This window comes from Antricoccus suffuscus (assembly GCF_003003235.1).
In the GTDB taxonomy this organism is placed as follows: Bacteria; Actinomycetota; Actinomycetes; order Mycobacteriales; family Antricoccaceae; genus Antricoccus; species Antricoccus suffuscus.
On sequence record NZ_PVUE01000003.1, the window covers coordinates 1 to 56,247 of the forward strand.

The following is a 56,247-nucleotide window of genomic DNA, read 5'->3' on the forward strand; positions in this document are numbered from 1 at the left end:
TCACGGCTGATCGCCGCTTGACCCGCCGACTACATCAGTTACCGTGTCCCATATCTACCTAGACACCGGTGTCCCCCATCAACCTAGACAGCACAGCTCCCATAGCGCCCAATCTCTACACACGAGGCTTGCCGCGCGCCAGGTACGCCCGCCGATATACATCGGCGACGGGTCTCTGCTGATTGGTATAGACGCCCCTATTTCTTTAGATATATATCGGATCTAGACCATTGACCAACGTTCGTTCGGCCTCTAAATTTCTGGTCATCGGCCAGATCAGTCAGGCACATGCCCGGCCCAAGCCGAACCACAAGGGGGAACCGTGATGAGTACCAAAACGCTCGAGGAAGACTTCGCCGCTGTCATGGCGGCGTACCGCGCGATGCCGCCGGCATCCAAACGACCGAATGAAGAGCCGGAACCGGGTCCGTCACTCAGGAGCGCCTACTGTCGCGTGGTCGGGACCACCACGATTTGTCACAGCGGCAGCGTCTATTGCTACTGGTTCGGCGACACGTTCCGGACTTGCAACAGCTACTAGATCGCACCTGTCAGCTGCTCGGGTTCCGCCCGCGCAGGCGGAACCCGAGGAGTGGTGATGATGATTTTGATAGAGGCTTCCGGCATTGTGCTGGCCGCGCTGTTTGCGATGTCAGCGATCGGGAAGGCTGCCGATCCTTCAGCATCTGCGGACATGATGCGTGAGCTCGGGCTGCCAGCGCGGTGGACCGACGTCGCGGGACGAACCTTGATATTCGGCGAGTTGCTCATCGCTGCCGGCCTGCTCGACGGGCCGTTTCGCCGTGGTGCGGCGGATGCAGCGCTTGTGCTGCTCATCGCCTTCACCGTCGCGGTGACGGTGATCGCGTGGCCGGGGAAGCAGGTCCGGTGCGGCTGTTTCGGTAGGTCGAAGGAGCCGCAGTCCGGCGCGACAATTATCGCCCGCAACCTCGCGCTGGGCGCATTGGCCGTACTGGCCAGCCACAGTGCGGACCCGGCAGCCGTCGGATGGGTTATCCCGACACCAATCGCGACCGGTCTCGGCGCACTCGGCCTGGCCATCCTGGTCGTCATCGGATTGCGCGCCAAGACGCTGGGACCGCAAACGGACGCGACGCCCAAGACCGTGGTCCGCGATCGAGACGGCGGGCAGCTCGTCGTACGCCGCACGGTCGGGGACTCGACCACTCTGGCGCAGCTCGCGCCTACGCTGCCGGCGCTCGTGCTCTTCCTCGACACGGACTGTCCTGGCTGCGTCGCGCTTCTGGACCAGCCGGTGCCAGACCGAAGCGGCGTCGACGTGGTGACCTTAGTGGTGGATTCGGCCAATGCCCGTCCTGACCTGCAAGAGCGAAGCGACGTGGTCGTCGTGGCGCCCGAAACATTTACCGACGCGGGGGTGCCTGGTACGCCGTGCGGGATGTTGTTTGGCCCCGACTGGCAGCTACTCGGCGAGCCATTGCTCGGCGAACGAGCGATCGGGTTCGCGCTCGCTGCGGCCGCTGCTACATAGACCCGACGTGGATCTCGTGTGTAGAGGAAGGGCTCCCATAGCGCCCTTCCTCTACACACGAGATCGAAAGGGTGGCCGCGCATAGACTGTCGCCATGCCGATCACGCCTGATGCCAAAGACTGGACCTGGGTCATCGAGAAGCCGTGCCCCGCATGCGGCTTTGCTGCCTTCGAGACCTCGCCAGCGGACGTCGGGCCGACGATCAGGTCACATATTCCCAGGTGGCGTAAGGCTTTGGAGCGGGATGATGTCGCCGTACGCCCCGACGACTCGACCTGGTCGACGCTCGAGTACGCCGCGCACGTGCGTGATGTGTTCGGAGTATTCGAACAGCGGCTGCGGCTGATGCTGGCCGAGGACGGACCGGATTTCGCGGACTGGGACCAGGACGCCGCTGCCGCCGACGGTGACTACGCCGGCTTGCGTCCGAGCACGGTCGCCGCAGAGTTGGATACCGCCGGTCAGGCGACCGCATCGACGTACGACGCGGTACGCCGTGAGCAGTGGGCGCGGACCGGCAGGCGCAGCAACGGCTCGCAGTTCACCGTCGAGACGCTATCGCAGTATCTGCTACATGACCTGGTACATCACCTGCATGACGTCGACGCGTGAGCGCCCCCCGGGACTACAAAAATGCGGTTACCTTGAGGTAAGCAATTCCCATTGAACCAAAGAAGGTACGCCATGCAGATCGTGTTGATAATCCTGGCAGTCTGGCTCGTGTTGGCCGTGCTCGGCTTCGTCATCAAGGCGTTGTTCTGGCTCGGCGTCATTGCCGCGATCGCGTTCGTGGTGACGTTGGCGGTCGGCTCGGCGAAGCGCAAGCAAATCGGCAGATAGCTAGTCCTGCAACTCGTCCTCGATCGTCCATCGGCTGACACTGACCAGCCCGATGACGGTCTGAAACACCGTAAGCACAACGAGCACGATGATGGCCGCGTCCCACACCTTCGAGTTGCCATGCACGATTCCGAAAAGCAGCAGTCCCGCACCGGCGAGCACATAACCGGCGCCTTGCATGAAGCCGGACAGCGACAGTACGCCGCCATGGGTCCGGGCCCGCATCGTTACGACGAACAGCGTGAGCGTGAAGTAGGAGCTGCCGATCCCGATCAGGCTGGTCCACAACCAGGTCAGGTGCAGCGGCTGAAAGTAGAGGCCGACGTATCCGCCGATGTAGAACGCCGACAGCGCCCACACGACGAGGGACGGGTGGTGCAGGCGGTGCATCAGGGTGGGGACGAAGATTGAGGCGCCCATCGAGACCAACGAAACGAGTCCGACGTACGCCGCGGCCGCGACTAGACCGTGCCCCTCGTCGTGGAGGATCGTCGGCATCCAGCCGAAGATGATGTAGGCCTGAAACGCCTGTACGCCGAAGAACAGCGCCAGGATCCATGCTTTGAACGAGTGGGCGATCTGCAGGAGCTTGAGATGACCGCCGTTGTTGCTGAAGTCGACGGCGCGGTCCCGGGCGCCGATGATGAGCCACGGCAAGATCGCGACCAGGGAGAACGCCGCCCATGAGCCAAGACCGACTCGCCAGTCACCGCCGACGGCGTTCTCGAATGGCAGCGTGAGGATCGACGCCGCGGAGGAGAACGCGGCCAGCGTGACGGTATAGACCGCGGTCAGGGCCGCGACGTTCCTGGGGAAGTAGTAGCGCACCAAGCTCGGCATGAGGACGTTGGCGATGGCGATCGCCGCGAGCGTGATGGCCGAGCCGGTAAACAGCGCCGGCCTGCCCGGCACGAACGCGCGCACCAACTGCCCTAGCGTCATCACCACGAGCGCCACGATGACGGTCCGGCTCGGCCCGAGCTTGCGCGCGACGAACGGCCCCGCGGCCCCCAGAAAACCGAAGCAAAACGCCGGCAGAGCCGTGAGGAGGCCAGCCTCGGCGCCGGAGAGGTCCAGCGCCTCGCGCATCTGTGGAAGTACGGCGCCTATCACGTTGACCGCGGCGCGCAGGTTGCCGGCCAGCAGGATGATCGCCCCGATGACCAGCCACCGAGGTAGGCGCAGGTCGCTCCTAGACGGTGGAGCCGGACGGGTCGGAGGGTCGGTGTCGATCACGGGTACGCCGCCCGCGGCGGTGGCGACCTCGGCGACGATCTCCGGGTCTCGGCTCATATCTGTCATTAGCTTGGATCGTACGGCGCGGGCCGATGTGCGCTAGCCCCGGCGGGTGCCGCGAAACCCGCGCAGACGGCGAAGGTGAGCCAGGTCGCGGTGGGCCTCGTGCAAGGATGTATTTATGCCGAATACTCCACCGGAATCGTCGAAGCCGACCAAGAAGCACCGTGTCGCGACGACGGGCTCGTATTCGATCACCGTCCGCCTGCACACCGGCACCGACCCGGCGGTCATCGGTCAGCTTGCGACGACGGTATCCGAAGCCGGTGGCATCGTGACTGCCCTCGATATCGCCGAGTCACGACACGACCGGCTGGTCATCGATCTCACCTGCTCGGCGAGCGATGGCGAGCACGCCGAGGAAATCGTGGAGGCGATGCGCGGCCTCGGCGGGGTCACGGTCTACAAGGTGTCTGATCGCACGTTCCTGCTACACCTGGGCGGCAAGATTTCGGTCGAGTCCAAGGTCCCGCTGAAGACCCGTGACGATCTGTCGATGGCTTACACGCCTGGAGTCGGTCGCGTCTCGTTGGCGCTCGCCGCACATCCGGAAGACGTAAGCCGACTGACCATCAAAGGCAACACGGTCGCCGTCGTCACCGACGGGTCCGCCGTACTCGGCCTGGGCAACCTCGGCCCCGGCGCGGCATTGCCGGTCATGGAAGGAAAGGCAGCGCTTTTCAAGCGATTTGCCAACATCGACGCGTGGCCGATCTGCTTGGCCACTCAAGACGTCGATGAGATCGTGCGCACCGTGGAGCTGATCTCGCCGGGATTCGGTGGGATCAATCTCGAAGACATTGCCGCGCCGCGCTGCTTCGAGATCGAGGCTCGGCTGCGTGAACGGCTGGACATCCCGGTGTTTCACGATGACCAGCACGGTACGGCGATCGTCGTCCTCGCGGCGCTGACCAATGCGCTTCGGTGCCTCGAGAAGTCGCTCGAGGGGGCGCGAATCGTGGTGGCCGGCGCGGGAGCGGCCGGTACGGCGATTGTCACGCTGCTGCTCGAGGCGGGCGCCAAAGACGTCGTGGTCTGGGACAAGGAAGGCATCCTCAACAAGGAAGACGCGGAGCTGTCGACGGCTAAACGCGGGCTTGCTGAGAGAACGAACCCGCGCGGCATGACCGGCGACCTGCACGACGCGCTGCGCGGCGCCGACGTGTTCATCGGGGTCAGCGCCGGCGGCGTACTCGACCCGGAGTGGATCGACGACATGGCCGACGGCAATGTCGTGTTCGCGCTGGCCAATCCAGATCCCGAGGTCGATATCGCGGAGGCAGGCCGTCGGGCGGCCATCGTCGCCAGCGGGCGTAGCGACTATCCCAACCAGATCAACAATGTGCTCGCGTTTCCCGGCGTGTTCCGGGGCTTGCTCGACGCGCGGGCAAGTGAGGTCACGACGGCCATGCTGCTGCGTGCGGCCGACGCGATCGCCAGCGTCGTCACCGACGAAGAGCTCAATGCCAACTACATCATCCCTAGTGTCTTTGATCCGGACGTCGCCCCGACCGTGGCGCAAGCGATCGCGGGCGAATGAGATTTACGGCAGCCACCCTCGACCAGCTGCGGATGATCGCGCTGCGTTTTTTTGGGCTCGGTGCTGTCGCCGTCTTTGTGCCGATGATGTTCCTTGTGTTGATGCGGGGGATGCCAACGGCGATACGGATCGTGCTGATCGTGGTGGAGGTGGTTGGCGTGATGCTGGTGGGCGCCGGGCTCGGTGCGTTCATGACCGCGGACAAGTGGAACAAGAAGCGGCGTGCGGGCTGGACTCCCATCGACATCCACGTCGTACCCGATGACGCCGCAGGCGAGATCGACAAGACGCTGCTCGACACCAACGACCGCCGGTGGCGCATAGCGATGGCGCGATATCCACTCGCCGTCCGCGACGTGCTGATCGCGGACCACACGATCGAGTACGTCGGCGAGCTCGAACATGACAAGCCAGTGTTGCTCCGCCCGGCCGCTGACGCCGGCCGGTCTTACGAGTCGTTCGGTCATGTGAAGTCCCTCGCCGAGCTCAAGCCGGACGGTTAAGACATGACCCAGCACGAGGACCGGCCCGCCTCAGAGGATCCAGCCACCCGCCGGCACGAACGGACCAAAGATCGCGCCTTTATGTTCGCGATTATCGTCGGGCTCATTTTCATCGCCGGCGGCATCTACCTGACCACGCTCGGCGCGACGGGCGTGCTGTTCGGGGTCCTGATGTTCCTGCTCGGCGCGATGGTTGGAATCGCGGCCATATTAGGTTTTCTCTACCGTGGTCGTGCTCGGCGTACGCTCGCGCGGCATCCATGGCGAGCGGTGCCGGTCAAGATTCTGGCCCGCCCTGCGCCCGGCAAACGGGGACGGCTGGTCGTGCAGACCACCGACGAGGCTCAAGTGCCGATCGGGATCACCGGAGTCAGTAACGAATTCATCGACGCTATCGAGCGGGATGGAATGATCGAGTACGCCGGGGATCTGGGCGACAGCGGAATGCTCTTCGCGAGGATTCCCGACGGAGAGTTCGTATATGTAGCAGTGATTTCGTCACGTGCGATTAGGGGAGAGCAACCATGAGCACCGTCCGGATCGTTGCCGGCGTACCGCTGAGCGAACACCTCGCGGATCGGATCCGCGAGGTCGATCCCGGAGTCGAGCTGATCTCCGATCCTGCGCTCTTTCCGGCCACGCGCGTGCTCGGTGACCATCACGGCCCGCCGCCGGGGTTCAAGCGCAGCGCTGATGAGCAGGCGCGCTACGAGTCTCTGATCGACTCCGCCGATGTGCTTTACGCGGTTCCCGACGGCCGACGTTCCGCGTTGGAGCGGGCCGTCGCGACCAACAAGAAGCTGCGATGGATACACACTCAGATGGCTGGTGGCGGTGCCATGGTTGCCTCGGCCAACATCTCGGACGAGGATTTGCAACGGGTCACGTTTACGACGTCCGCCGGCGTACACGCGGACATGCTTGCCGAGTTCACGATCCTCGGGATCTTCGCGGGCGCCAAGAACCTCGCACGCCTTCAGGCTCAGCAGTCGTTGCATGAGTGGCCACGGCAACGAGCGTCCGTGCGATCGGTCGGCGGTGCCACGCTTCTGATTGTTGGCCTCGGCGAGATCGGTACGGCGATCGCGGACCGGGCGACAGCTCTGGGGATGCGGGTGATCGGCACGAAGCGCACGATCACCGACGTACCTGGTGTCGAGAGTGTCTACCCCAATGACGATCTGCCGCAGATCGTCGGCGAGGCCGACCACATCGTGATTACCCTGCCCGGCACGAAATACACCGAAGGGCTCTTCGACGCGGACCTGCTTGCGAAGGCGAAGAAGGGCGTCAACCTCATCAACGTCGGGCGCGGCACCGTGATCGACGAAGGTGCGCTCATCGCCGCGCTGCAGTCCGGTCAGGTCGGATCGGCGGCGCTCGACGTATTCGCAAAAGAGCCGCTGGCAGAGGAAAGTCCGCTGTGGGACTTCCCGCAAGTTATCGTCAGCCCGCACAGTGCCGCCCTCGACGAGCTTGAGGAAGACCGGTTGGTGGACTCCTTCATTGCCAACCTGCGCAAATTTCTCGCAGGTCAACCCATGGCGCACATCGTGCAGCCTGAGCTCGGCTACTGATATCTCGACCAACCGCAAGATCCCGACCCACCCCAAAATCCCGGTTACTCTCGAAGACGTGTCAGATCGTTACGCTTACCTCGGTCCCGCAGGGACCTTCACCCAGCAGGGTCTGCTGAGCCTGCCCGACCTTCCACCGGATGCGCAGTTTGTGCCGTGTTCCGGCGTACCGGCAGTGTGTGCCGCCGTTCGTGCCGGCGACGCGGACTTCGGGCTGATTCCGATGGAAAACTCGGTCGAGGGCCCGGTGCCGACGACGACCGACGAGCTAGTGCTCGGTGAACCGCTGCTTGTGGTGCGCGAGGTGTTCGTCAACGTGACGTTTGTGCTGTGCGCGCGCCCCGGCACGACGATGCAGGACGTGCGGACCGTCTCGACGCATCCACACGGGCACGCGCAGGTGCGTGGCTGGCTGGACACTCACCTGCCTGCGGCGCAGTACGTCGCGGCGCCGTCGACCTCTGAAGCGGCCGGCATGGTGGCGGCGGGGCAGTACGACGCCGCGGTCTGTGCCGAGATAGCGGCACAGAACCATTCACTTGAGGTGCTTGCCGCAGGGATCGAGGACAGCGCCGGCGCGGTCACCCGGTTCGCCCTCGTCTCGTTGCCCGCCGCCTTGCCGGAGCCGACGGGAAACGACCGTACGACGTTCGTGGTGCACATCGCGCAAGAGCGGCACGGCGCGCTGAACGGCGTACTCACTGAGCTGGCGGCGCGGTCGATTAACTTGACGAGGATCGAGTCGCGTCCGTGGCGTGAGCGGATTGGCGAGTATCACTTCATTCTCGAGTGCGAGGGGCATGTGGCCGATCCACGCGTGGGCGAGGCGCTCGCATCTCTGCGCCGCATCTGTGCCGATGTGCGGTTCATCGGTTCCTACCCGCGGGCGGACCGGCAGAATGAAGACCTGCCGCATTTTGCTACGGATAAGGCATTTCACGCCGCGCAGGGCTGGTTGGCGAAGATTCGCAAAGGCGAGGTTTAGATGAAGCTGTATCTAGTGCGGCACGCGCAGTCGGTGGCCAACACGACGCACGTGATCGCTTGCGAGATTCCGGGCAGCGAACTGTCGGAGGCAGGTCTGGAACAGGCCGAAGCGCTGGCCGACACGCTCGGAGACCGAGACATATCGGCGATCTATCACAGTCGGATGGTGCGCACGGCGCAGACCGCGGCACCGCTTGCGCGGCGACTCGGTCTGCAGATGACTGAGCTGCAAGGGTTCCACGAGGTGCAGCTCGGGGATCTTGCGGAGCGCCGCGATAGCGAGGCGCACACCGCCCTGGACGAGACCGCGAGCCTATGGAACATCAAAGAGGACCTTGAGGTCGCGCGGGCCGGTGGCGAAACCGGTCAGCAGGTCGTCGACCGCATGACCGCCGAGTTGGACGGGATCCGGCAGCGGCACGGAGAGTCCGACCTCGGCGTCGTCGCGGTCGCACATGGCCTGTGCCTGCGGACCGCCGCACAGCGCTGGGCGGACGGTGTCTCGCTGGAGTTCGCGTTTGAAAATCTGTTGCCTAATACGGGAGTCATCGAAATCGACGTACCCGCAGATCTCGACAAGCGACCGCAGATCGTCGATTGGGTCGGCCTCGGCATCGGCTAGCTCGCGCTTCTGGTCCCGCTCGTCGTAGCGTCCGGCAAAGTGGTCGCTATGGCGACCATTTTGCCGGACCTTACGGCGTTCGGATCGCCGTCGGACGCGCACAGCTGGCAGCGTCGAATGGGGTCAGTCGTCTGGCGACGCCGTGTGGCAGACCGCTTCGACGTTGTTGCCGTCCGGATCCCTGACGAACGCACCGTAGTAGTGCTCGTGGTATTCCGGCCAGAGGCGCGGCTCGTGCAGGACCTCGGCGCCCGCGTCGACCGCGGCAGCAAACCAGGTCCGCACCGCCGCGGCGGACTGTGCGGTAAACGCGACGTGCGTCTCGCGATTGGCCCCGACGCCGTCGAAGGTGGAGATCCAGAACTGTGGCTGATCGGTGCCGTAGCCGATCGCCACACCGAAGTCCATCAGCCGCTTGTGCCCGAACGTGCCGAGGACCGAGTCGTAGAAGGCCGCCGCGCGGGGCAGGTCGGCCACGTTAATGCCAAAGTGATCAATCATGTTGCTATCGAAACACGGCGCACCGACAGTTTTGAGTGAACGCGTCGATCGATGGGGCTTAGCTGAAACAGATTGACTCAACGGTGGTGCAATGTGTTGCACCTAAGGATTTTGGATCTACAGGTAGAGACCGGTGGAGACCTCGACACGTTCGGCGGCGATGGCATGAATGTCGCGTTCGCGCAGCAGGATGTAGGTCTCGGCGTGGATCTCGACTTCATGCTGATCTTCCGGCGCGAAAAGCACCCGGTCATCGACCTTGACGTTGCGCGCGTTGGGTCCGGCCGCGAGGACCGTGCCCCACAGCAGCCGCTTGGCTACCTGCGCGGTCGCCGGGATCAAGATGCCACCGGCCGAGCGCCGGTCACCGTCCTCGGTCGACACTTTTACGAGGACTCGGTCGTGCAGCATCATGATCGGCAGCTTGCCGTCTTCTGTCGTTTTCTCTACCACGAGGTTAACGGTATCGAACGGTCCCCAGCGTGTGCACGGCGCTGGTCGGCCCGTTAGGGAAGTACGACGTGCCGCGGATCGAGATCGGCGACCTTGCCGACGCCGAGCAACTGCATCGTGCGGGTGACCTCGGCGGTCAGGATGTCGATGGTCCGGCGTACGCCGCGATATCCACCGGCCATCAGCCCGTAGAGGTAGGCGCGGCCGACCAGCGCGAAGTCCGCGCCAAGGGCGATGGCGGCGACGATGTCACCGCCGTTCATGATGCCGCCGTCGATCATGATCTGAGCATCGGGACCGAGTGCCTCGCGCATCTCTGGCAACAGTCGGAGCGGTGGTCGCCCGCGATCGAGTTGACGCCCGCCGTGGTTGGACAGCAGGACCGCATCCGCGCCGGCGGCGATGGCCTGCTTACCATCCTCGACGCTCTGGATTCCCTTGACGACGAGCTTCCCAGGCCAGATCCCGCGCAGCCACTCGACGTCGTCGAATGTCAGCGTCGGGTCGAACATCCGGTTGATCATCCCTGCCACTGTGCCGCCGGATTGACGCAGCGACGCGAACTCCAGTGGAGCGGTGGTGAGAAGGTTCGCCCACCATGCCGGGTGCAGGGACATGTCGAAGAAGGTCTTCGGCGTCAGCTGCGGCGGGATCGTGAGGCCGTTACGTACGTCGCGCTGGCGTTGGCCGGCGACCGCAGTGTCGACCGTCAGGAGGAGGGCGCCGTAGCCATTTGCGCTGGCACGTTCGACAAGCTCCTTGGTACCGACGCGCTCTTTCCAGACATAGAGCTGGAACCAGCGCTGCGTGTCCGGGGTCAGTTTCGCGACGTCCTCAAGCGAGGTCGTGCCCATCGTCGACAACGCGTAGGGGATGCCCGCGGTGTTGGCCTCGTGGGCCACCGCGACCTCGCCTTGGTACTGCATCATCCGGGTGAAGCCGGTCGGCGCGAAACCAAATGGCCGCGTGGAGGGACCGCCCAGGATGGTCGTGCTCAGGTCAACCGTGGAGATATCGCGCAGCACATTGGCGCGAAACTCGACATTGTTGAAGAGCTCGCGAGAGCGGCGCAGCGACGCCTCATGGTCGGCCGCGCCGTCGGTGTAGTCGAACGCGGACCGAGGTGTACGACGCCGCGCCAACAGCCGCAGGTCCTCGATGCTGACCGCGCGCGAGAGCCGGCGTTCGGTGCCGTCGAGTTGAAACTTACGAAAGCCCAGCAGCGGCTTCAGATCCTCCCACTTGGGGATCTGCCGCGGAATCTTCGGCATCGGTGGCGGGGTCTGCGAGGACACATTTGCTTCGACCATGTCTCGGACCATACCCCGACGGCCTAGGACCATCCGAGGTCGTGCAGGCGGGCGTCGTCGATCCCGAAGTGGTGCGCGATCTCGTGTACGACGGTGATCAGCACCTCTTCGCGTACGTCGTCCTCGGTCTCGCAGATGTCGAGAATGGCGTCGCGGTAGATCCAGATCGTGTCGGGCATCGCGCCGGCGTACTCGTGGCCGCGTTCGGTCAGGGCGATGCCGTCGTACAGTCCGAGGATGGAGGGGTCGTCGCGGTTGCGGTCCTCGACCATGACCACGACGTTGTCCATCTGGCGAGTCAGCTCGGGCGGGACCTCGTCGAGCGCGTCACTGACGAGCCGTTCGAACTTCCGCCGGCCCATGACGATCGGCACGGCCTCACCACGACTCGGAACGCGGCCGGCCCTCGTCGTACCCTGCCGCGCTCTGGATGCCGACGGTTGCGCGGTCGTGGAAGTCCGGGATCGTGCCGGCGCCGGCGTACGTGAACGAGCTGCGTACGCCGGCGATAATCGAGTCGACGAGGTCTTCGACACCGGGGCGTTGCTGGTCGAGATACATCCGCGAGGACGAGATGCCCTCCTCGAACAGTGCCGAACGGGCCCGGTCGAATGCGGACTGGTCCTTCGTGCGGTTCTTGACTGCGCGCGCCGAGGCCATCCCGAAGCTCTCCTTGTAGAGCCTGCCATCGGCGTCGCGAACGATGTCGCCAGCTGATTCGTGGGTGCCGGCGAACCACGATCCGATCATCACGTTGGCCGCCCCCGCGGCGAGTGCCAGCGCGACGTCGCGTGGGTATTTCACGCCGCCGTCTGCCCAGACGGTTGCGCCACTGTCGCGGGCGGCGTCGGAGCACTCGAGTACGGCGGAGAACTGCGGGCGTCCCACTCCGGTCATCATGCGGGTAGTGCACATCGCGCCCGGCCCGACACCGACCTTGATGATGTCCGCGCCGGCACCTGCGAGGTCACGGGCGCCATCGGACGAGACGACGTTGCCTGCCACGATGGGAATCCGTCGTCCGGAGGTATCGGCGTACGCGTCGCGGGCGGCGACGACGAGGGGCAGCACGGCGAACATCTTCTCCTGGTGCCCGTGCGCGGTGTCGACGACGAGTACGTCGGCGCCGGACTTCAGCAGCGACTCGGCCTTGTCGCGGACGTCGCCATTGATGCCGACGGCCGCGCCGACCATGAGCTTGCCGTCGGGGTCGAGCGCGGGCTGATAGATCGCCGAACGCAGGACGCCCTTGCGAGTCAGTACGCCGGCCATCCGGCCACCATCGAGCACCGGTACGACGTCAAGGTGGTGGCTGGCGAGGGTGTCGAACGCGCTCATCAGATCGTGGTCGGCGGTCGTCGTCACCACGTCGCTGGTCATCACGTCTTTGGCCTGGGAAAACCGGTCGACCTCGATGCAGTCGCGTTCGGTGATGATGCCGACCGGCTTCTCGTCGTCGACGACGACGGCGGCGCCGTGCGCACGCTTGCCCAACAGCGCCAGGACCTCGGCCACGACGGTCGTGCTATCGACGATCACGGGCGTCTCAAAAACCGGGTGCGCGGCCTTGACCTGCGCGATCGCGCGGGCGACGACATCGTGTGGGATGTCTTGAGGGAGGATCGCCATTCCGCCGCGGCGGGCGATGGTTTCGGCCATCCGCTTGCCGGAGACGGCCGTCATATTGGCGACGATCAGCGGGATCGTCGTACCCACGTTGTCCGGCGTGCGCAGGTCGACGTCGAGCCGGGACGACACCGCCGAGCGATTCGGCACCATGAACACATCGGAGTAGGTCAGGTCGTAACTAGGCAGTTGGCCGTTGAGGAACTTCACGACGACTGATGGTACCCGGCTCGTGCCGTGAGTTGGCCAGATCACCGCTTGGTCGGTAGCGCAGCGGTACGTCGTACGCCGGCCATCGGTAACCTGGACAGGTGATTGATCTGCGATTTGTCCGCGAAAACCTCGACGCCGTCCGCTCCAGCCAGGAAGCGCGCGGTGCCGACCCCTCGTCCGCTGATGCGCTGTTTGCCGCAGATGAGCGTCGACGCGGCGTTGTTTCGGAGTTTGAGGCGCTGCGTGCCGCGCAGAAGACAATGGGTCAGCAGGTCAAGAAGGCGTCCAAGGAAGAGCGCCCCGCGCTGCTGGAATCGGCGAAGTCGCTGGCAGCGCAGGTGAAGGACGCCGAGGGCGCCGTCACCGAGGCCGAGTCGGAGTTGCGCGAGGCGCAGGGCGCGGTGGCCAACATCGTGCTCGACGGCGTACCGCCCGGCCCGGAGGAAAACTTCGTCACCATTGAGACGGTCGGCGAGGTGCCGCAGCTCGACTTCGAACCCAAGGACCACGATGAGCTCGGCGCCGACCTCGGTGTCTTCGACATTCCGCGTGGCGCGAAGGTGTCCGGCGCGCGCTTCTATTTCCTGACCGGGATCGGTGCAAGGCTGGAAATGGCACTGATGAACATGGCGATGACCCAGGCCATGGCCTCCGGATTTACGCCGATCATCGCGCCGGCCCTGGTACGCCCCGAAGCGATGGAAGGCACCGGGTTTTTAGGCGCGCACGCCGAAGAGGTCTATCACCTCGAACGCGACGACCTTTATCTCGTCGGTACGTCGGAGGTCGCGCTCGCCGGTTTCCATTCGGGCGAGATTGTCGACCTATCCGGTGGTCCGCTGCGGTACGCCGGCTTCTCCTCCTGTTTCCGGCGCGAGGCCGGCTCGTACGGCAAGGACACCAAGGGCGTTTTCCGGGTGCACTGGTTCGACAAGGTCGAGATGTTCTGCTACACCACGCCGGACCAGGCCGAGGCCGAGCACCAGAGGCTGCTGGACTGGGAAAAGCAGTTCCTGACGGCGCTCGAGCTGCCGTTCCGCGTTATCGACGTCGCGGCCGGCGACCTCGGCTCATCCGCGGCTCGCAAATACGACTGTGAAGCGTGGTTCCCGTCGCAGGGACGCTACCGCGAGCTGACCAGCGCCTCGAACTGTACGACGTACCAGGCCCGCCGGCTAAACGTGCGCTACCGCGGCGAGGACGGCAAGCCCGCCACCGCGGCCACCCTCAACGGGACCTTGTGCGCGATCACCCGCACCATTGCCTGCCTGCTCGATGCCCACCAGCAGAAAGACGGATCGGTGCACATCCCGGCGGCGCTGCAGCCGTTCCTCGGCGGCCTCGAGGTCATCGAGCCGGTAGGCAAGCCGTGACACTCGCTGCCCACAAGGCCGCCGCGACTCGGGACGGCTGGCTGCCGAAGCTGATTGTCTCCGACCTAGACGGCACACTGGTCTCGCACTATCACGGTATGTCCGACGGGCACCGGGACATGATGGAATACCTGGTGCATAAGGGAATCCCCGTCGTTCCCGCGACCGGGCGCGGACCGCGGCTCCTCGACCTCACCCGTGCCGAGGTCGGCGGCGGCGATGGCTACCTGATCATGGCCCAAGGGGCGGTGGTCTTCGAAGGTCACACTCTGTTGCACGTCGATTCCATGCCATACGACGACGCGCTCACGATCACCGACAAGGTCCGTGGCGCGCTCGGCGAGATCCGCATCGGCGCTGAGGACGCTCGCGACTTCGGCGGACCGCTACGGCTGCAGCATGGTTTTCAATGGCCCTACTCGCTGGATGAGGCGGCGTACGTCGACCCCGCCGACGTCGTGATCGGCGACGTGCTGAAGATCTTCGTGGAATCCGGCGTACAAGACATTGACGACCTGTTGCAGACCGTGCGGACGGTGATCCCGCCGGACACCGCGTCCGTCACGCACTCGGGGATCGGCTTCGTGGAGATCAGCCCGGTCGGTGTCACTAAGGCGACCGGGCTGGCTTTCGTCGCCGAGCGTCTCGGAATCGACGCGGCCGACGTACTGTGCTTCGGTGACATGCCTAACGACATTCCGATGTTCGAATGGGCCGGCCGGTCGGTCGCGATGGCCAACGCGCATCCCGACGTACTCGCCGTCGCCGACGACGTCACTGGCACCTGTGAAGAGCTCGGTTTTTCAACATATATAAAGGAACTGTTCAATTGGTAGGCTCCGGTAGCAAGGTCGTGCAGCCTCCGAAGAGGCCCAAGCTAATCGCCAGTGACCTTGACGGCACGCTGTTTAACAGGGCCGAGATGTCCGACCGCACCTGGAAAGCCGTGCAGGCCGTCCAGGAGTCGGGCATCAAGTTCGTCGCGGCCACAGGCCGGGCGACCTCGCTGCTCGGTCCGTTGGAGGCGCGCGGGTACGACGGCATCGCGGTGTGCGACAACGGCGCCATCACCTATGACGTCGGCCGTGACCACGTGATCGGCTGCCAGCTGCTCGAAGCCGAGCTGGTGGGTGAGCTGGTGGAGGAATTCAGTCGGCGCGCGCCGGACATCAATCTCGGAGTCAGCCGTCTGACGCCGCACAACAAGTCGATGTTTTCCGACCCCAAGCTCCTCGACTTCTACTCTTTCGGCCAAGAACCGCTGGAACTTAAGGACTTTGGCGACGAACCCGCGGGCAAGCTCTTTGCGCTTCACCGCGGCAAGGACAGCATGCAGATCGCGCGCGAGTTCGCAGATCTCACGGACGGGCGGGTGACCGTCTCCTGGTCGGCTAACGCCAGTGGACTTATCGAGATCACAGCGGACGGTGTCACCAAGGAGTTCGGCCTGGCGGCGCTGACTCGGCGTTGGCGCATCGACGCGATCGACGTCGTCGCGATCGGGGACGGCAACAACGACCTCGAGATGCTCGCCTGGGCCGGGACGGCTGTCGTGCCCGAAAACGGATCGAGTTCGGCGAAGGTTCTCGCCGACAAGGTCATCGGTCCCATCACCGAGGACGGAACCGCGATATATCTCGAATCCCTCCTCGACTGATCTTGCTAACGTCCGGCAAAGTGGTCGCTATAACGACCACTTTGTCGGACGTTAGCGGGTGTGGCTACGGAGTTCGGCGCAGATCTCGTGCGCCACGAGCGCCGCTTGCGACTCCGGGAGCCGCGCATATCCGCAGATGATTCCGCGGCTAGGTCGTTCGGTCAGCGTGTACGACGACAGGCCGGCCGCACCGACTCCACGAGCGGCGAGCGCCGTTAAAAACCGATCCTCGTCGGTGCCGTCCGGCAGCGGAATTGTGACGTGCAGCCCCGCGTCGATTCCACGGACCTCCAAGTCAGGCTGCTCGCGGCGCAGCGCACCTAGAAACGCTGACCTGCGGGCATAGTAGGTGCGCGCGGCGCGCGCGAGATGACGGGTGAGCGCGCCCGACGCTACAAAATGGGCGAGCGCGGTCGTGGAGGTTGCGCACACGTCGAGCGCTGAGTCGTCGATGACCGCGCGGACACGTTCGGCGAGGTGTGGTGGCGGCGCCAGCCACGCGATCCGCAGGGTCGGCGTCAGGATCTTGGACGCCGTACCGATATACGCAACGACGTCGGTGGCGCCCGCCAACGAGGCGACGGCGGGCATCGGTGACACGTCGTACCGGAACTCGCCGTCGTAGTCGTCTTCGATAATCGTCCGCCCGCCAGCGCGTGCCCAGTCGATTAGCTCTGCGCGACGGTCAACAGAAAGCCTGCTCCCTAAGGGATATTGGTTCGCGGGTGTCGTGTACGCCATGATCGCGGCCCGGCTGATCGACGCGGGGTCGATGCCGTGCTCGTCGACCCTCGCGGACTGAAGTTTCGCTCCGGTGGCGGTGAGCGCCCGATGTGCGTTGGTATATCCGGGGTCTTCCACGGCAACCGCGCGCCGGTTGGCGCCGGCCGCCTCAGCGATGACGCGTACGGCGGCGGCGACTCCGGGCAAGATGAACAAGTCGTCGGGTCCGTAGTTGACGCCGCGGCTGCGCCGCAGGTGGTCGCTCAGTGCCTCGCGCAGACCGACATGACCGAGGGAGCGCGGTGGCTGATCGCCGATGGGAGCGGCCGCAGCAGCCCGCCATGCCCGGTTCCAATCCGCACGGTTGATTAGCGTGCTGTCGGGGCTGCCCGGCTGCAGACTCCACTTGTGGACGGGAAGTGACCTCGGTCTGCTGGCCGATCGAGCGCGTTTCGGTGCGGCGTGCGTGCTGGCCCCCGCGCGCATCGCTCGGTCGGCGCCGGTCGCGATCTGCGTCCCCGAGCCCGGTTTGGCGATCAAATAGCCGGCCGCGAGCAGTTCGTCGTACGCCGCGACGACCGCTCCGCGCGAGACGCGCAGAGTTTGAGCAAGCATGCGGGTCGACGGGACGTGATCGCCAGGCTGAAGCGTGCCGTCGGCGACTTTAGCGAGTAGCGCATCGCAGATTCTGTGTCGCAGTGGGGAAGCGTTGCGGGGGAGGGTGATGGCGAAAGTCGGTTGGTGTGAAATTCGGGGCATATCGCACCTGGATACTGGTCTCTAGGTTTTAGAAATACTGGATCTTCCAGTGAGGCCAGTATGCCAGTCACGATTGGCACATGGAAAAACTACGCCGCAAACCTGAACGCGGGCGCAGCGAGCGCGCCGACCTCTACGACATCCTCGACGCGACCAACGTCGGCGTACTCGCGACCGTGAAGGATGGCGAGCCGTGGACGGTCCCGCTGCTCTACGGACGGGTCGACGACATGCTGGTGCTGCACGGCTCGACCGGCGCCGGGGCACTTCGGCACGTCGCGCAGGGCGCGAAAGCCTCATTCTGCGTGCATCTCATGGACGGCGTCGTCGTCGCAGACAACCTCTTCAACTCCAGCGCCAACTACCGCTCGGTGGTGGTTCGCGGCACGCTGACTGAGCTGCCTAAGGACACGGCGTACGACGCACTTGCCGTCATGAGCGACGGCATCATCCCCGGGCGAAGCAAGGAAGTAGTCACCGCGACGCCGAAGGAAATGGCCGCGACACTCGCGATCGGTCTCGCGATTGAGGATGACAACTGGATCGCGAAGGTGCGGACCGGCGGGCCGGGGGAGCCGAGCGAAGATGCGACGGCATGGACCGGTGTCGTACCGGCGTACACGGTGTACGGCGAACCCGAGCCGAGCGAGTTCGTCCCGGCGGGTACGGCGGTGCCGGCCTCGGTGCGCGCGCTCGTCGAGCGTGGCCGCACCCTCGGTGTATGACGGATCGGCACGGACTTTGTGACGGATCGGCACGGACTTTGTGACGGATCGCGAGGTTAGAGGTATTGGCCGGAGGCGTGGTCTTCGCCACCGGGCTGCCCTCCTGGCCGCTGGATGCTCATGCCGCCGGGCAGCGCGTGCTGAGCGCCACCGCCGCGCATCTGCTCCAACGCGACCCGCGATGCCATCTGTTGCGCGAATAGCGCGGTCTGAATCCCGTGGAACAGTCCCTCGAGCCAGCCGACCAGCTGCGCCTGGGCGATCCGCAGCTCGGACTCGCTCGGTACGACATCCTCGGTGAACGGCAGCGACAACCGGTCGAGCTCTTCCTTGAGCTCGGGTGCGAGACCCTTCTCTAGCTCGACGATCGACTGCTGGTAGATCTCCTTGAGCCGTGCTCGGGATGCCTCGTCCAACGGCGCCTGGCGGACCTCTTCGAGTAGCTGCTTGACCATGGTGCCGATACGCATGACCATGGCTGGCTGTTCGACCATGTCGGCGACATTCTTGTTCTGTCCGCTCTCGTCATCCTCGATCTCGGCGTCCTCAGGTACGTCGACCTGGCCGATTGGCTGCCCATCGGGACCGACGACGATCACCCGCTTGGTCTTCCCGGAGCCGGCTTCGTGCCCGGACGTCGCGGTGTCACCGGATTCAGGCGAGTCGTTTGTTGGTTCTGACATGGGCTCTCCTAGTTGCCTTCGCGGTTGCTGAGGATGATCTTGCCAATGTGGCTCGAACCTTCGAGGCGTTCGTGCGCGGCCTTGGCGTCGGACATCGGTATGACGCGGTCAACGATCGGCTTGATCTTGCCCGCTTCGACCAGCGGCCACAGATCACCGACGACGCCGGCGACGACCTCGGCCTTGCTGTTTGCACCCGTGACCGGCCTCCCGCGTAGCCCCACCGCAGAGAGCGAGAGGCGTTTCGGCAGGAGGCTGCCGATGTTGAGCTCCGCCTTGCGCCCGCCCTGCATCCCGAGGATCACCAGTCGCCCATCCGGTGCGAGTACGTCGAGGTTGCGTTCTAGGTACTTCGCACCGATCAGGTCGAGTACGACGTCGACACCCTTGCCGTCGGTGTATTCGCGGGCCTTCGCGACGAAGTCTTCGTCGCGGTAGTTGATCGCGGCTGTGGCGCCGAGCGCGAGGCACGCGTCGGCCTTGTCCTTGCTGCCGACGGTGACGATCACCTGGATGCCTTTGGCGGTCGCCATCTGGATGGCCATGGTGCCAATCCCCGAGGACCCGCCGTGCGCGAGCAGGGTCTCACCCTCGACCAACTGGCCGGTGGAGAACGGCGCGAACAGGTTGGACCACACCGTGCAGGCCACCTCTGGGAGCGCGGCCGCGGACACCAGGTCGACTCCCTTGGGCACCGGCATCACCTGTACGGCGGGGACGGCCACTTTTTCGGCGTACCCGCCACCGGCGAGGAGAGCGCACACTTCGTCGCCGACGGACCATCCGGTGACGTTTGCACCGATGCTCGCGATCGTGCCGGAACACTCCAGCCCGATGATGTCGCTCGCACCCGGCGGCGGCGGGTAGTGACCCATCCGCTGCATCACATCGGCGCGGTTGACCGCCGTGGCGGCGACCTCGATGACCACTTCATCAGGCCCTGCCGTGGGATCTGGTGCATCGCCCCAGGTCAGCGCTTCGGGACCACCGGGCTCGGTTACGACGATTGCCTTCATTCTTGGCAGCCTATTCCATTCTGTGTAGGTGAGTGTGCCTCGTAGCAGCGCTGTTGGATTCGGTTGCTACTTCCAGAGCACGGCCTGCGTGCAGCGAAACAGCGCGATCTTGCGGCCGGATTCGACGTGTGTAACGACGGCGTCCCAGACCTGCGTGGTGCGGCCGGCGTGCGCGGCGGTGGCCTCGACCTCCAGCGTGCCTTCGCGGGCGGTGCTGAGGTGGTTGCTCTTCAGCTCGAGCGTGGTGAAGCCGGTCGCGCCCTCGGGCAGTACGCCGCGGGCACCGAGCCCGCACGCAGTGTCGGCAAACGTCACGACGGCGCCCGCGTGCAGATAACCGTTTGGCGCCAAGTTGTCCGGCGTAATCGTCATCCGTGCGCTGACGGAACCGACCTCACTTTTTACCGCTTCGAAGCCGAGTACGCCGGGAAACCGGCCCTCGCACGCGGCATTGAACTCTTCAGCTGATGTCAACATAAGGAGTACCTTATTCGTTCACACATTGTGGTCTTCACCGCTATGGGCTGCGTAATTGGCAATAACTTAGGAAATTTGGACGAGACGCCTTTAGTGTGTGCTAGGCATTAACCGGAACCGATGGGGTCACACCCACGTCGGACCCCACGTCTGTTGATCGATCACCGTTGTGGTCGGCCCCCTCTTTAGAAGGATTTGCTTGATGAAGAAGAAGATCGCATCCCTCGCGTTGCTCGCCGCGCCGATGATCCTGCTCGCCGGCTGCAGCAAGCCCGATGAGGGCAAGGTTCACGACAAGCTGGTCAAGGAAGGCACGTCGCAGGGTCTTAACAAGGACCAGGCCGGCAAGTTCGCCGACTGCGCCGCGCCGAAGCTGCACGACAAGCTGTCGGCCAGCAGCCTCGACACCTTTATCAAGGACGGCATCGGTTCGAAGATCAAGAAGGACGATGCCACCGAGGGCAGCAAGATCATCGAAGACTGCGCCAAGTCCAGCATCAAGTAAATGCACTACCACTCGTAATGCTGTCTGGGCCGCGAGGCCCGGACAGCATTTTTGGTTGGTGGAAGGTGTGGGATTTGAACCCACGGACGGTCTCCCGTCGCGCGCTTTCAAGGCGCGTGCACTCGGCCACTATGCGAACCTTCCGGGTCCACTAGTTTGCCATTGCCCGACCGCTCACCTGCAGCAGGTCTAGGTTGCCGGTTCCTTCATCGGTCCACCGGCGCGACCGTACGACGTAGCGACGATATGCGCGACGATTGACAACGCCATCTCCGGTCCGCTGCGGCCGCCGAGATTGAGCCCGACCGGCATCTGCAAGCGCGCAAGTTTCTCGGCAGGGGTGTTGCGCGCGGCGTACTCCTCGAAAACCCCGGCCGCGCGCCCTCGGCTGCCGACCATCCCGACGTACGACGCAGGACCGTCGAGGACCAAGTCACGCATCTGCGCCGCATCCGGTTCGTCGTGATCGCAAAACACCACCGCATCGCGGACGGTCAGCGGGTTCGCACGAAACCAGTCGAGCGGCTTGTCGGTCAGCAGGACCGTCTCACGCTCCACGGTCGAGGCGATGGCGAGAATCGACTGGCTGATCGGATTGTCGGTCACCACGACGATCCGTCCATGCACCGAATCATCGTCAGACCAGGGCTGGTTGGCCATATCGTCTCCTTGATGGGTCCGGAGGAACTGCTACGCCGAGGTTAGCTGAAGTGCCTCACGGGGTGGTCTAAGGTCGTGCCGATGAGCCAGCACACCAAGGAGTACCGCTAATGCCGAAGACGTCGACCGAGGAACGACGATGGGTCGACGAGGCGGTGCGTCGGGTCGAGGCCGACGCCAACCGAAGTGCGGACACCCATCTGCACGTGTTCCCGCTACCGGGTCCACCGGGCGTCGACCTCTACCTCAAGGACGAGTCGGTCCACCCCACCGGGAGTCTCAAGCATCGACTCGCGCGCTCGCTGTTTCTATACGCGTTGTGCAACGGTTGGGTCGGCCCGAAGACGACCATCATCGAGGCCTCCAGCGGATCGACGGCGGTGAGTGAGGCGTACTTCGCCAGATTGATCGGGCTGCCGTTCGTTGCGGTGATGCCGTCGACGACGAGCGCAGAGAAGATCGAGCTGATCGAGTGGTACGGCGGGCGCTGTCATCTGGTGGACCACGCCCCGCAGATCTATGACGTGGCGCGCGAACTCGCATCCTCGTGCGGCGGGCACTACATGGACCAGTTCACCTTCGCTGAGCGGGCGACGGACTGGCGCGGCAACAACAACATCGCCGAATCGATCTTCGAGCAGATGCAGCGTGAGACACACCCCATCCCGACCTGGATCGTGGTCAGTGCGGGGACCGGCGGAACGTCCGCGACGATTGGGCGATTCGTCCGCTATCGGCGTCACCCCACGCGTGTCTACGTGGTCGATCCGGAAAACTCCGCGTTCTACGACGGATGGGAGCAAGACACCTCGGACTGGACGACGGGGCTGCCGTCGCGGATCGAGGGCATCGGCCGGCCGCGGGTCGAGCCGTCCTTCGTCGCTGGGGTCATCGACGACATGCAACGCGTGCCGGACGCGGCCTCGATCGCGGCGATGCGCTGGTGCTCCAAGGTGACCGGGCGCCACGTCGGCGGGTCGACCGGAACGAACCTATGGGGCGCGCTCACCGTGATCGATCGGATGCGTTCCGCGGGTGAGACGGGCAGCGTCGTGACGCTGCTGTGCGACGGTGGCGAGCGTTATCGAAGCAGCTACTACGACGACGAGTGGCTCGCCGCACGCGGTATCGACATCACACCTCACATGAAGACGCTCGAGGACTTCGGCGCCACTGGGGTGTGGCGGGCGCAGTAGGCGCGCGGGGAAGAGGGTCTGGCGCGTGCGCCGTTAGGGCAGAATGCTCAGCGTGAGCGATCCCGAACTGATGCCGACCCTCGATCGACCGCGCATCCGCCGTGAAGTGTGGATCGTGCTGGGCCTGTCGCTGGGTCAGTCTGCGCTCTACTCGATCGTCGCGATCATCGGCCGGCTCACCGCGCCGACGAAGCTGTCCAGCCAGACCGCGACACTCAACTCGTCGCAGTCGACGCAGTCGTTGCTGGACCTGACCTACCAGCTGATGGGCATCTTCTTCGCGCTGATGCCCGTCCTGCTGGCGCTGTACCTGCTGTCCGGACCGGGTCACTCGGCGATGCGGCTGCTCGGGTTTGACTGGCGAGGACGGCGTACGGCGGGCGCCGACGTACTGCAGGGCGTCGTACTGGCCGCGCTCATCGGCATCCCCGGACTCGCGTTCTACTACCTCGCGGTCGCGCTCAACATCAACGCGACCGTCGTACCGACCGCGCTGAACACGCACTGGTGGACCCTTCCGATCCTGATCCTCGCGGCGATTCAGAACGCCGTACTCGAGGAGGTAGTCGTCGTCGGCTACCTGTTCACTCGGCTGCGCCAACTCGGCGCCAGCCGGTGGGCGATGTACGCCGCATCGTCGCTGCTGCGTGGCAGCTACCACCTCTACCAGGGGTTCGGCGGCTTCCTCGGCAACATCGTGATGGGGCTGGTGTTCTGTTTCTGGTACGAGCGGCGCGGCCGGGTTATGCCGCTCGTGGTCGCGCACTCGATCCTCGATATCGCGGCTTTCGTCGGCTACGCGCTGTTCAAAGACCTCCTCACCTGACCTGCGTGGGGGGAAACCGCCGGGCACATGTATTCTTACCCGCTGCAGATGGTCTCGGCAATCAAGGACGCACGGCGCCCGGGTCGAGCATTGTCAGCGTGGAGGATTCGCCTAGTGGCCTATGGCGCCGCACTGCTAATGCGGTTGGGGTTCGCCCCTCCCGGGTTCAAATCCCGGATCCTCCGCTGCGTGTCGTGATTTACGTATGCGATACTATTTGGCGCTGCCACTCGCGGGCAGTGCACAACAGAACACGCGTAATGCGCCCATAGCTCAGCTGGATAGAGCGTCGGTCTACGGAACCGAAGGTCAGGGGTTCGAATCCCTTTGGGCGCGCAAAATGGCGATGGTCGGTAGTTTCCGCGATCCGTCACAAAATCCCTCGCGATCCGTCACAAAGTCCCCCGCGATCCGTCACAAAGTCCCCCGCGATCCGTGGGTATGCACTGGCGCCTTGGCGCCTCGCATGTTCTGTAGCCGGGGGTTCACGCAGGCTCAACGCGGGTGTGTCGCTCACGCTCGGATCGTGCGCTGACGTCGCGACCGACCTCGCACCCCCACACGTGTGCCGTTTCGCTGCGCCGCTGGCGAAATGCTGCTGCCGAACCCCGCATTTGTACGACTCAGGTGCCCAGATGAACGCGAGGTGAACTGGCGGCAAAATGTCCTTCTGGCCGCCTGTTTGCTACGCCTCATTGGGCGCGGATTTGCTGGACAGCGGACGCTTTGGCCCGCACCATTAACGCATGGCCGAAATGGTGATCCTGGTTCTGGTTGTCGCAACCGCACTAGCGTTTGATTTCACCAACGGTTTTCACGACACCGGCAATGCCATGGCCACATCTATCGCCACTGGGGCGCTCAAGCCCAAGGTCGCCGTCGCCATCTCCGCGGTCCTCAATCTGGTCGGCGCGTTCCTGTCGATTCAAGTCGCCAAGACAGTCTCCAAAGTCGTCAACATCCAGTACACGAAAGACACGACCGGACCCGACGGCGTCGTACATCACGCGGGAGAGCCGATAGCAGGACTCTCCGGTCACGCGCTGATCATGATCGTGTTTGCCGGCCTCGTCGGCGGCATCCTCTGGAACCTGATCACCTGGCTGCTCGGACTCCCGTCCAGCTCGTCGCACGCGTTGTTCGGCGGCCTGATCGGTGCGGCCATCGCAGGACTCGGGTTCAGCAACGGCGTCGACTGGCCACTCGTGCTCAGCAGCATCATCGTGCCGGCCGTACTCGCGCCGGTTGTCGCGGGAATCGTCGCCGCGTTGGGCACCTTCTTCGTGTACCGGCTGACCCGCAACGTCGCCGAAAGCGCGAAGGAAAAAGGATTCCGAATCGGTCAGATCGGCTCTGCCTCGCTCGTGTCTCTCGCGCACGGCACCGGAGACGCGCAGAAGACGATGGGCGTGATCTTCCTAGCGCTCGTCGCACACGGGACCGTCAGCGTGGATGGCGACATCCCGTTCTGGGTCAAGTTCGCATGCGCGGCAGCAATCGCCCTTGGCACCTACATTGGCGGCTGGCGCATTATCCGCACCCTCGGCAAGGGACTAGTGGAGATCAGTGCGCCGCAGGGTATGGCGGCCGAATCCGCGTCCGCGGCGGTCATCTTGTCCTCCAGCCACCTGGGTATGGCGCTGTCGACGACCCATGTCGCGACCGGTTCGATCCTCGGCACCGGACTCGGCAAGAAAGGCGCCGAGGTCCGCTGGAAGGTCGCCGGCCGAATGGCGGCCGGTTGGATCATCACACTGCCGGTAGCCGCGTTGGTCGGCGCCGCGTGCTGGTGGATCGCCAACTTGCTCAAAGGCCCGGCCGACGGTCTGCTGGGCATACTCGTGGTATTCGCGATTCTGGTCGTCTCGGCGACCTTCATCTACCGCCGGTCTCGCAAGACCCCCGTCGGCGCCGACAATGTCAATGCCGAATGGTCCGAGGAAAACCCGCTCCAGCCCACTCGTCCGGTTTCGGCCGAGCATCCGGCCGGCACCTTGATCGACGAGGGACTCGCGAAGATGTTGCGCGAGGGCGAGTTGACCGTGGACGGAAGGCTCACCGACAAGGGCATACAGGCATCTGAGGCCAGAGCGTACGACGACGCGAAAGGGCGCTAGCAATGGACTTCATCGCGACCATCGCCCCGATCTGGAAGGTCCTGTCTGTTGGGATCCTGCTCGGTGCCGGACTTCCGGCGATCTTCGCCATTGGAATGCGTCTCCAGAGCCCGGCAGCGTCGGATGGGGCCGTATCCACAGCACCCACCGTCGGGAGGCGTGTCGCCGGAATCGCGTGCTTCGGCGTCGTTGTCGTGGCCGTGCTGTTTGGGCTCGCCGTACTCGTAGGCGGCGACGGCGTACTCAACGCAATAGGACTGGGCTGACCGTGGGCGAGAGGAAACTGTCGTGAGCGCCGCGGACGAGTCTGGAGTTTCGGGTGATCGCCCGCGCCCGGGCATTTTGACTGCGATCCTCGACTGGCTGCGCCTGGGCTATCCGCAAGGAGTGCCGCCGCAAGATCGGTTCCCGCTGATCGCGCTACTCGCACGCAGGCTGACCGACGAACAGGTCGAGTGGGTGGCAGAGCAAGTAACCGCCAACGATGCGGCGCCGATCTCTAGGGTGGATGCTCAGGTGCTGATCACCAAGGTGACCAACGAACTGCCGTCAGGGGATGACATCGAGCGGGTACGTCGTCATCTGGTCGCCGCTGGCGTCGACATCGATTGGGACGCTCCCCGCAATAACGACTGACGCCGTCACGTTTGCACCAAGTGCGCTACGGCGCGTCAGGCGCTGCGGGCCCGGGCGCCAACGGAGCGCTGATTGCTTCCGGCGTACGGTTCAGCGGATCCTCGGCGCTGCGGCCATCCACGTTGAGGACACCTTCGATCTCGATCTTGTCCTGCCCCCAGATCAGGTTGTAGAACAACGCGCCGATCACGGCACCAATCAGCGGCGCGACGATGAACAGCCACAGTTGACCGAGCGCCGTACCGCCGGAGAACACCGCCGATCCCAGGCTCCGTGCCGGGTTGGCCGAACCGCCGGTGACCGGGATGCTCACGAGATAGACGACCGCGAGGGTGAAGCCGATCCCGACGCTCGCGCTCGCGGCCGTGCCGATCCGGTCGGTTGCGGCGAGAACGACGAAGACCATCACAAACGTCAGCGCGATCTCGATGCCGAACGCGGAGGTCTGGGAGTAGCCGTCCGGGCTCGCCGTACCCCATCCGTTGGGCGCAAGGCGATCGACGCCCGAGTGGTAGCCGGGTCGACCGCTCGCGACGCCGAAGATGACTGCGGCACCCGCGATCGCACCCAGCAGTTGCGCCACGACGTAGGCGATGGCGTCCTTGACGGCGATCTTGCTGGTCACCATGAGCCCGACCGTGACGGCTGGATTGACGTGACAGCCGGAGATCGGACCGATGGCATAGACGAGGAAGGTCAGTGTGAGACCGAACGCGAGCGCTACGCCGAGGTGGCCCACACCGGTGCCGCCGAGGACCGCAGCGCCGACGCCGGCCATGACGAGAATTCCAGTACCGACGAATTCGGCGAGGTAGCTGCGCCAGGCGTTCATTCTTGGTCCTTCCAGACACGAATACGAGTAACCAGCCGAAGCGCACACGCGCCGCGTGAAATCTATCAGCGAGTGGCCGGGTCGCGCCTCTTTTCGGCCTCTGAAGGCGGATCGCCTGTCGGCCGCGTCGCCGGTCGCCGGCGTACTGTCTGAGGCATGACGACCTGGACCCAACCGACCGAGGCCGAGCGGTTCGCGCTGTTGCGTGATGCCAAGACGATCGCGATCGTCGGGGCCTCGCCGAACCCGGAGCGTTCCTCCAACGAGATCGCGCGCTATCTGAAGGCGCGGGCGTCGTACGAGCTCTACTACGTCAATCCGACCGTCGAGGAGGTATTGGGGGAGAAGGCCTACGACTCGCTCGCGGACCTGCCCGTCGTGCCGGACATCGTCGATGTGTTCCGCCGGTCTTCGCAGTTTCCGGCCGTTGCGGACGAGGCGATCAGCGTGGGAGCCAAGGCTGTGTGGGGCCAGCTCGGCGTCGCCGATCAAGACGCTGCGCAGAAGGCGACCGATGCGGGACTCACCGTAGTGATGGACGCGTGTATCGCCGTGGAGCACTCGAAGTACCGCTCCGAGCTCGGTTAGAGGTGCTTGAGCGCCTCTCGTTTGCTCAGCCCGGATAGCTCGCCTTCGTGCGCCGCGACATAGTCACGCACCCACTCGGGGTCGTGCCTGGCGTACTGCCGAAGTGCCCACCCGATGGCCTTGCGGATGAAGAACTCCTTGTCGCCGAGGTTGGGCTCGATAGCGGCCGAGAGTAGCTCGGTGTCGGTCTGCTCACGCATCGCGAGCTGCGCGATGATCGACGTACGCCGCAGCCACATGTCCGAGTCTTGCGACCAGGTAAGCAAAGTAGGCGTGATCTTGGCGGGGTAGCGCTTGAGTAGTACGCCGATCCGATTGCCGGCCACCTCGTCGACGATGTCCCACCACGCGCCGTGAGTGATGAGGTGCTTATACAGAGGTACGGCGGCGGGCCGCTGATATACGTCGTACGCGCGGTAACCGCTCAGCGCGACCGCGGCGTACCACTCCTCACGAAACCGGGCATTGTCGAACATCGCGCGCACCGTTTGCCGCCACGACGTGACGTCCGGGAGGGTGTGCTGCGCGAAGGCCTGTTGGGAAATCTTGCGTACCGTCGGCATGGGTACGCCGTAGTAGGGCATCGCAGATTTCATGTATGCCTGCATTTTGGGGGCACGCGAACGATCGGCGACACTCTGGAGTTGCTGACGAAGGTCCGTGATCAGACGCTCGCCGATTGGATGCACGTCTTAAATGCTTCCGCTGAAGGTGTCGCACTTGGCCATATCGCCGGAGTCGATGCCGCGCTTGAACCACTTGTAGCGCTGGGCCGATGTGCCGTGGGTGAAGGACTCCGGGTTGACCCCGCCCCCGCCTTGCGACTGGATGTGGTCGTCTCCGATGGCTTGCGCTGCGTCGAGGCCCGCCTTGATGTCCGCGTCGGTGATCTCGGTGATGATCTTGACGCCTTGGCTGTCCGTTGTGCCGGTCGCATGATTGGCCCACACGCCCGCGTAGCAGTCGGCCTGCAGCTCGATGCGTACGGAGCTGCTGTTGGCCCCGCTCTGCCCGTCCTGGGCCTGTGACAAGGTGCCGAGCAGGTCCTGGATGTGGTGGCCGTATTCGTGGGCGACGACGTACGCCTGCACAAATGGGACGTTCTGGGCGCCGAGCTGCTGCAGCATCGTGTCGAAGAACGACGGGTCGATGTAGACGACCTTGTCATTTGGGCAGTAGAACGGGCCGACTGCTGACGTCGCTTGGCCGCAGCCGGTGTTGGTGCCCTGGCTGAACAGTTGCGTGATCGACGGTTCGTAAGGGACGTGCTGAGGGGTGTGGCCCGGGAGGTAGCCGTTCCAGAACTGCTGGACGCTGTTGACGATGAGATTGAGCCTGCAGTCAGTGCGGTCGACGGCGTTGGGGTCGGTCTGGCAGGTGGCGATGTCACCGCCGCCGACCTGTGGCGACGCACCCTGAGCGGAGCTGCCGTCGTTACCGAACAGTCCGCCCCCGCCACCGCCGAGGAATTGCATAACGATGAAGATGATGACCCCAACGACGCCGAGACCACCTGCGCTGCCGCCGATCCCGCCCGGCAGGCGAATACCGCCGCCACCGCCTCCACCTCCGCTACCGCGCACGTCCGAAATCTGTGACGTGTCGATCTGGGCGTTCTTGTTGAATTGCATGGCGGAGCCTCACTCGGGCGGTCTACGGCTGCGGGACTTCGGATGCACCTATTTCTCCGGCTCAAAGACTAGTGCAGTGGCCCGCGCCGTAGTGCATGAAACGACATATCCGCCCGTCGTACCGATCGCGATCAGGCGTTCGGCGGCATCCGGCGCATCTAGGTGGACGATGACTTGACCTTGGTCGAGTGCCTCGTCCTTGATCTGCTCCCATCGGCGCCGAGCCTGGTGCCCGTCGGTGAGTAGCCCGGCGACATCGCCGGTGCGAAGTAGCTCGCGTGCCTGCATGAGTTGTTCGATGTAGTTGCCGAGCGTCGCATCCAGGTGCGGGTTACCGGCGATAATCGCCTCGACCAGTTCCGGTCGCGTGGAGGCGACTCGAGTGGCGTCGCGAAACGATCCGGCGCCGAGGCCGAGCGCGGGCTGCCAGTCGCTGCCGATCGCGAGCGTCTCGGCGAGGATGTGCGGCAGGTGACTGATCCAGGCCACCGACCGGTCGTGCGCGTCGCTTGAGGCCGGGGTGATCTGCCCGGTTGTCGCGGTGACGATCTGCGCGACCTGCGCCCACCGGGTGAGGTCCGTGCGCCGGTCGAGGGTGAGCACCCAGCGCGCGCTGTCCAGCAGATCAACTCTCGCGGCGTGAAACCCGGATTCCGACGTACCGGCCATCGGATGCGCGCCGACAAACCGGTGCGCGTGCGGCGTACGGGCGGCGGCGTCGCGCAGCGGCGACTTCACCGACACGACGTCGGTCACGGTGACCGACTCAGGCGTCTGGTCCAGCACCTTGGGAAGCATCTCGAGCACCGGTTCGAGCGGCGCGGCGAGTACGACGAGGGCGTGGTCCGGTAGCTGCTGCAGGAGCTCGTCCTGGCTGTCGGCCGTGCCGATTCCGGCGTCGTTCGCTGCGGCGCGGGTGTCCGGGTCCCGTGAAAAGCCGCGTACGTCGTACCCGAGGGACTGCGCCTTGAGCGCGAGTGAGCCACCGATCAGGCCGAGGCCGAGGACCGCGACGGTGGGTTTCGTGAGTGTCGCCATGCAGTAGAGATTAGCCATCCAGGTGTGCCGCTATCTAGAGCCGTAACCTTGGCGCATGAGTTTTGCGGCTGGGGCGGCGTACGACGGGGCGATGCGTGCCGCGATCGGCCAGGGTCAGCGGGCGCTCGAGTCGGGCGACGTACCGGTCGGCGCCGTACTGGTCGACTCCGCCGGCCTCGTGGTCGCGACCGGTTTCAATGCCCGCGAACGGGACGGCGACTCGACCGCGCACGCTGAGATCGTGGCGATCCGGGCGGCCTCATCGGCGCTGGGCAACTGGCGGCTGGACGGCCTGACTCTGGTCGTCACGCTGGAACCGTGCACGATGTGCGCGGGCGCAGCGGTGCTGGCGCGGGTCGACCGGATCGTGTTTGGCGCGGCAGAGCCGAAGACTGGTGCGGTGGGTTCGGTGTGGGACGTCGTACGGGACCCGCGTAACAACCACCGCCCCGAAGTCCTCGGGCCCTGGGATCTCGCGCCGGACGTCAGTGCCGAGTGCGCCGATCTTGTGCGGGACTTTTTCGCCGATCGGCGGGGCGCGAGTGACGGATGAGCGGACTTTCGTGACGGATGAGCGGACTTTCGTGACGGATCGCGGGGTGGTGCCGGGGCGGGCCGGGTGATCGCGTACCCTTTTTCGCGGTGGCGTGTCCGAGCGGCCGAAGGTGCAACACTCGAAATGTTGTGTAGGGCAACCTACCGTGGGTTCAAATCCCACCGCCACCGCCAAGTGAAATGGCCCCCGACGTCAGCGTCGGGGGCCATTTGGCATTGTGTGCCGCGTTAGGTGAAACAGATCGACTCAATGGTGAGTCAATCTGTTGCACCTAAGACGCATCGTGGGGTGACGGCGCGACTAATCCTCGAGGTCGACGATCTCGAACTCGAGGAGATCGGCGCCGGTTGCGACCACTGACTGTCCGTTTTGGGCGGCCGTGTGCGCCGCGGGAGCGCGCTTGTCAGCCCAGTCGCGGAAGGCTTCTTCGGTCTCCCACGTGGTCACGACGAAATAGCGCGTCTCGCCCTTGGTCGGGCGTAGCAGCTGAAATCCTTCGAAACCCGGTGATGAATCGACCGCGTGCTTCCGCGCGGCGAAGCGCTTCTCGAGTTCGGGTCCGGCGCCGTCCGGCACCGAGATGGCGTTGATCTTCACGACAGACATGCTCCAAGGGTACGGCGACCCGCGCCGGTCGCGACGGTGTCGGTCCGCCGCGCACTCTGCTATACCGAATATGTACCGGCTCGACCTTCCCGGTGGATTGGTCGGGCGGCGCAGCGAATGCGGTCGCGGGGGTAGCAAAATGCGCGCTTCGCAAAGCGGTGATGGCCCGCCGAATGGCGGGGCGTTCATCGGACGCTGCGCTGAACTTGCCCGGATCGAGTCCGCGGTCGCATCGGTGGCGAGTGGCGCTCCCGGGATCCTGCTGTTCACCGGTCTGGAGGGGATCGGTACGACGCGGCTCGCATACGAGGCGCTGGATAGTGCCGCGGCGGCCGGGTTCGCGACGTTCCGTGGCCGAGCCACCGAGCTGGACCGCGACCTGGCGTACGGGCCGTTCGTGGGTGCTTTTAGCGGCTATCTTGGTCGCCTCGAGCGCGACGAGCGCGACTCGCTGTTGTTGGACCTGTCGCAGTTAGGACTGTTATTCGCCGGTCTCGGTCTTAGCGCGGTGCGGCCGGTCGGCGATCCGGAGGTGGAACGCGTACGGCTGTTGAGCGCGATGGCCTGCCTCATCGAACGACTTGCGAGCCTTCGTCCGATGGCGCTCCTGGTTGATGACGCGCACTTCATGGACGCCTCGAGCGCGTCGCTGTTGCGTCACCTCACTGACTCCTTGACTGGTGCGCCGGTGCTCGTCGTACTGACCGCGCAGCCGGACCGAGCGGCGGCCAAGCCGATGCGCGTACTCCTCCACCACCTCAGTACGTCGCCGTGGTGGTTGGATCGAGTCCAGGTGGATCCGTTAAGTGACAGCGAATCTGCTGATCTTTTCGCTAGAGCGCTGAGCCGACCCGCCGGCGTCCACCTCCTCGACGAGGTGATTGCTCGATGCGCCGGCCGGCCGTTGTTTCTCGAGTCCTTGGCACACACGCTCAACGACGCCGAACGGTTGGCCGAGCGGCCGACGAATTTTGTCCTTAACAGCTCGCGGATTACGCTCCCACGAGACATCCAAGACGAGCTCGGCTCGCGGCTGGCCACGCTGGATGATGATGAAAGGGCGATCACCCGGATCCTCGCCACCGCAGTCGACGCCTGCAATCTGCGGTTGCTGCGGGCCGCGTGCGATCTCGCCGATCCGGCGTTGACCGCAGCAATCGATCGGCTCGAACGTCGGCATCTGATCGTGTCGTCCGATCGCGGTTACGTCCTCGCCCACCGGATGCTCATCGATACGGTGATGGCGCGGTTGACGCAGATCCAGCGACAGCTGTTGCACGCCCGTCTTGCTAGGACAATCGCCGATGTAGAGCCGAATAATCCGGCATGCGCTGAGCATGTCATTCTCGCCGGCGACGTGATACCCGACGATGAAGCGTTGCCACTTCTGCTCGTCGGTGCGCATCATGCGCGATCGGTCGGCGCGGTCGACGACGCGGTCCGCTATCTGGAGATCGCGCTGACGGCCGCCACGACGGATCCGATCGACCTTCAGGCGCAGATTCTCGGAGAGCTTGGGGACCTTTCGCGGACGGCGGGGCGATTGGACGTCGCGCGCGGTTACTGGACGGACGCCCTCACCATTTATGTGGCAAACGCCGACCCGCTCGGGACGAGCCGGGCGCACCGCGAGCTGGGAATGCTGACTTGGTCCGCGGGCGACTTGACCGGGGCCAGGCAGCATCTGGACGAGGCCGGCCAATCGCTCGCGCAGAGCCAACCGAGCGCGGAGCACGCCGAGTTGATGCACGCACGGACAATGATGGCGACCCGGCTGGGTGATGCCGAAGAGGTCACTGCAACCGCGGCCGAACTGCGTCGGCTCGCCGACGAGCTCGGCGCGCCCGAGTTCAGTGCGCGCGCCTATCTGGCCGAAGCGTTCAATGCTTTCGCGGTCACCGATTTTGAACGGGCGGACGCCAGCAACGAGCTTGCATTGACCGCTGCGCGAGCAGCCGGGCAGCCGATGCTCGAGGCCCGCGCCTACGACCAGTTTTCGATTGTCGCGGCGTCGGCTGCCGATATCGAGCGACTACGCCGTTTCAGTGCGGCAAGCCTGAAGATCGCGACGCAGCTGGGTGCGCCGATGATGGAGGCGTGGCCGCGCAGCAGGCTCATGATGGCCGATTTTCTCGCAGGCGACTGGAACTCCGCGCTGGCGACGGCCGGCGAGGTGATTGAGCTGGGACACCAGTACGGCGACCATCGGGGGCGGGTCAGCTCGCACGCGATGTATGCATGGCTACTCGCGCACCGCGGCCGGCTGACCGAGGCTCGTCAGTATCTCGATCGCGCGACCGAGATCGCCAGGGGCGGACGTGGGCCGAGCAGCACCAACATGAACGTCGTCGTGGCGAGTACGACGCTCGCGCTCGCTGAGGGCCATCTGTCCCTAGCCGCAGAGCTCGGCGCACCGTTGGCCAACCTCGCCATCGCGTGGTATCCCATCGTCGCCCTCGAACCACTGGCCGTCGCGCTCGCTACCAGCGGTCAAGCGGCGGAGGCGACAGAGCTTACCGGTCGGTTGCGCTCACTGAAATCCTGCGGCACGGAGTTTCCGGCCGCGATCGCCGACTGGGTGGACGGCCTCGCGCTGCCGGAACACTCCGAGGCGTTACTCGCGCGCGCCGCCGACGCCTTCGACCGGGTGGGTACGCCGTACTACGCGGCACGAGCGAGACTCTCGCGCGCCACTGCACTGCGGCGTACCGACACGACGTCGGCGGTCCGGGACGGGACCGCCGCGCTGGTTGTGTTCGACCGGCTTGGCGCCGCACGGCACTCGAAACTGGCCAGGGAGCTTTTGCGCGACCTAGGCACGACGCCGTCGCGGGGGCGTTCACACCATGCAACCGGCAGCCCGCTCAGCACGCGTGAGCTGGAGGTCGCGCGGCTCGTGGCCTCCGGGCGCAGCAACGCTGATGTCGCTACCGAGCTATTTATCAGCCCACGCACGGTGACTACGCACCTAGACCGTATTTATGCCCGTCTCGGCCTCAACTCGAGGGTCGCGTTGACGCGCTATCTCGCCGACTCCGGGCTGTTGGATGAGAGCCGCCCGGGTACGTAACGGCGCGAATACGCAATTGTGCCGATACCGGCGACAACGGTGGCGGCGCATGCTGATCGTGCACTTCGAATCCGCTGGGGGATAGAGATGAGCCCGGTAACCGATGATCGGTACGTCGTCAGTCTCGCGCGCGTCCGCGAGTACGACGTCGCCAAGGTGGGACGCAAGGCCGCCACCTTGGCCGAGTTGATCAACGCGGGTTTCGCGGTGCCCGAGGGAATCGTCCTCACGACGAGCGCCTTTGTGGATTGCTGCGACGGCGGGGGCGGCGGCAGACCACAAAGGCACTCGATCGAGACGGATTCCTCTGTGGCCGCGGCGGTGGCGACGATCGCCGACCACTTCGCCGGCGACACGGTAGTAGTGCGATCGTCCGCCATCGACGAGGACTTGCCGCACGCGTCGTACGCCGGCCAGTACGACTCCATCCTCGACGTACGTGGTGGCACCGACCTGTGCGCCGCGATAGAGAAGTGTTGGGCGTCCGCGAATGCCGATCGAGCACGCTCGTACCGATCTGCGGCCGATACTTCGATGGCCGTGCTGGTCCAGCGGCAGCTGTCGCCAGATATCGCGGGCGTGGCGTTCACGGCCAACCCGGTCACCGGCGACCGCAACGAGGTGTTGGTCTCGGCCGTTCCCGGCCTGGGCATTGGCGTCGTCGACGGTACGACGAATCCCGACGAATGGGTCGTCGCCGGGACGACGGCGACGCCGGTGCGGGTCGATAACGGTGCGCTCACCGCCGCGCAGGCTCGCTCGGTCGCCGTACTCGCCCGTCGGGTTGAAGCGCGTCTGGGATGCCCGCAGGACATCGAGTGGGCGATGCAGTCCGGCCTCCTGATGGTGCTGCAGGCTCGCCCGATCACCGCGTTGCCGACCGCGCCGGCCGTCGAACTGCCGCCCGGGCCGTGGTTTAAGGAGACCGACCGGTACGCCGAGCCGATGACGGCGTTGGGAGCGTCGATCGTCGAGCGATGCATCGGCGTCGGCCTGGGTGGGATGTTCCGGCGTTACGGAGCGATGATCGACCGGGTCGAGGTGCGTTCGATCGGCGGCGAGATCTACCAGCAGCTGTTGCCTTTCCACGGCAAACCGGAAGATCGGCCCCCGCCGTGGTGGGTGCTCGCCGTCGTCGCCCGGGTGGTGCCTTCGATGCGGACCCGGATGCGAACCGCCGGCCGGGCCGCAGACCGTGAACGGCTCAATGAGACGGTACGTAGCTGGTACGACGTCTGGCGTCCCGATATCGAGCGTCGCGTCGCGGAGCATCGTTCCGTTGCAATCGACGGGCTCAGCAACTCCGAGCTCGCCGCGCACTTCGATCGCCTTGGCGCCTTCGTTGAGGAAACAATCCGCCTGCATTTTCGCTTGATGCCGCCGCACATCGTGCCGCTCTATCGGCTCGTTGCGTTGTGCCACAGGCTCTTCGGCTGGGACACCGCGCGTGCGCTGGACCTCGTGTCGGGGACGTCCGCGGTGACGTCCGCGCCGTCGGAGGAACTGCACGACCTCGCGGCACAGGTACAGGAGTCGCCGGAGCTGTGCGCCGCGCTGGCCGCCGGCGCCGACCCGGGCAGCACGATTCGGGCGTACTCGCCTTCTCTAGGCGCCGCTTTTGACGACTGGTGTGACCGGTACGCCGACCGAAACATCAGCGACGACCCCGGCTCGCCGACGTTGCGGGAGCGGCCGGTGCTGTTGAGCAGGCTGCTGCTCGATGGCCGCCCCGACCTTAGCGGGCAGACAGCCGACGTACGCCAAGCGGCGATCGACGACGCGCGCCGCTTGTTGGCGGGGCGTCGGGCGCGGGACCGGCAGGAATTCGAACGCGCCTACAACGACGTACTGGCCAGCTACTGCCTGCGGGAGGACTCCGCATTCTGGACCGCGTCGATGCCGGCCGCGCTTGTCCGGCCTATCGCGTTGGAGATCGGACGGCGGCTCGTCGCGGCCGGCCGGCTCGACCGGGCCGAAGACGCGGTGCAGCTCGAGTTCGACGTACTGTCGCGTGCTTTGGGCGACGACACGGACCTACATCAGTTGGTGATCAAGGCGACGGCGGAACGGGCGTGGGCCCGGCAGCACCCCGGACCTATCAGTGTCGGGCCCGAGATGGCGCCGCCGCCGGACATTCGCGGCCTTCCGCGGTCGGCGCGCGAGCTGAATGCGGCGCTCCTGTGGTCGCGCTTCGGCGATGCCGAGAAGCCCGAAGAGCACACCGATGCGCTTCTCGTCGGTACGGCGGGCGCGCCCGGCCGCTACACCGGTCCGGTCCGGGTGATCACTGACGTATCGCATTTCGACCGGATACAACAGGGTGACGTGCTGGTCTGCCACACGACAGACCCGGCGTGGTCCGTGCTGTTCGGAGTCGCATCGGCACTCATCACCAATGTCGGCGGGGTGCTGTCACACGCCGCGATCGTTGCCCGCGAATACGGATTGCCGGCGGCACTAGGCACCGGGACGGCGACCGCCGTACTGCACGACGGTCAGATCGTGACGGTCGACGGTTCTACCGGGACGGTCACCGCCGGATAGCTGCGAATTGTCACACAGTCGCCAAATATTGGCGAAAGTAACAAGGGGGAGAGATGAACACTGCAGTTCTGCGTGGACAAAAGGCGACGGCCAAGGCCGCACCGCACTACCGCGTTGTTGCGGATCGAGTGCAGGCATGGGGCGCGCTACTGGGGGTAATGTTGTGCGCCGTACAGGTCGCGCTCGCCGCGCTCGGTTTCTGGGGCGTCGAGGAACGTCCGGGTAACAAGGAGGCCGGAGAGGCGGCGTTCGGCCCGCACGCCATGAACGGGACGATCTTGCAGTACCTCGCGCTGGCACTGCTGATACTGGGCATCGTGACGATGGTGAACTGGAAGGTGTGGGCAATTCCGCTGGTGCTGGCGATCCTGTTGTTTGCGGTGCAGGGTCTGCTCGTCGGGCTTGGATTTGATGTCAGCAAGTGGTTCGGGGCGTTGCATGCCCTCAGCGGCATGGTGATCACCGCCGGGTTCGTGTGGCTAACGCTCGACCGGTTCCGCCATCCGCTGCGCCATTAAATTTCGTGTGACAAGGAAGCGAGGACGTCGGCTCGCTTGGCCCGACGGTAGGGGCGGCGCACCGTGAGCAGGCGACCGTCGTACGTTGTTACGACACTCGCCAACTCAAGGAGAACCGATGAAGTTCGGAGTCACGCCGCAGACTTGGATGGGACGGCCGCAAGATGAGGTCATCGAGGTAGCCAAACACGCTGACGCGGTGGGCTACGCGTCGCTTTGGCTGCCCGAGGCCGCGGCGTACGACGTGTTCGCGCTCGCGACCTACATCGGCCTACAGACCGAACAGATCGAGATGGTGCTCGGCGCGTTGCCGGTCACAGTGCGTGACCCAGCCATGATCGCCCGCGGAATCTCGTCAGTTCAGGCGCTGACCGGACGCACCGTGTCGGCCTGTCTTGGTACGTCGAGCAACTTCATCGTCGAGACGTGGCACGGTCGCTCCCGGGAGCACAGCGGCACCGCGCTTGGCGAGTCGGCGCAGGCGCTGCGCTCGCTATTGGCGGGCGAGAAGTCGCGGCTCAACGGAAAAGTGCTCAGCACCAATGGCTTCAAGCTGCGGCTTGGCACTCCCGCGACGCCGGTGACGATGGCAGCCTTCGGGCCCTATGCCCTGAAGATGGCCGCACAGTACGCCGACCGGCTGGTGCTCAATTTGCTCGATGCCGACACGGCGAAGTCAGTGATCGACCAGTTCTCGGCGTACTGCAAGGACGCCGGCCGGGAGGTGCCGCCGGTGGCCCTGTGGGTCGGTACGGCGGTCGACCAGGACGAAGCGGCGTTCGAACAACTCCGGTCCGCAACGGTCGGCTACCTGATGGCACCGGGCTACAGTGACATGTTCGCGAAGGCGGGCTATGGCGAGCTCATCGACTACGCGCGGACGAGGCCACACCCGCGGGAACTGATGGCGAAGGTACCTGACGAGCTGGTCCGCGGGGTCAGCATTATTGGCGACCAGGACATGGTGACCGCCCGGATCGCGCAGTACGCCGCGGCCGGGATCGATGAGTTGATCTTCCAGCCCACCTCCACCGAAAGTGACCCCGGCGCGAAGCAGACGCTCACCAAAGTCGCAGACGTCGCGTTCTAGCGGATCCGAGGGACGATGGAACCACATATGTGCCGATCGGCATCACCCTCGGGAAATTCTTGCTGCGTAGTCATACATTTGTGCCGGAGTGTCGCGTTCTGGCGATTGGGCGCGGACGATTGAACAAGAGCGGTTTGCCGCTTAGGGTCGTCTCAAGCCCATCGACCATTGGAGCGCGCCATGTCGATCACCGAGAACTCCCGGCCCACGGCCGTCGCCAGCGTCACGGGCGATGAGCAGAACCCCTACCTGCTAGGCATCTACGCGCCGGTTCATGAAGAGATCAGCGCCGAGGACATGGTGGTTATTGGCGAGATTCCCAAGGACCTCAACGGCGTATACCTGCGCAACGGTCCTAACCGCAAGTACGAGACGCCCGGTCGCTATCACTGGTTCGACGGCGACGGGATGATCCACGCGATACATTTCGACAACGGCAAGGTCCGCTATCAAAACCGGTGGGTGCGCACCGAGGCCTTCAAGGCCGAAAGCGCAGCCGGCAGAGCGCTGTTCAGCGGCGTCAGCGAAAATCCCGAGAACAACCCGTTCGGCAACAGCCACGGCCTCAACATCAAGGACTCGGCCAACACCGATCTGATCTACCACCGCGGCAAGGTCCTCGCGACGTGGTACCTGTGTGGCGCGCCGATGGCGATTGACCCGCTCTCGCTCGACACCCTCGGGGCGGAGGACTTCTTAGGCACGCTGGTGGGCGACATGATGGCGCACCCGAAGGTGGACGAGCGTACCGGTGAACTGTTCTGGTTCGACTACGGTCCGCAGGCGCCGTACATGCGGTACGGCGTCATGGGCGCGGACGGCAAACAGAAGCACGTCACCGATATCGAGCTGCCTGGACCACGGTTGCCGCATGACATGGGGATCACCGACAACTACGCCATACTGATGGATCTGCCGTTGATTCAGGATGAGCGTGCGCGCCAGGCTGGGCGTTACAAGATCCAGTTCGACCACACGCTGCCAGCGCGTTTTGCAGTGATTCCGCGCTATTCCGACGCCAGCAAGTTGCGCTGGTTTGAAGCGTCACCGTGCTATATCTACCACGTCGTCAACGCCTGGGAGGAAGGCGACGAGGTGGTCATGGACGTCTGCAGGATGCGTCAGGGTCAGCACGCTCAGGCTCAGATCAAGACACCGCTCGCGCAGATGCTCGCCTATCTGAAGATGGACGCTCGCATCTGGCGCTACCGGTTCAACGTCAAGACCGGGCAGACGATCGAGGGCCCACGCGACGACGACAACACCGAGTTTCCGAGCATTGACTCGCGCGTCGTCGGCCAGCGCAACCGGTTCACCTACAACGCGCACATCGCGCAGGCCGACACGGTGCTGTTTGACGGAATCGTGCGCTATGACCTGCACAGCGGGGATTCGGAGCACTATCGGTACGGCGAGGGGCGGTGGGGCAGCGAGTCGCCATTCGCGCCCCGAGACAATTCGACCGGCGAGGACGACGGCTACCTCGTGTCCTTTGTGACCGATGAGCGCGACCAACACAGTGAAGTCGAGGTCCTCGACGCGTCCGATATCGCGGCCGGACCGGTAGCCCGCGTCGTACTCCCGCAGCGAGTGCCGCTCGGTTTCCATGCCACGTGGGTCCGCGAAGACCAGCTGCGCAAGGCGGCCTCGTGAAGCTGCATCCCGAGGAACGGGTCCGCGACTACGTCGAGGCCGGCTACTGGGGCGCGCCGACGTGGCCGCAGATGCTCGACGCGCACATCGCCGCGACCCCGGACAAGCTCGCGATCGTCGATCCGGCCAACCTTGAGGCGCTGTGCGGTACGCCGCCTCAGCAGTGGACTTGGCGAGAGCTCGGCGATTACACCGATCGGCTCGCGGCAGTCTTGCGCGACTACGGCATCGGCGCCGACGACGTGGTCGCGTGCGCCTTACCCAACCGGGTCGAGCTTGCCGCGCTCTACCTTGCGGTCGCGAAGCTCGGCGCCATCGTGTCGCCATGCCCGGTGCAATACCGCCAGCACGAGTACCTGCAGATCTGCGCGGCGGTAAAACCGAAAGTCTTCGTTACGGTGACTGCCTTCGCGGACCGGGCGCTGGCGGCCGAGGTAGCAGCGGCCAAGATCCCCTCTGTGCAGTCGATCTTGGCATACGGCGACGAACGGCCGGACGGCGTACTGTCGCTCGACCGGCTCGTGTCCGAAGCCGCGCCAGCACAGTTCGATCGGGAGCCCGACGGTAACGACTGCGTAACCGTGTGCTGGACGTCCGGCACCGAGGCCGCGCCCAAAGGTGTCCCGCGATGCGCAAACGACTGGTATCCGATGGCGTACGCCAGCATCGACGCGGCCGAGCTCACGGGGAACGACGTATTGCTCAATCCGTTTCCGATGGTCAATATGGCAGGTATAGCGGGAATGTTCGTGCCGTGGCTGATCACCGGCGCGACGCTCGTGCAACATCACCCGTTCGACCCGCAGACGTTCTTCGGCCAGCTGGCCGCCCACCGAGTGACCTATACGGTTGCGCCTCCGGCGTTGCTGATGATGGTGCTCGCCCGTGAGGACATCCCGGCTGTCGTATTCGACTCGCTGCGGATCGTCGGGTCCGGATCGGCGCCGCTGTCGCCGCACATGACTAATGGCTGGAAAGACCGGTTCGGCATCGAGATCATCAACTGCTTCGGATCCAATGAGGGAGTTTGCATCGCCGGCGACCCCAAGACGGTGCCCGACCAGGACCTTCGCGCGACACTGTTCCCGCGGTTCGGGTCGCCGTCGCACGAGTGGCCCAACACCGGTGCACATGGCATGCGTTCGCGCATCGTCGATCTCGGGACCGGCCAGCAGATTGATGAGGCGGATAGGACCGGTGAGTTCCGAATCAAAGGGCCCGGAGTGTTCGCCGGTTACTGGCCCGGCACCGGATCGACGGACGCGTTTGACGAGGACGGCTACTTCTGCACCGGCGACCTTTTCCAGTATGTCGCCGACGACAGCGGCGACCTGCGCTACCTCAAGTACCTCGACCGTGCGAAAGACATCATCGTCCGAGGCGGGCAAAACATCTCTGCCGCGGAAGTCGAGGGACTGCTCGTGGGCCATCCCGCGGTCGCCGAGGTGGCGGTCGTCGGCGTACCGGACGAGGTGTACGGCGAGCGGGTTTGCGCCGTCATCGTGTCCAGCGCCGGGGCGCCGCCCACGCTCGAGTCACTCGTCGAGTTCTTGCGTGGCAGCCAGATCGCGTCTTACAAATTGCCGGAGTCGCTGCACATCGTCGAGGCTCTGCCGCGTAACCCGGTCGGCAAGATCCTCAAGCGGGAAGTCAGGTCGATGCTCGGATGAGCCGCGAGCAACGACTGAGCATCTCGCTCGGCCTCTGGCAGGATCGGCCGCCACAGGAATCGCTCGCCGTGGCACAGCACGCCGATCGGCTTGGCTACGACGAGCTGTGGGTCGGCGAGATGGCGACATACGACGCGTTTGCTCTCGGCACCGCCGTCGGACTACAGACCGCTCGGATCCCCTTAGTGCTGGGCGCGATGGCCGTGACCGTGCGTGACCCGATGATGCTTGCGATGGGCGTTGCATCGGTTGCGGACCTCACGGGACGGGCAACCCATCTGGCCCTCGGCACGTCGAGCACGCACGTTGTCGAGGCGTGGCACGGCCGGTCACGCGGGCGGGCCACTGAGGCGCTGGTCGAGTCGGCGCGGGCAGTCCGGAGCCTACTGCACGGCGAGAAGGTCAAGTTTAACGGCGAAGTGCTGAGCACCAACGGTTATCACCTCCGGCTTGCGCCGCCGCAGACATCGATCTCGATGGCCGCATTTGGGCCGCGCGCGCTCATGGCGGCTGCGGAGCACGCCGACCGGTTGGTGATCAACCTGGTCGACGTACCGACCGCGAAGCTTCTTGTCGATGAGTTTTCCGAATATTGCGGGGAAGTCGGACGCGTGCGTCCGCCAGTGGCGATGTGGGTCTGTGCGGCGCCACACTCCAGTGGGGCGGCGATGTTGCAGCTTCGCACCGGTCTCGTGGGCTATCTGATGGCGCCTGGGTATGCCGAGATGTTTGCCCGTGCTGGATTTGGAGACCTGGTCGACTTCGCTCGCCGACGACCGCATCCACGCGAACTGCTCGAGCGAATCCCGGACGAATTGATCGATGGTGTGAGCCTGATCGGCTCGGAAAGCCATGTGCGCCAGCGGATCTCGGACTATCGAGCCGCTGGTATCGACGAGATTGTCGTCGTACCTTCGTGCACCGACGACGATCCGGCCGGCGAGCGCTCGCTGACCAGCATCGCCGCAGTCGGGCGCTGACGAATTTAGCTGAGATGCTCGGTGAGGATCTCGAACGCCGACGCCCAGCCGTCGTACACGCCGTAGTCGCCTGGTTGACCGTCGGCGCCGCGCAAGTGAAACATCATCTCGGTCTGGCCCGGGGCGGTCTCGGTCAGGACAACGGTGATCACGGGCGCCTCGGAGTCGGTGGGCATGCCCCAGGTGAAGACGAGGCGCTCAGGCTCGACAACTTCGAGGTATTCGCCGGACGTCGGAAACTCGGTGCCGTCCGGCGCGATCATCATGTATTCGTAACTGCCACCGACGCGCGCGTCGATGCGCACGGACTCGCGAGGCGTCCGCACGTTGCGCGGATGCCACCACTGGGCGGCTTCATCGGGATCGGTCCAGGCCCGCCAGAGGATCTCACGAGGCGCGTCGAAGACGCGGGTGATGGTGAATTCCTTCTGCTGGGTAGCGCTTTTGTCAGCCATGAGGCTTCCCTTTCTTTAGCTCTTGGAGTCGCTCGTCGAGCAGGTCGAAGCGCTCGTTCCAGTGGCGGCGATGGTGATCGACCCAGGTCGAGACCTCGTCCAATGGCTCGGTGCGCAGGGTGCAGGTGCGCCACTGCGCATGCGTCGTGCGTTCGATCAGGCCCGCCGTCTCGAGCACTTTGAGGTGCTGCGAGATCGCCGGCTTGCTCACCGCGAACGGGGTAGCGAGCTCGCCGACCGTGGTCGGGCCTTCCGCCAGCCGCGACAGGATCGCGCGACGAGTCGGATCGGCGAGCGCCGCAAAGACGGTGCTCAAAGGATCGTCCGAACCCCGCATGTAAGCGACTCCTTAATTAATGAATGACTTAACTATAGACTCGCGACACCCGATGTCAAGAGAAAGGTGCGTTCGATCAGGTCTGGAGGCCCGCAAAGATGTCGTCGGCCGGACCGTCGAACGGCACCCCTCCGGCGTATCGGAAGCATTCGCCCCACACGGGCCCGGGCGGAGCATCCTGAAACTTGAAGAAAAACTCGTCGGCGCGGATCTGCGTGGCGTGGGCCCGCAGAGCGCCGAAGCGATGGGCCGCATAGGGGTATCCATCGACCCGGACCGCGATATCGGAGTCATCGACGCTCATCAATGGCGGCTCGTCGGATTCGAGATCAAACGAATCGAAGAACTCGTTGGACTCGCCTGCGTCGCGGGCCTGCTTAATCATCGTGCGGATCACGCCCGCAGACATCGCGATCCACAGCGTGCGGTCGACCTGCCATGCCGGGCCAAGATCGCGACGGTACGACGGAATAGCCGCGAGCGAAATGGCGTACGTCGCCACCTGATGGGCCTTGATGTGGTCGGGGTGCCCGTAGTGCCCGTTCTGGTCGTAGGTGATCAGCACCTGCGGACGGCGGTCCCGGATCAGCGAGACCAGCTCGTTTGCCGCCTCCAGTAGGTCTGCATTCCAAAACGAGTCGTCGTGCGGATCGGGGACCGGGATCACCCCGTGGTTTTCGTCGTACGCCATCCCGGAGTCACGCCAGCGCCCGTCGCCACCAAGCCGGACGAAATCGGTGACGCCAAGCTCGGCCATCGCCTTTGTCAGCTCCTCGAGACGGCGTGGCGCAAGCGCGTTGTCCCGGTCGGCGTGCAGGTGCTCTAACTCCGGTAGGACAACCTCGCCGAGCTCACCGAGCGTGCACGTCACAAGGGTGACGGCTGCGCCTTCGGCGACATAGCGCGCCATCGTGCCGCCGGTGCTGCTGGACTCGTCGTCCGGATGCGCGTGGACCAGCATCAGCCGGCGGTCGGGGGTAGGGGCGGGTTCGTGTGGGGTGTTTGCGTTGCTCACCCCATCACGGTAGTCAGTCACACCGACAGATCGCTCGCATATTTTTCGGCTGAGCGCATAATTCGGGCGCCGCGTAATTCGGACATTAACGTAATTCGGACACTAAGGAGTGTTGGCGAACGAGACCGGCTCGGCCAGGTCGATCACCGTCACCTCGAAGTCGACAGGTATGACGATCGGGTACCCCGTCGAGACTGGAATCGAGATGGTCTGGTCGGCCTCCATCGTGGGCGAGGGCAACGGGCCATCGACGTACTCCGGCAGGCCGGTGACCTGAACCGCGCGGCTGAGGCCCTCGTCGCGCATCATCAGCCACTGACCCGGTCGAAGGTCCCGAGTAGGGACAGGACGTGGGTTGGAAGCGCCAACCTCGGGCCTGACCAGTCGCCACACGATTGGCGCGATGAGATGCCCGGCGAGTGCGCCGAGCGCCGAGCAGCCTGCAATGCCGAGCAGCAGCTCCCAGAATTGCAGGCTCTGACTGATGTTGATCATCACGATCGCGCCGAGAAATGCGCCCAGCAGCCAACCGGTGATGCGCCCGAAGCCGGCGGCGTTCATCTGCTCAACCTGGTGTTCGTGCCAGGCGGGACGGATTCGGACGTAACCCTCACTGGTGGCCGCCCGGCTAGGTCCGCGCCTGCGGGAATTGTTGTGCATCTTCAATGCCTAACCCCCACCCCATGACGAGAGACTTACGCCGGCAGCGCCGATACCCGCCTACGTCCATGATGTACCCAGTCGATTTTCTACCGCAATGGCGCGGCCTCAGTCAGGTGCCGGAACTGCTTCGGCGAGGCGCTCTTGGAGCCACGCAGACTGTGCGGCATGAGGACGCAGTCTCAATAGTTTGCTCCGAAACGCGCACGAGCCCGTCGGGATCTAGTCCCGACGAGCTCGTGAGCGACATGGCGGAGGATACGAGATTTGAACTCGTGAGGGCGTGAACCCAACCCGCTTTCCAAGCGAGCGCCATAGGCCTCTAGGCGAATCCTCCTACAGCACCTCTGGTGAGGCGCCGTGTGAGTCTACCGGATGGATCGACGCACACGACCGGATAGGCCGCGGACTGGTTATCGAGTGACTGTCGCCACTACGCTTCGGCCATGGGAAATCAACGCACACGCTCGTGGTGGGGGTGGGGCTGGGAGGACGCGGCCTTTTCTGACGAGGAATGTCTGGCATATGGGGCGCGAATGCCTGGCCTGGCATCCGCGCCTTATCCGGTGCCGGACGCGCGAGCGCTGGACCTTGCTGCGCCGCGCACGAAGGCGCCGCAGTCACTGCAGCCGTTGATGTCCGACGCGCCGCTCGATCGGGCAAGCCACACATATGGCAAGGCCTACCGGGACGTTATCCGCGCTTTGCGCGGTCAACTGGATGCGGCGCCGGATCTGGTTGCGTACCCGAGCGACGAAGCGGACGTCGTCAACGTGCTCGACTGGGCGACCACGGCGGAGGTGGCCGTGGTGCCCTTCGGCGGTGGCAGTTCCGTGGTGGGAGGTGTGGAGTTCTCGGGCGAAGGTTATGCCGGGGTTGTCTCCCTCGATCTATCTCGTCTCGATCGCGTTCTGGAGATCGATCCCGTGAATCGAGCCGCACGGATCCAGGCCGGCGCGTTTGGTCCCGCCTTGGAGGACCAGCTGCGGCCGGACGGCTACACGCTGCGGCACTATCCGCAGAGCTTCGAGTTCTCGACGCTGGGCGGCTGGCTTGCTACCCGATCCGGCGGTCATTACGCGACGCTACACACCCATATCGACGATTTCGTCGAGTCGATGCGGGTCGTCACCCCGGTGGGGATCAGCGAGTCGTGGCGTCTGCCAGGCTCCGGCGCCGGGCCTTCGCCGGATCGGCTTTTCCTGGGTTCGGAGGGCGCGCTCGGCGTGATCACCGAAGCCTGGATGCGCATTCAACAGCGTCCGCAGTTTCGCCGTTCGGTCTCGGCTGTCTTTGCCGAGGCCACCCGCGCGCTCGCCGCGGTCCGGGAGATTGCTCAGTCCGGACTGAACCCCGCCAACTGCCGACTGCTCGACCCGGGTGAGGCGGCGATGTCTGGGACGTCCGGCGACGGTCAGTGGGTCCTGGTGCTTGGCGTCGAATCTGCTCACCATCCGGTCGACGACGCGCTCAATCTGCTTGTGGAGATCGCGCGTGCGCACGGTGGAACTGTGGCGACACTTGCGCCTTCGGCGGTCAGTGCATCCGAGGCGAAGCCCGAAACCCGGGACCAGGCCGCCGCGAACTGGCGGTCGGCGTTCTTGCGCATGCCGTACGCGCGTGACGGGCTGGCCCGGATGAGCGGAATCGTCGAGACCTTTGAGACGGCCACGACCTGGGACCGCATCGAGGCGCTCTACGACGACGTCACTACCGAGATGGGCGAGGTTATCGCGAAGGTTACCGGCGCTCCCGGCCGGGTGAACTGCCGCCTGACCCACGTGTATCCCGATGGCCCGGCGCCGTATTTCAGCGTCATGGCCACCGGGCGCCGCGGCTCCGAGGCGGCCATGTGGGACGACATCAAGGCGGCCGCGATGGATATCCTCACTCGGCACCGGGCCACGGTGACTCACCATCACGCGGTAGGCCGCGACCACCGGCCGGGCTACGACCGACAGCGCCCCGACGTATTCGCCGCGGCTCTCACCGCGTCGAAGGCTGCGCTGGACCCCGCCGGCATCCTCAACCCGGGGGTCTTACTGCCCGCGCCGAAACGCTAAGGCCATGGAGCCGACCAGTGGCCTAGGAGAAGGCGTTCTGGCCGGTGATCAGCTGACCGAGCACGAGCGTGTGCACCTCTTCGGTGCCCTCGTAGGTCAGCACCGACTCGAGGTTATTGGCGTGTCGCATCAGCGGGTATTCGTGGCTGATGCCGTTGCCACCCAGAATCGTGCGGGCGGTCCGCGCGGCGTCGATCGACACGCGCACGTTGTTGAGCTTGCCGAAGCTCACCTGCTCCGGCGCCAGCCCAGCGTCGCTGTCCTTGAGCCGCCCGAGGTGCAGCGCCAGCAGCTCACCCTTGGCGAGATCCATGGCCATCTTGACCAGTTTCTGCTGAGTGAGCTGGAACCCGCCGATCGGCTTGCCGAACTGGATCCGCGATGCGGCGTAGTCACGTGCCGTCTCGTAGCAGGAGCGACCCGCGCCGAGCGCGCCGAACAGGATGCCGAACCGGGCCTCGCTGAGGCATGACAGCGGGCCACGCAGGCCCTTGACCTCGGGGAGTACGGCGTCGGCGGGCAGACGCAGGTTGTCGAAGACCAGCTCGCCGGTCTTGCTCATCCGTAGAGAGCCCTTGTGCTTGATCTCGTTGGCGGTGAATCCGGGGGTATCGGTCGGTACGACGAAACCGCGTACTCCCTCTTCGGTATCGGCCCAGACGACCGCGACGTCGGCGATCGGTCCGTTGGTAATCCACATCTTCGCGCCGTTGATGATCCAGTCACTGCCGTCCTTCTTGGCGCGCGTGGACATGTGGCCTGGGTCCGAACCGTGGTCGGGTTCGGTCAGCCCGAAGCAGCCGATCTTCTTGCCGGCCGCCATATCGGGCAGCCACTGCTGCTTCTGCTCTTCACTGCCGTACTTCCAGATCGGGAACATCGCGAGCGAGCCCTGCACCGAGACGAACGACCGGAGACCGGAGTCGCCTGCCTCGAGCTCGCGGCAGGCCAGGCCATAGGAGACCGCGTTGGTTCCGGCGCACCCGTAGCCCTCGAGGTGCATGCCCAGCAGTCCCATCTCGCCCAGCGTGGGGATGATCTCGTCGGGGAAGGTCCCGTCCTCAAACCACTGCCCGGCATGCGGGGTGATCTCTGACTCGACGTACTTGCGCACTGTGTCGGTTATCGCCCGCTCCTCTTCGCTGAGCATCGAACGGACGCCGAGAAGGTCGGTGGGGCTAGGCGCTGCTGCGCGCGGTGAGTTGCTCATGGTGGGCTCCTTGTTGCTGTTGCCGGGTGCTTCGCTGCTCAATAATCGAACGCCGGACGGCGGGCGCGACGATTCGGGCAGGCCCACAGTACCGCTTGCGCGCGACGACATATTAATTAAGTGTGGACGGGGCACACGCGGGCACGTGGGGACCTATACGATAGTGCGCGACCCCTCGTGCGGCGTCATCCTGTGAACCTCCCCAGGGCCGGAAGGCAGCAAGGATAAGCGGGCTCTGTCGGGTGTGCGAGGGGTCCCTTATCGTTTGGGACCGATTTGTGTGGGCCGCCGTCGCGGTCGCTCCAACTGAACTGTGACATGAGGTGGCACATGGGCCTGGCGCTGTATCGCAAATATCGCCCTGCGACGTTTGCTGAGGTCGTTGGCCAGGAGCACGTCACCGAACCGCTGATGACCGCCGTCGAATCCGGTCGTATCAACCACGCCTATCTCTTCTCCGGTCCACGTGGCTGCGGCAAGACGTCGTCGGCGCGCATCCTCGCCCGGTCGCTCAACTGTGAGCAGGGTCCGACGAGTACGCCGTGCGGTACCTGTCAGTCGTGCATCGATCTCGCGCCTGACGGTTCGGGCAATATCGATGTCATCGAGATCGATGCGGCCAGTCACGGTGGCGTTGACGACGCGCGTGACCTGCGCGAACGCGCATTTCAACTGCCGGTCGCGTCGCGCTACAAGATCTACATCATCGACGAAGCGCACATGGTCTCCAACCAAGGATTCAACGCGTTGCTCAAGGTCGTCGAAGAGCCGCCAGACTCGGTCGTGTTCATCTTCGCCACGACCGAACCGGACAAGGTGCTGCCGACGATCCGATCGCGCACGCACCACTATCCATTCCGGCTCGTGCCGCCTCCGGCGATGCGGACACTGCTGGAGAAGAACTGCGAGTCCGAGGGGATCACCGCACAGAATGCTGTGATCCCGCTCGTCGTACGTGCCGGCGGCGGGTCGGTGCGCGACTCGCAGTCGCTGCTGGACCAGTTGATCTCGGGCGCTGGTCCGGACGGAATCACCTATGAGTCGGCACTTGCGCTGCTCGGTGTCACCGATGCGGCACTGCTCGACGACATGATCGAGGCGATCGCCGCCGTTGATGGTGCGACCGTCTTCGGTACCGTCAACCGGCTCGTCGACGCCGGGCACGATCCGCGACGGTTTGGCGCGGACCTGCTGGACCGGCTGCGAGACTTAATCCTGATGGCCGCCGTACCGGACGCCGGGCCCAAGGGTCTGATCGACGCGCCCGGAGACCAGGTCGAACGGATGGCGGACCAGGCCGATCGGATCGGATTGTCGACGCTGTCCCGGCTCGCCGACATCGTGCACGTCGGGCTGACTGAGATGCGCGGTACGACGACTCCGCGGCTCGGACTCGAGCTGATCTGTGCGCGGATGCTGCTCCCGCAGGCCAGTGGTGACGGTGGTGCGCTAGTGCAGCGCGTCGACCGACTCGAGCGCCGGATGAGTATCGGCGGCGGTCAGGCCGCGGCGGATTCTCTCCCTGCTCGCGAGCAGGGCGCGCCGACCGCCGGGCCGCGGTCCGAACGCCCGGCGCCTCGTCGTCCTGGAGAACCATCGCCGCGCGAACGTGCGCAAGCCGCGCTCGCCCAGGAGCGCGCCACCTCGACGCCGGCGCCTGCTGTATCTGCGCCCCCTGGACCCGCAGCCCCTCCTGAACCCGCCGCAGCCACTGAATCCGTCGCCGCTGAACAGAAGCCCTCCGCCGAACCAGCTCGTGCGGCCAGCCCCGCGCCGTCAGCGCATCCCGTCGAACGGCGCGCACGGTCGGCCGAAAAGGCGCCCGACAACGGGGGATGGGCGGTACCGGGTGTGACGAACCCGGGGACTGCGGACTGGCCCGAGGTGGTCGCGCCCGGCTCGGGCGGCAAGAAAACCGTCTCGGAGAAGCCCAGCCCGGATGTAAACACGACGCCGGCAACTCGGACCGCGCAAGCCGACGTACCGGTGGCGCCCGCGACTGCGCCCGCGCCGACGGCCGAGCCCGCATCCTCGCGCGTCGCTCCAGCTGCATCGCGTCCCGTTACCACCGAGCAGGCCGGCCCGGACCAACCGGCGCAGCCGCCATGGGACAGCGAGCCGGAGGAGTCCCGGGGTAGTCAGCCGGTGTCGACGACTCGATCTGCGTCCCCGCCGCAGCGCCCGCAGTCGGTTGCCGGCGGCGACTTCGACGTCGCCGAGCTGCGGCGACAGTGGCCGACGATCGTCGACGCGCTGAAGAAGCACAGCCGCGCGGTCGCCGCTCTCGTCGAGGCCGCTACGGCGTCGTCGGTCGATGGTGGCACGCTGACGGTGATCACGCCGCCCGGGCTCGTACGACGGCTGTCTGATCCTTCTCAGCATGGTCCGCTGAGCGCCGTACTCGAAGAAGTCCTGGGTGTCACCTGGGACATCAAGGTCGTCGCCCGTGACGATGTGGGGCGGGCGCCTGCAGAGCCGGAGCCGGAGGACGAGTCCGAGTCGGACCCGGACGACCAAGTCATTGACCGGCCGACCGCCGCGTCGGTTGACCCCGAGTCCGCAGCGATGGCGCTTCTGCAAGAGCAGCTAGGTGCCAAGGTCATGGACGAGTAACCGACAAGTACTCAGTTGGCAATCAGTGGGCGGGCTTTGGACGGCGCCAGGACGTGGAGAGTGATTGCGCAAGCACGAGAGGAAGCAATTAGCCGGCCCAACTAAGCACCGGTGGTCAGGTCCTCTGCGTCGACCTTGCTCGCGGTGCCAGGCCGCGGGCCGGGCCCGTTGAGCACGAGGATGTCGATCTGCCCCACCTCGGTGACCGCCGCGTCATACAGCTTGCGGGCGCCGTCGACGCTGCTCAGGTCGGCCTCGATGCCGACGCAGCCGGGGTACGCCGCCGCCTCAGCAGCCGCCGTCTCGCCACGCTCGCCGCTGAACACGACCCGGCGCCTGGTACCTGCCGCGCAGCCGAGACACGTTCGCCGACCAGCACTCGATCAACGCGACGGCCAGATGACTGTTAGCGGCCTGTTGGTACCGGATCGTTACCAACGGCGTATTTACAGGTATTTGTTTCGTGTTGCAGGATTCTGGATTAGTCGACGCAGCTGTGGCGTCCCTCTTTTGTCGGAGTTCCCCAGTTGCCTCGCCGTATACGCCTGTCTCTACGTGTCCTTATCGCCGTATACGCCTGTCTCTACGTGTCCTTATCGCCGTACTATCGACGGCCCTGTTCGTGTCGGTGGCGCAGATTCCCGCCCACGCGGCGCCGCCGAGTAGCCCGCCCGCGCCGCCGGCGGTGACGGTGGACCCGCTCGCGCCGGGCGGCGGGGCGCAGGCCACGCCGCCGCCCGCGACGGAGTCGGGGGATTTCTCCAACCCGCCCGCGGACTCGGTGGTCCCGCCGGAACCTCCGGCGGCGCCGCCGGCGAAGACCGGATATGACGAGGCGTCATCGAAGTTGACCAGCCAGAGCGCGTCGCAGGATATCTACACCAACACCGATGGCACGACCACGGTGAAGCAGTACACCGAGGCGGTGAACGCGGTCGATGCGAAGACCGGGAAATGGGTCGACGCGGACCCCACGCTGACCAAGGCCACCAGCAGCGACCTGTCCCCGGCCGCGGACGACGTCAGCGGCGTGAAAGACCAGAGCGCGGCGTTGAAGGCCAAGCAGCACAGCCTGCATCCGGTGTTCGGCGTGGACGCCTCCGGTGGGACGCTGTCGGCCTCGACCAATGGCGTGAGTGTGAAAGTGACGCCAGTGAAGGCGCCGTCGTCGTCGAAGGTGAAGAAGGACTCCGCGACGCAGGTGACGTACCCGGCCGCGGCCTCGGGCTCGGACCTGACCTACGACGTGAGCACCGGGACGGTGAAGGAGTCCATCGTGCTGGATGCTGCGCCGGGCGAGTCCGGTGCGGCGGCGTGGTCGTTTTGGCTGGATATCGATGGTGGGTCCGACCCGGCTATTACCGACCTGGGTGCGGTGGAGGTCCTCGATACGGATGGGGAGGTCGCGTTCGGGATCCCGGTGCCGTACGTGTTCGACTCCTCCGCGCAGGAGGGCGTGCACGAGGCCGAGGACACCAACGGGCACTACGTCCTCGAGCAGGTCGGGAAGCGGTGGAAGCTGACCGTGCAGGTGGACCGGGCCTGGTTGAACGACCCGGCGCTGGTGTATCCGGTGATGGTCGATCCGACTCTCGGCGGCGTGGGGTATGACGCGGCACTGTCGATCGCTAGTGACGGCACCATCGTGCAGGGCGGACCGATGAAGGTCGGCAATCCGAACGACGGGCGGAAAGTGTGGCGCGGGTTCGCGCATTACGACTACTTGTCGTGGGCGCAGTGGGGGTATCAAGTCGTCCACGTGTCGGCGTACCTGCACCGCGTCGGCGGCACCCCGAACGGGTATGCGATGTCGATGTGGCATGCGGGCTCGTTCACGTTTGGCGGGAACGTGGAGTACATGGGGTTGGTGCGAACATCGAGACCGAGCAGTACCTCTACGGCGGCGGGCTGGTGTCGTATCTACGCGGGCAGTTCGGGGCGCGGAACGCGGACGCGTGGTACTTGTTCGCGGGGAACGAGGGCGCCGGGGTGTATTCGTATAAGCAGGTCGAGACCGCGCTGTACATCACGATGAACGTGCCGGCGAATCCGCCGACGCAGCTCTCCCCGGCCGATGGGGCGACGGTCCAGCCGGTGCAGCCGACGCTGACCGCGTCTGCGTCCGATACCGAGGGCGACCCGGTGTATTACCTGTATCAGGTCTCGACGAACCCGGCGACCTGGGTGGACACGGCATGGGCGTCGGGCTGGGTGCCGTGGGCGGCGATGCAGGTCCCGTCGAACCTGTTGTTGGGTGGGACGAAGTATTACTGGCGGGTCTATACCAAGGACTACTGCCATCTCGATAACAATCCGTGCGGGTACGGCGAGCCGCTGGACTATAGAGCGTCGGCGGCGCCGTTCTCGTTTACCACGAATGCGCCGCCGGCGCCGTTGTCGGCGGCGGGCTCGAGCCCGGCCGGGACGGTCGCGACGACCACGCCGACGCTGAGCGTGGCGGCGTCGGCGGGTGATCCCGATGGTGGTCCGCAGCCGGTGCGGTACTGGTTCAACGTCGTCACCGGTGCGGACGGGCGGACCGGGACGGTCATCTCGTCGGGCTGGGTAAATACCCCGTCGTGGACGGTCCCGGAGGGGTACCTCAAGGACGGGGTGAGCTATTCGTGGACGGCGTGGGCCGGCGACGGGATCGACCGTGACCAGGGCGTGTGGTCGAACAAGCTGGTGATCGATAAACGGGTCGGGGACCCGAAATCCTCCCCGGTGGATTCCCTGGGTTCGGCGAGTGTGAACCTGTCTAACGGGAATCTGATCGTGGCGACGGGATCACCGACGACGTCGTTCGGGAACAGCGAGGTCGCCTTGACGTACACGTACAACTCGCAGGCCGCGAAGACCCTGGGCGGGTTGACCGCGACCTACTACCAGGACCGGGACTCCAACGCGGTCCTGGACGGGAACGATCCGCAGTTGCTGCAGCGCGTCGAGCCGCAGGTGAACGCGAACTTCACCGGCACCACGCCGTACCCGGGAGTGATCGGCGCGGAACGGTACTTCGCGGTCTGGACCGGTAAGGTCACGGCGCCGGCCACCGGGGACTACCTGTTCGGCGCGGCGAACGATGACGCGTTCACGATCACGGTGAATGGTACGACCGCCTACCAGGGCACCTGCTGTAATACCTCCGCGACGTTCCAGTCCGACAAGCCGATCCATCTGGAGGCGGGGCAGTCGGTCACGTTCTCCGCGACGCTGACCCAGGTCACGGGGCCTGCGTACGCGACGGTGTACGTCAAACGGGTCGACGGCGCGCCGTTGAGCAGTGGCGGCCCGGTGATGAGCGTGCTGCCGGCGGAATGGCTGTCCACCGCGGACGTCCCGCCGCTGCCGGCGGGCTGGAACCTCTCGACCGATATCGACGAGTCCGCGTCCTACATCCGCGCGACTATCGCCAGCGAGTCGATCACGCTGATCGACGCGTCCGGGTCCCCGCACCTCTACGACAAGACCACGTCGGCGACCGGTCTGGTCGCGTGGACACCACCCGAGGGTGAACACTCCACCCTGACGGTCGCGGCGGCGGGTGCGCCGGACGCGGGCAGTATCACCGTGCTTGATGAGGATGGCTCGCGTACCACGTTCACCAGCGGCGGAGCGGTCAGTTCGTTTCAGGCCGCGGACATGACCGGCACCGGCACCGCCCTGCAGTACACATACTCGGGCACGCCGGGGCGGCTCGCGTCGGTCACGGACCCGATCTCCGGGTTGACGATCAGCCTGTCCTACTTCCGCGGCGGAGATGACTGCTACACCAGCACCACCGTCCCGGCCGGTCTCTCGGCGATCGCGCCCGCGAACAGCCTGTGCAAGGTCACCTACCCGGACGGATCGAAGTCGTTCCTGTTCTACAACAGCAGCGGCCAGCTCGCGCGGCTGAGTGATCCGGGGGAGGAGGTCACCGACTTCTCCTACGATGTGAACGGGAAACTCGCGAAACTACGCGATCCGCTCGGCTACGACGCGGTGAAGGCTGGCGTCGCGGCGAACGACGACACCAGCGCGTCGCTGATCAGCTACGACATTGCGGGCCGGGTGCAGACGGTCACGGGCCCGAAACCGTCCGCGACTGGGGCCAGGCCCGGGCACTCGTATGTCTACGAGTCGGCGCCGACACCGGCAGCGGACGGCGTGACGAAGGTGAGCGTGGACGGGCTCGCCTCGGCCGCCGGATACAGCACGAAGGCGCAGTTCAACGAGAAGTACCAGGCCACCTCCAGCACCGACGCCCTCGGGCGGGTCAGTACGACGGTGTATAACGGCGCGGACCAGCTGATCAAATCCACCGACCCCGCCGGGCGCGTGATGACGACGGTGTATGACTACGCCGGAAGGCCCACCATCGCCTACGGCCCGGCGCCGGCGTCGTGCTTCGCCGGACAGGTCCCGACGAGTGCCTGCGCCGGATCAGTGCCGAGTACCACGACTGGGTATGACGAGGGCATGACGGGTTTGTATGCCGAGTGGTTCAACAACCGCACCCAGACCGGCGCCCCGGTTACGCGCACGAACGGTCTCGGTAACGGGGCGAGTGGCCCAATGGCGGCGGACTGGGGCACCGGATCACCGACCACGGGCGTGAATGCGGATAACTTCAGTGTCCGCGCGACCGGGTGGCTGACCTTCGCGTCGGTGGGGACGTATGCGATGACGTTCACCGCCAGTGACGGCGGGCGGGTGTGGGTCAACAACGTGCTGCTGGCAGATACCCTGACCTCGAAGATCCCGCTCACGTTCACCTTCGAGGTCCCGGCCGCGGGCACGG

55 protein-coding genes, 5 tRNA genes and 1 other RNA gene (1 of these 61 only partly in view) are annotated in these 56,247 nt (G+C 65.2%); 37 read left to right on the forward strand and 24 right to left on the reverse strand.

The window, feature by feature from the left end; all coding sequences use genetic code 11:
• Window positions 1–325 precede the first annotated feature (325 nt).
• The 4 genes from CLV47_RS05070 to CLV47_RS21980 all read left to right on the forward strand — a co-directional run bounded on the left by CLV47_RS05070 (window position 326) and on the right by CLV47_RS21980 (window position 2,354).
• Window positions 326–541 carry a hypothetical protein gene (locus CLV47_RS05070; protein ID WP_106347949.1) on the forward strand — a complete coding sequence of 72 codons (216 nt, stop codon included), beginning with the start codon at window positions 326–328 and terminating at the stop codon, window positions 539–541.
• A gap of 57 nt (window positions 542–598) precedes the next feature.
• Complete coding sequence (locus CLV47_RS05075; protein WP_146135288.1) at window positions 599–1,513, forward strand: DoxX family protein; 915 nt, start codon at window positions 599–601, stop codon at window positions 1,511–1,513.
• 94 nt (window positions 1,514–1,607) lie between these two features.
• Entirely contained in the window at window positions 1,608–2,126 is a 519-nt protein-coding gene (locus tag CLV47_RS05080) for a DinB family protein (protein WP_106347951.1), read from the forward strand.
• 72 nt (window positions 2,127–2,198) lie between these two features.
• On the forward strand, window positions 2,199–2,354 hold the full coding sequence (locus CLV47_RS21980; protein WP_170110962.1) for a hypothetical protein: 156 nt from the start codon (window positions 2,199–2,201) through the stop codon (window positions 2,352–2,354).
• Here the strand turns inward: CLV47_RS21980 and CLV47_RS05085 are convergent, their stop codons facing one another.
• Window positions 2,355–3,656 carry an MFS transporter gene (locus CLV47_RS05085; RefSeq protein ID WP_106347952.1) on the reverse strand — a complete coding sequence of 434 codons (1,302 nt, stop codon included), beginning with the start codon at window positions 3,654–3,656 and terminating at the stop codon, window positions 2,355–2,357.
• 115 nt (window positions 3,657–3,771) lie between these two features.
• On the opposite strand from CLV47_RS05085, the gene CLV47_RS05090 reads away from it, so the two are divergent.
• Genes CLV47_RS05090 through CLV47_RS05115 form a run of 6 tightly spaced genes read left to right on the forward strand, consistent with a single transcriptional unit; the run spans window position 3,772 to window position 8,879 of the window.
• Entirely contained in the window at window positions 3,772–5,190 is a 1,419-nt protein-coding gene (locus tag CLV47_RS05090) for an NAD-dependent malic enzyme (RefSeq protein WP_106347953.1), read from the forward strand.
• A complete protein-coding gene (locus tag CLV47_RS05095; protein ID WP_106347954.1) occupies window positions 5,187–5,693 on the forward strand; it encodes a hypothetical protein in 507 nt (168 codons plus the stop codon). Before CLV47_RS05090 ends, CLV47_RS05095 begins: the two co-directional genes overlap by 4 nt.
• A gap of 3 nt (window positions 5,694–5,696) precedes the next feature.
• Window positions 5,697–6,221, forward strand: a complete 525-nt coding sequence (locus CLV47_RS05100) for a hypothetical protein (protein WP_106347955.1) — start codon at window positions 5,697–5,699, stop codon at window positions 6,219–6,221.
• On the forward strand, window positions 6,218–7,270 hold the full coding sequence (locus CLV47_RS05105; protein WP_106347956.1) for a D-2-hydroxyacid dehydrogenase: 1,053 nt from the start codon (window positions 6,218–6,220) through the stop codon (window positions 7,268–7,270). The genes CLV47_RS05100 and CLV47_RS05105 overlap by 4 nt, the downstream gene beginning before the upstream one ends.
• Before the next feature lie 58 nt (window positions 7,271–7,328).
• The gene (gene pheA, locus CLV47_RS05110) at window positions 7,329–8,255 is read left to right on the forward strand and encodes a prephenate dehydratase (protein WP_106347957.1); all 927 of its coding nucleotides are present in this window, start codon (window positions 7,329–7,331) and stop codon (window positions 8,253–8,255) included.
• Entirely contained in the window at window positions 8,256–8,879 is a 624-nt protein-coding gene (locus CLV47_RS05115) for a histidine phosphatase family protein (protein ID WP_106347958.1), read from the forward strand.
• A gap of 123 nt (window positions 8,880–9,002) precedes the next feature.
• On the opposite strand, the gene CLV47_RS05120 is transcribed toward CLV47_RS05115, so the two are convergent.
• From CLV47_RS05120 to CLV47_RS05140, 5 genes are all read right to left on the reverse strand, one after another.
• Window positions 9,003–9,380: a VOC family protein gene (locus CLV47_RS05120; protein WP_106347959.1), complete on the reverse strand. Its 378-nt coding sequence runs from the start codon at window positions 9,378–9,380 to the stop codon at window positions 9,003–9,005.
• Between the two features lie 117 nt (window positions 9,381–9,497).
• A complete protein-coding gene (locus CLV47_RS05125) occupies window positions 9,498–9,833 on the reverse strand; it encodes a GroES family chaperonin (protein WP_238145243.1) in 336 nt (111 codons plus the stop codon).
• Window positions 9,834–9,886: 53 nt separating this feature from the next.
• On the reverse strand, window positions 9,887–11,143 hold the full coding sequence (locus CLV47_RS05130) for an alpha-hydroxy acid oxidase (RefSeq protein WP_238145244.1): 1,257 nt from the start codon (window positions 11,141–11,143) through the stop codon (window positions 9,887–9,889).
• Between the two features lie 23 nt (window positions 11,144–11,166).
• Entirely contained in the window at window positions 11,167–11,517 is a 351-nt protein-coding gene (locus CLV47_RS05135; RefSeq protein WP_170110963.1) for a metallopeptidase family protein, read from the reverse strand.
• 4 nt (window positions 11,518–11,521) lie between these two features.
• Complete coding sequence (locus tag CLV47_RS05140) at window positions 11,522–12,979, reverse strand: GuaB1 family IMP dehydrogenase-related protein (protein WP_106348168.1); 1,458 nt, start codon at window positions 12,977–12,979, stop codon at window positions 11,522–11,524.
• Window positions 12,980–13,080: 101 nt separating this feature from the next.
• Between CLV47_RS05140 and serS the strand changes: the two genes are divergently transcribed.
• From serS to CLV47_RS05155, 3 genes are read left to right on the forward strand one after another with little or no spacing between them, the layout of a single operon-like run.
• Window positions 13,081–14,355, forward strand: coding sequence for a serine--tRNA ligase (gene serS, locus CLV47_RS05145; protein ID WP_106347960.1), 1,275 nt, complete (start codon window positions 13,081–13,083; stop codon window positions 14,353–14,355).
• Window positions 14,352–15,191 carry an HAD family hydrolase gene (locus tag CLV47_RS05150; protein WP_106347961.1) on the forward strand — a complete coding sequence of 280 codons (840 nt, stop codon included), beginning with the start codon at window positions 14,352–14,354 and terminating at the stop codon, window positions 15,189–15,191. The genes serS and CLV47_RS05150 overlap by 4 nt, the downstream gene beginning before the upstream one ends.
• Entirely contained in the window at window positions 15,185–16,012 is an 828-nt protein-coding gene (locus CLV47_RS05155; protein ID WP_106347962.1) for an HAD-IIB family hydrolase, read from the forward strand. Before CLV47_RS05150 ends, CLV47_RS05155 begins: the two co-directional genes overlap by 7 nt.
• Before the next feature lie 51 nt (window positions 16,013–16,063).
• On the opposite strand, the gene pdxR is transcribed toward CLV47_RS05155, so the two are convergent.
• Window positions 16,064–17,494: a MocR-like pyridoxine biosynthesis transcription factor PdxR gene (gene pdxR / locus CLV47_RS05160; RefSeq protein WP_106347963.1), complete on the reverse strand. Its 1,431-nt coding sequence runs from the start codon at window positions 17,492–17,494 to the stop codon at window positions 16,064–16,066.
• Between the two features lie 80 nt (window positions 17,495–17,574).
• Between pdxR and CLV47_RS05165 the strand changes: the two genes are divergently transcribed.
• Window positions 17,575–18,219 (forward strand): pyridoxamine 5'-phosphate oxidase family protein, encoded by a 645-nt coding sequence (locus CLV47_RS05165; protein ID WP_106347964.1) that lies wholly within the window; start codon window positions 17,575–17,577, stop codon window positions 18,217–18,219.
• Between the two features lie 56 nt (window positions 18,220–18,275).
• Here the strand turns inward: CLV47_RS05165 and CLV47_RS05170 are convergent, their stop codons facing one another.
• From CLV47_RS05170 to CLV47_RS05180, 3 genes are all read right to left on the reverse strand, one after another.
• A complete protein-coding gene (locus CLV47_RS05170; RefSeq protein ID WP_106347965.1) occupies window positions 18,276–18,902 on the reverse strand; it encodes a bacterial proteasome activator family protein in 627 nt (208 codons plus the stop codon).
• An 8-nt stretch (window positions 18,903–18,910) separates the two neighbouring features.
• Window positions 18,911–19,918 (reverse strand): NAD(P)H-quinone oxidoreductase, encoded by a 1,008-nt coding sequence (locus CLV47_RS05175; RefSeq protein ID WP_106347966.1) that lies wholly within the window; start codon window positions 19,916–19,918, stop codon window positions 18,911–18,913.
• Window positions 19,919–19,984: 66 nt separating this feature from the next.
• Entirely contained in the window at window positions 19,985–20,395 is a 411-nt protein-coding gene (locus CLV47_RS05180) for a PaaI family thioesterase (RefSeq protein ID WP_106347967.1), read from the reverse strand.
• Window positions 20,396–20,597: 202 nt separating this feature from the next.
• Here CLV47_RS05180 and CLV47_RS05185 point away from each other — a divergent pair, with 202 nt between their 5' ends.
• Complete coding sequence (locus tag CLV47_RS05185) at window positions 20,598–20,900, forward strand: hypothetical protein (RefSeq protein ID WP_106347968.1); 303 nt, start codon at window positions 20,598–20,600, stop codon at window positions 20,898–20,900.
• Between the two features lie 56 nt (window positions 20,901–20,956).
• On the opposite strand, the gene CLV47_RS05190 is transcribed toward CLV47_RS05185, so the two are convergent.
• Together CLV47_RS05190 and CLV47_RS05195 are read right to left on the reverse strand one after the other, a co-directional pair.
• Window positions 20,957–21,044 (reverse strand) — tRNA-Ser (locus CLV47_RS05190).
• 45 nt (window positions 21,045–21,089) lie between these two features.
• Window positions 21,090–21,560, reverse strand: a complete 471-nt coding sequence (locus CLV47_RS05195) for an XdhC family protein (protein ID WP_106347969.1) — start codon at window positions 21,558–21,560, stop codon at window positions 21,090–21,092.
• Between the two features lie 110 nt (window positions 21,561–21,670).
• On the opposite strand from CLV47_RS05195, the gene cds1 reads away from it, so the two are divergent.
• The 7 genes from cds1 to CLV47_RS05230 all read left to right on the forward strand — a co-directional run bounded on the left by cds1 (window position 21,671) and on the right by CLV47_RS05230 (window position 26,335).
• Window positions 21,671–22,756: an L-cysteine desulfhydrase Cds1 gene (gene cds1 / locus CLV47_RS05200; RefSeq protein WP_106347970.1), complete on the forward strand. Its 1,086-nt coding sequence runs from the start codon at window positions 21,671–21,673 to the stop codon at window positions 22,754–22,756.
• A 52-nt stretch (window positions 22,757–22,808) separates the two neighbouring features.
• A complete protein-coding gene (locus tag CLV47_RS05205; protein WP_202862399.1) occupies window positions 22,809–23,582 on the forward strand; it encodes a CPBP family intramembrane glutamic endopeptidase in 774 nt (257 codons plus the stop codon).
• Between the two features lie 100 nt (window positions 23,583–23,682).
• Window positions 23,683–23,767: transfer RNA gene (locus tag CLV47_RS05210), tRNA-Ser, on the forward strand.
• Between the two features lie 77 nt (window positions 23,768–23,844).
• Window positions 23,845–23,918, forward strand: a tRNA-Arg gene (locus CLV47_RS05215).
• Between the two features lie 410 nt (window positions 23,919–24,328).
• Window positions 24,329–25,699, forward strand: a complete 1,371-nt coding sequence (locus tag CLV47_RS05220; RefSeq protein WP_106347971.1) for an inorganic phosphate transporter — start codon at window positions 24,329–24,331, stop codon at window positions 25,697–25,699.
• A gap of 2 nt (window positions 25,700–25,701) precedes the next feature.
• Window positions 25,702–25,965, forward strand: coding sequence for a hypothetical protein (locus CLV47_RS05225; protein ID WP_106347972.1), 264 nt, complete (start codon window positions 25,702–25,704; stop codon window positions 25,963–25,965).
• A gap of 22 nt (window positions 25,966–25,987) precedes the next feature.
• On the forward strand, window positions 25,988–26,335 hold the full coding sequence (locus tag CLV47_RS05230; protein ID WP_202862400.1) for a DUF3349 domain-containing protein: 348 nt from the start codon (window positions 25,988–25,990) through the stop codon (window positions 26,333–26,335).
• Between the two features lie 25 nt (window positions 26,336–26,360).
• On the opposite strand, the gene CLV47_RS05235 is transcribed toward CLV47_RS05230, so the two are convergent.
• Entirely contained in the window at window positions 26,361–27,167 is an 807-nt protein-coding gene (locus CLV47_RS05235; protein WP_106347973.1) for an aquaporin, read from the reverse strand.
• Window positions 27,168–27,323: 156 nt separating this feature from the next.
• On the opposite strand from CLV47_RS05235, the gene CLV47_RS05240 reads away from it, so the two are divergent.
• Window positions 27,324–27,755, forward strand: a complete 432-nt coding sequence (locus CLV47_RS05240; protein WP_106347974.1) for a CoA-binding protein — start codon at window positions 27,324–27,326, stop codon at window positions 27,753–27,755.
• Here CLV47_RS05240 and CLV47_RS05245 read toward each other — a convergent pair.
• Genes CLV47_RS05245 through CLV47_RS05255 form a run of 3 tightly spaced genes read right to left on the reverse strand, consistent with a single transcriptional unit; the run spans window position 27,752 to window position 30,442 of the window.
• Entirely contained in the window at window positions 27,752–28,444 is a 693-nt protein-coding gene (locus tag CLV47_RS05245) for a DNA alkylation repair protein (protein ID WP_238145245.1), read from the reverse strand. The two genes, CLV47_RS05240 and CLV47_RS05245, sit on opposite strands and share 4 nt — an antisense overlap.
• A 3-nt stretch (window positions 28,445–28,447) precedes the next feature.
• On the reverse strand, window positions 28,448–29,386 hold the full coding sequence (gene ypfJ / locus CLV47_RS05250; RefSeq protein ID WP_106347975.1) for a KPN_02809 family neutral zinc metallopeptidase: 939 nt from the start codon (window positions 29,384–29,386) through the stop codon (window positions 28,448–28,450).
• 48 nt (window positions 29,387–29,434) lie between these two features.
• Window positions 29,435–30,442, reverse strand: a complete 1,008-nt coding sequence (locus tag CLV47_RS05255) for a prephenate dehydrogenase (RefSeq protein ID WP_106347976.1) — start codon at window positions 30,440–30,442, stop codon at window positions 29,435–29,437.
• A gap of 37 nt (window positions 30,443–30,479) precedes the next feature.
• Between CLV47_RS05255 and CLV47_RS05260 the strand changes: the two genes are divergently transcribed.
• On the forward strand, window positions 30,480–30,977 hold the full coding sequence (locus CLV47_RS05260) for a nucleoside deaminase (RefSeq protein WP_106347977.1): 498 nt from the start codon (window positions 30,480–30,482) through the stop codon (window positions 30,975–30,977).
• Window positions 30,978–31,065: 88 nt separating this feature from the next.
• Window positions 31,066–31,153: transfer RNA gene (locus CLV47_RS05265), tRNA-Ser, on the forward strand.
• Window positions 31,154–31,280: 127 nt separating this feature from the next.
• Here CLV47_RS05265 and CLV47_RS05270 read toward each other — a convergent pair.
• Window positions 31,281–31,586 carry an antibiotic biosynthesis monooxygenase family protein gene (locus tag CLV47_RS05270; protein WP_106348172.1) on the reverse strand — a complete coding sequence of 102 codons (306 nt, stop codon included), beginning with the start codon at window positions 31,584–31,586 and terminating at the stop codon, window positions 31,281–31,283.
• Between the two features lie 139 nt (window positions 31,587–31,725).
• On the opposite strand from CLV47_RS05270, the gene CLV47_RS05275 reads away from it, so the two are divergent.
• The 7 genes from CLV47_RS05275 to CLV47_RS05305 all read left to right on the forward strand — a co-directional run bounded on the left by CLV47_RS05275 (window position 31,726) and on the right by CLV47_RS05305 (window position 43,111).
• Window positions 31,726–34,656 carry a helix-turn-helix transcriptional regulator gene (locus CLV47_RS05275; RefSeq protein WP_170110965.1) on the forward strand — a complete coding sequence of 977 codons (2,931 nt, stop codon included), beginning with the start codon at window positions 31,726–31,728 and terminating at the stop codon, window positions 34,654–34,656.
• Between the two features lie 87 nt (window positions 34,657–34,743).
• On the forward strand, window positions 34,744–37,200 hold the full coding sequence (locus CLV47_RS05280; RefSeq protein ID WP_106347979.1) for a PEP/pyruvate-binding domain-containing protein: 2,457 nt from the start codon (window positions 34,744–34,746) through the stop codon (window positions 37,198–37,200).
• Between the two features lie 53 nt (window positions 37,201–37,253).
• Window positions 37,254–37,718, forward strand: coding sequence for a hypothetical protein (locus tag CLV47_RS05285; protein ID WP_106347980.1), 465 nt, complete (start codon window positions 37,254–37,256; stop codon window positions 37,716–37,718).
• Between the two features lie 118 nt (window positions 37,719–37,836).
• Complete coding sequence (locus CLV47_RS05290; protein WP_106347981.1) at window positions 37,837–38,808, forward strand: LLM class F420-dependent oxidoreductase; 972 nt, start codon at window positions 37,837–37,839, stop codon at window positions 38,806–38,808.
• Between the two features lie 180 nt (window positions 38,809–38,988).
• Window positions 38,989–40,461, forward strand: a complete 1,473-nt coding sequence (locus tag CLV47_RS05295; RefSeq protein WP_106347982.1) for a carotenoid oxygenase family protein — start codon at window positions 38,989–38,991, stop codon at window positions 40,459–40,461.
• A complete protein-coding gene (locus CLV47_RS05300) occupies window positions 40,458–42,131 on the forward strand; it encodes a class I adenylate-forming enzyme family protein (RefSeq protein WP_106347983.1) in 1,674 nt (557 codons plus the stop codon). The genes CLV47_RS05295 and CLV47_RS05300 overlap by 4 nt, the downstream gene beginning before the upstream one ends.
• Window positions 42,128–43,111, forward strand: coding sequence for an LLM class F420-dependent oxidoreductase (locus CLV47_RS05305; protein ID WP_106347984.1), 984 nt, complete (start codon window positions 42,128–42,130; stop codon window positions 43,109–43,111). The genes CLV47_RS05300 and CLV47_RS05305 overlap by 4 nt, the downstream gene beginning before the upstream one ends.
• 5 nt (window positions 43,112–43,116) lie before the next feature.
• Here the strand turns inward: CLV47_RS05305 and CLV47_RS05310 are convergent, their stop codons facing one another.
• From CLV47_RS05310 to CLV47_RS05330, 5 genes are all read right to left on the reverse strand, one after another.
• Window positions 43,117–43,566, reverse strand: coding sequence for an SRPBCC family protein (locus tag CLV47_RS05310; protein ID WP_106347985.1), 450 nt, complete (start codon window positions 43,564–43,566; stop codon window positions 43,117–43,119).
• Window positions 43,559–43,903 (reverse strand): ArsR/SmtB family transcription factor, encoded by a 345-nt coding sequence (locus CLV47_RS05315; RefSeq protein WP_106347986.1) that lies wholly within the window; start codon window positions 43,901–43,903, stop codon window positions 43,559–43,561. Before CLV47_RS05315 ends, CLV47_RS05310 begins: the two co-directional genes overlap by 8 nt.
• Before the next feature lie 76 nt (window positions 43,904–43,979).
• Window positions 43,980–44,918 carry an N-acetyl-1-D-myo-inositol-2-amino-2-deoxy-alpha-D-glucopyranoside deacetylase gene (gene mshB, locus CLV47_RS05320; RefSeq protein ID WP_202862401.1) on the reverse strand — a complete coding sequence of 313 codons (939 nt, stop codon included), beginning with the start codon at window positions 44,916–44,918 and terminating at the stop codon, window positions 43,980–43,982.
• A gap of 102 nt (window positions 44,919–45,020) precedes the next feature.
• The gene (locus CLV47_RS05325) at window positions 45,021–45,578 is read right to left on the reverse strand and encodes a hypothetical protein (RefSeq protein ID WP_146135290.1); all 558 of its coding nucleotides are present in this window, start codon (window positions 45,576–45,578) and stop codon (window positions 45,021–45,023) included.
• Between the two features lie 249 nt (window positions 45,579–45,827).
• Window positions 45,828–45,915 (reverse strand) — tRNA-Ser (locus tag CLV47_RS05330).
• A gap of 109 nt (window positions 45,916–46,024) precedes the next feature.
• On the opposite strand from CLV47_RS05330, the gene CLV47_RS05335 reads away from it, so the two are divergent.
• Window positions 46,025–47,641, forward strand: a complete 1,617-nt coding sequence (locus CLV47_RS05335; RefSeq protein ID WP_106347989.1) for an FAD-binding oxidoreductase — start codon at window positions 46,025–46,027, stop codon at window positions 47,639–47,641.
• Between the two features lie 22 nt (window positions 47,642–47,663).
• Here the strand turns inward: CLV47_RS05335 and CLV47_RS05340 are convergent, their stop codons facing one another.
• Window positions 47,664–48,851 carry an acyl-CoA dehydrogenase family protein gene (locus CLV47_RS05340; RefSeq protein ID WP_106348173.1) on the reverse strand — a complete coding sequence of 396 codons (1,188 nt, stop codon included), beginning with the start codon at window positions 48,849–48,851 and terminating at the stop codon, window positions 47,664–47,666.
• 166 nt (window positions 48,852–49,017) lie between these two features.
• Between CLV47_RS05340 and ffs the strand changes: the two genes are divergently transcribed.
• Together ffs and CLV47_RS05350 are read left to right on the forward strand one after the other, a co-directional pair.
• Window positions 49,018–49,113: signal recognition particle sRNA small type (gene ffs / locus CLV47_RS05345), an RNA gene on the forward strand.
• A 68-nt stretch (window positions 49,114–49,181) separates the two neighbouring features.
• On the forward strand, window positions 49,182–51,464 hold the full coding sequence (locus tag CLV47_RS05350; protein WP_106347990.1) for a DNA polymerase III subunit gamma and tau: 2,283 nt from the start codon (window positions 49,182–49,184) through the stop codon (window positions 51,462–51,464).
• Between the two features lie 101 nt (window positions 51,465–51,565).
• Here CLV47_RS05350 and CLV47_RS05355 read toward each other — a convergent pair whose 3' ends face one another.
• A complete protein-coding gene (locus CLV47_RS05355; protein ID WP_106347991.1) occupies window positions 51,566–51,790 on the reverse strand; it encodes a Rossmann-fold NAD(P)-binding domain-containing protein in 225 nt (74 codons plus the stop codon).
• Window positions 51,791–52,086: 296 nt separating this feature from the next.
• Here CLV47_RS05355 and CLV47_RS05360 point away from each other — a divergent pair, with 296 nt between their 5' ends.
• Both CLV47_RS05360 and CLV47_RS05365 read left to right on the forward strand, forming a co-directional pair.
• The gene (locus CLV47_RS05360) at window positions 52,087–53,499 is read left to right on the forward strand and encodes a hypothetical protein (RefSeq protein ID WP_106347992.1); all 1,413 of its coding nucleotides are present in this window, start codon (window positions 52,087–52,089) and stop codon (window positions 53,497–53,499) included.
• Window positions 53,454–56,247: the 5' portion of a PA14 domain-containing protein gene (locus CLV47_RS05365; protein ID WP_146135291.1), read on the forward strand. 2,465 nt of this gene lie beyond the right edge of the window; only the first 2,794 of its 5,259 coding nucleotides appear in the window; it begins with the start codon at window positions 53,454–53,456; its stop codon lies off the right edge, out of view. Before CLV47_RS05360 ends, CLV47_RS05365 begins: the two co-directional genes overlap by 46 nt.

Bases quoted from the DNA above. Each gene is read 5' to 3' on its own strand.
- CLV47_RS05070 (WP_106347949.1), top strand. From the start codon at position 326: ATGAGTACCAAAACGCTCGAGGAAGACTTCGCCGCTGTCATGGCGGCG.
- CLV47_RS05075 (WP_146135288.1), top strand. From the start codon at position 599: ATGATGATTTTGATAGAGGCTTCCGGCATTGTGCTGGCCGCGCTGTTT.
- CLV47_RS05080 (WP_106347951.1), top strand. From the start codon at position 1,608: ATGCCGATCACGCCTGATGCCAAAGACTGGACCTGGGTCATCGAGAAG.
- CLV47_RS21980 (WP_170110962.1), top strand. From the start codon at position 2,199: ATGCAGATCGTGTTGATAATCCTGGCAGTCTGGCTCGTGTTGGCCGTG.
- CLV47_RS05085 (WP_106347952.1), bottom strand. From the start codon at position 3,656: ATGACAGATATGAGCCGAGACCCGGAGATCGTCGCCGAGGTCGCCACC.
- CLV47_RS05090 (WP_106347953.1), top strand. From the start codon at position 3,772: ATGCCGAATACTCCACCGGAATCGTCGAAGCCGACCAAGAAGCACCGT.
- CLV47_RS05095 (WP_106347954.1), top strand. From the start codon at position 5,187: ATGAGATTTACGGCAGCCACCCTCGACCAGCTGCGGATGATCGCGCTG.
- CLV47_RS05100 (WP_106347955.1), top strand. From the start codon at position 5,697: ATGACCCAGCACGAGGACCGGCCCGCCTCAGAGGATCCAGCCACCCGC.
- CLV47_RS05105 (WP_106347956.1), top strand. From the start codon at position 6,218: ATGAGCACCGTCCGGATCGTTGCCGGCGTACCGCTGAGCGAACACCTC.
- CLV47_RS05115 (WP_106347958.1), top strand. From the start codon at position 8,256: ATGAAGCTGTATCTAGTGCGGCACGCGCAGTCGGTGGCCAACACGACG.
- CLV47_RS05120 (WP_106347959.1), bottom strand. From the start codon at position 9,380: ATGATTGATCACTTTGGCATTAACGTGGCCGACCTGCCCCGCGCGGCG.
- CLV47_RS05130 (WP_238145244.1), bottom strand. From the start codon at position 11,143: ATGGTCGAAGCAAATGTGTCCTCGCAGACCCCGCCACCGATGCCGAAG.
- pdxR (WP_106347963.1), bottom strand. From the start codon at position 17,494: ATGCCCCGAATTTCACACCAACCGACTTTCGCCATCACCCTCCCCCGC.
- CLV47_RS05165 (WP_106347964.1), top strand. From the start codon at position 17,575: ATGGAAAAACTACGCCGCAAACCTGAACGCGGGCGCAGCGAGCGCGCC.
- CLV47_RS05170 (WP_106347965.1), bottom strand. From the start codon at position 18,902: ATGTCAGAACCAACAAACGACTCGCCTGAATCCGGTGACACCGCGACG.
- CLV47_RS05175 (WP_106347966.1), bottom strand. From the start codon at position 19,918: ATGAAGGCAATCGTCGTAACCGAGCCCGGTGGTCCCGAAGCGCTGACC.
- CLV47_RS05180 (WP_106347967.1), bottom strand. From the start codon at position 20,395: ATGTTGACATCAGCTGAAGAGTTCAATGCCGCGTGCGAGGGCCGGTTT.
- CLV47_RS05185 (WP_106347968.1), top strand. From the start codon at position 20,598: ATGAAGAAGAAGATCGCATCCCTCGCGTTGCTCGCCGCGCCGATGATC.
- CLV47_RS05195 (WP_106347969.1), bottom strand. From the start codon at position 21,560: ATGGCCAACCAGCCCTGGTCTGACGATGATTCGGTGCATGGACGGATC.
- cds1 (WP_106347970.1), top strand. From the start codon at position 21,671: ATGCCGAAGACGTCGACCGAGGAACGACGATGGGTCGACGAGGCGGTG.
- CLV47_RS05220 (WP_106347971.1), top strand. From the start codon at position 24,329: ATGGCCGAAATGGTGATCCTGGTTCTGGTTGTCGCAACCGCACTAGCG.
- CLV47_RS05225 (WP_106347972.1), top strand. From the start codon at position 25,702: ATGGACTTCATCGCGACCATCGCCCCGATCTGGAAGGTCCTGTCTGTT.
- CLV47_RS05235 (WP_106347973.1), bottom strand. From the start codon at position 27,167: ATGAACGCCTGGCGCAGCTACCTCGCCGAATTCGTCGGTACTGGAATT.
- CLV47_RS05240 (WP_106347974.1), top strand. From the start codon at position 27,324: ATGACGACCTGGACCCAACCGACCGAGGCCGAGCGGTTCGCGCTGTTG.
- ypfJ (WP_106347975.1), bottom strand. From the start codon at position 29,386: ATGCAATTCAACAAGAACGCCCAGATCGACACGTCACAGATTTCGGAC.
- CLV47_RS05255 (WP_106347976.1), bottom strand. From the start codon at position 30,442: ATGGCTAATCTCTACTGCATGGCGACACTCACGAAACCCACCGTCGCG.
- CLV47_RS05260 (WP_106347977.1), top strand. From the start codon at position 30,480: ATGAGTTTTGCGGCTGGGGCGGCGTACGACGGGGCGATGCGTGCCGCG.
- CLV47_RS05270 (WP_106348172.1), bottom strand. From the start codon at position 31,586: ATGTCTGTCGTGAAGATCAACGCCATCTCGGTGCCGGACGGCGCCGGA.
- CLV47_RS05275 (WP_170110965.1), top strand. From the start codon at position 31,726: ATGCGCGCTTCGCAAAGCGGTGATGGCCCGCCGAATGGCGGGGCGTTC.
- CLV47_RS05280 (WP_106347979.1), top strand. From the start codon at position 34,744: ATGAGCCCGGTAACCGATGATCGGTACGTCGTCAGTCTCGCGCGCGTC.
- CLV47_RS05285 (WP_106347980.1), top strand. From the start codon at position 37,254: ATGAACACTGCAGTTCTGCGTGGACAAAAGGCGACGGCCAAGGCCGCA.
- CLV47_RS05290 (WP_106347981.1), top strand. From the start codon at position 37,837: ATGAAGTTCGGAGTCACGCCGCAGACTTGGATGGGACGGCCGCAAGAT.
- CLV47_RS05295 (WP_106347982.1), top strand. From the start codon at position 38,989: ATGTCGATCACCGAGAACTCCCGGCCCACGGCCGTCGCCAGCGTCACG.
- CLV47_RS05305 (WP_106347984.1), top strand. From the start codon at position 42,128: ATGAGCCGCGAGCAACGACTGAGCATCTCGCTCGGCCTCTGGCAGGAT.
- CLV47_RS05310 (WP_106347985.1), bottom strand. From the start codon at position 43,566: ATGGCTGACAAAAGCGCTACCCAGCAGAAGGAATTCACCATCACCCGC.
- CLV47_RS05315 (WP_106347986.1), bottom strand. From the start codon at position 43,903: ATGCGGGGTTCGGACGATCCTTTGAGCACCGTCTTTGCGGCGCTCGCC.
- CLV47_RS05325 (WP_146135290.1), bottom strand. From the start codon at position 45,578: ATGCACAACAATTCCCGCAGGCGCGGACCTAGCCGGGCGGCCACCAGT.
- CLV47_RS05335 (WP_106347989.1), top strand. From the start codon at position 46,025: ATGGGAAATCAACGCACACGCTCGTGGTGGGGGTGGGGCTGGGAGGAC.
- CLV47_RS05340 (WP_106348173.1), bottom strand. From the start codon at position 48,851: ATGAGCAACTCACCGCGCGCAGCAGCGCCTAGCCCCACCGACCTTCTC.
- CLV47_RS05350 (WP_106347990.1), top strand. From the start codon at position 49,182: ATGGGCCTGGCGCTGTATCGCAAATATCGCCCTGCGACGTTTGCTGAG.